Genomic DNA, 57671 nt, shown 5'->3' on the forward strand with positions numbered 1-57671 from the left:
TCACTTACTGTATAATTTCCACTCAAAAATGGTTCCATCGTTTTCCCAACAAATCCTGATGGTCTTCCTACCGCAAGTCCGTCTGCATCTGTTACATTATCAATACCTATATCTTGAACGGCAATTTTATCATGAAGTCCTGTCATTAATCCGAGTAGCATACATGGTGAATGTGTCGGCTCTGCAAAGAAGCAATGTACGTTATCTTTAAACAAGAGCTTTAAGCCAAATGCTACTCCGCCAGGTCCGCCCCCTACTCCGCACGGAAGGTAAACGAATAAAGGATGCTCTTCATCGACTACAATCTTTAACTCTTCTAATTGCTTTTGTAAACGTGATGCTGCGACTGCGTATCCTAAAAATAAATCATGGGAGTTTTCATCATCGACAAAATAACAGCTAGGATCAGCATCCGCTTGCCTTCTTCCTTCCTCTACTGCTTTACTATAATCAGCCTCATATTCAATAACATTTACACCTTTACTTCTTAATAAATCTTTTTTCCATTGTTTCGCGTCTGCTGACATATGAACAGTTACATTAAAACCTAGTTTCGCACTCATAATCCCGATGCTTAGTCCTAAGTTTCCTGTCGAACCTACCGCAATAGAATATGTTGCAAAAAACTCTCTACATGTATCACTATCTAAAATGGAGTAATCATCTTCCTCTGTTAACATTCCATGCTGCAGAGCTAATTGTTCAGCATGTTTCAATACTTCATAAATGCCGCCTCTAGCTTTAATTGATCCTGATATCGGAAGATGACTATCACATTTTAATAATAATTCTCCTAATATTGGCTGTCCGTAGTTTTTCTCTAAAGATTGTTTCATAGAAGGGATGTTCACTAAAGGCGATTCTATAATACCGCTCGTTTCTTTCGTTTCAGGAAAAACCTTCGCGATATATGGTGCAAAACGCTTTAATCTCTCTTCCGCGTCTTTTACATCTTCTTCATTAAGTGGTGAATCTTTTATTGCCGTTTCATACTTTTCTATATTCGGGTTTACCCAAAATACTTCTTCTGTTGCAATCAGGTTATTTACTAATGGAAATCGTTCTTTTAATACCTCTATCTCCTTCATTCCTCTTCCTCCTCATGTCCTTGTAGCTCGCCATACAATAAATTATAATTAAATTAATTTAAATATAGTTTAACATAAAATTCAGTTTCAGTTAATTTCAATTTAATTTATTTAAATATAATTTAATAATCATTAAGGAGAGTACGTTATGGAAAATATAGATATTGGAAAAAAGATTGAAAAACAAAGAAAAGAAAAAGGTTTAACTAGTAAAGAACTAGCAAGAATGGCTGAGATTACACCATCTATGTTAAGCCAAATTGAACGTGGTTCTGCTAACCCTTCCATTCAAACGTTAAAAGTACTCGCAAAAGCACTTGATGTTCCAACGTTTAGTTTTTTACTTGAAGAAACAAATACAGATGATTTAATCGTACGTTCTCATAAACGTAAGAAAATGATTATCGATAATTTATCATATGAAATGCTTTCGCCTGATTTCACAGGAAACTTAGCAACCGCAATTATGACTATTCCACCGAATACTGCATCCTCAGAAAATGTTCTAGAACATAAAGGAGAAGAATTAGCCTTCGTATTGGATGGCACCATTACATTACATTTAAATGAAGAAGAATACATATTAGAAACTGGTGACAGTGTAAAAATACCTGCTTATTTAAAGCATAAATGGGTAAATCAATTTGAGAAAAATGCGATTGTCTTATTTTCTGTTACTCCGCCGATTTTTTAATATAACCAATAAAAAATAGCCATACGCGGACTCTCTCCGTACATGGCTATTTTTTATTTTTTCGGTATCAATACTATCCCTAAACTGATAACAAAAAAACTGAGTATTTGCTGTATTGAAAGACCAAATAGAACTGGATTTTGTTCACTAATAAGTGAAATAATGATATGAGCAAATCCTTCAACAATTAGAAAAACACTTATATTTTTTCCATTTCCTAACTCTTCATTTCTCATCCATAACAAGCCAATTATACAAAAGGCGAGTATAATTTCGTATACGAAGATAGGATGATATAAAAGTTTAGATTCATAAATTTTCATCCCCCAAGGCAACGTCGTTGGTATACCCATGTTTTGATGAAATAGAAAATAAAAAACAATACTTACACATAGTCCAAAAGGCAATGCATCAAGTAAAATACGAAGCGAAAATTGCTCCTTTTTACTTTTCCAAACAATGTATATACTCGCCATTACGCATCCTATTATAATGTGCTGCATACTTCCTACAGCCAATAATGCTTGCAATGGTGCTTCTATAGCCCATACTGGATTTAAAATTGCCGGTGCAAATTTCCATACAAATACGATAATAAGAAAACCATTCGTTACTGCATCCATCATCTTTTCATATGATACATTTTGGCCCTTCATCTTTCGTTTCATCAGCATAAGTCCAAATAGACTTCCAATTATTAGAGATACGGGTTGTAACCTCACGATCCACTCCATTACTATGAAATCCTCTCTTAATTCTCAATTAATTTCTTAAACTTCTCTTCTAATTGATCTGGAGGTAGTGCCCCTCGTACTTGGTCTACTATAATTCCATCTTTGTTAACAAAAAACGTCGTTGGTATCGAGAATACTTTATAATCTATTCCAGCTACTCCGTCCATATCTAATAAAACCGGAAACTTAAATCCATGACGCTCCGCAAATGCACTCGCTTCTTGTACAGGATCCCCGATTGTTGCATTTACTGCAAAAATTTCAACATCCTTTTTATATTTGTCATACAAATGAACTAAGTCAGGTGCCTCCATTTCACATGGGCCACACCACGATGCCCAAAAATTAATAATATACGGTTTTTCCTTCGCATCATTTAATGAATATAACTTCCCGTCTAACCCTTTTAATGTTATTTCAGGTGCTTTAAATCCTACTTGTGGTAATACTTCTTTTTCCTGCAATTCTGCTTGTTTCGCTTTTCTTTCCTTTTCTTCTTTCTTTGAATTATAAAAGTTAACTCCAGCCCAAATAAGTGCACCGGCCAGTATAATAGCAATTAACTTCTTCACTTTTCTTCCCCCTATTTGCACTACAATAAGTAGTGTTAAATCATAAAAAAAGAGGCTATATGCACTCTCCAACAATAAGTACAATCGACATACAAAATAGCCCTAACGTTACATATACTGAATTTGTATGTAGTGGTATATTCAGTTTAACAACTTCCTCATTCAACACTTGCTCAATTCGTAAATTAATTGCGGTTTTCGCAAACGACGCTGTAATACATTGATTTTCCATCGTCTTTATTTTAATTAACTTTAATAGTGCACTACCTAGCTCGAATGAAGATTTCATTTTTTGCATCGCATATTTATCAGCTGATAGCTCTTGATATACTTGATAACGTTGCAGCAGTCCTTTTAATATAGGAATATACATCATTCCTTCAGCTAACAATGTAAAGACAAATAACTTTAATGGATCTCGATTTTTTTGATGATATTCCTCATGTAATACAATCGCATCAATTTCTTCCTCTGAAAATGCCTGAAGCATCCCTTCTGAAATGACAATTTTAGGCCGAAATAATCCAATTGTAAATGCCGTAATCTGTAACGTTGATAACACGTACACTGGCTTTCCTTTTCTAGTAATAAACACGAGATTTCTTTTCAATTTTTTGCTATAAAAAAATTGTTTCCACATTCTTTTACTTATAATGATTACAGTAAATAACAGTAATCCGGCTATCATTATACGAAGTATTGATAGTCCCCTCAGATGCTTTTGTAATTCAAATAAACAAAATTGCGAAAGAAAAAATGCTTTATTTTGAAAAAGAAATGGGTATGTGACGTAGTATACTAACATACTAAAAAAAAGAACACTAATAGTCACTGCTAACAAAACGATTTTACGCATTTGCCACTTCATTTTATCGGTCCTCTTTTTTTAGCTGACTTAATTTCTCTTCTAATTTTTTTATTAAAGATGGATCAGCTTGTTCTAACTCATCTATCATATGGTTCACAACAAGATCTCCAAATTCACCCATTAATTCCTGTGTCATTTTCTTCGTTTGATTAGATAGAAATGCTTCTTTCGTTTGTGCAGCATGATACATACCACTTCTTTTCACGATATGCTTTTCTAAATGTGCTTTCTCTACTAATCTGTTCATAACTGTCATTACAGTATTAAAATTCACTGGGGATTCTTCACTTAATTTCTGTTGCACATCTTTAATGGTAATACCTTGAGTAGCCCAAACAATTTCCATTATTTTCGCTTCCAGAGGTCCAAAAAAGTGATTTAACCCTTGCTCATTTAACTTGTAGTTTTGAGTAAACATCGTATGGCCCCTTTCACACTACAGATTGTAGTATAAAATATATAGAAGGTCAACAACTGATACTTAAATGAATCCTAATCTCCACATCTGTACCGCGTTCGTTTCATCGTAAACCTAACTTCTCTCCAAATGTATCATAAAGATAATATTCTAATATTTGCACACTAAATTTCTCATTACGCCCAAGTGCAAATAATTCTCGATCTTTTGCTACGATAGTATCTAATGGTATAACCACATTATCAACTATTTTTGTAATTTCAATTATATTACTTTCTACATTTACTTCTGTTTTAAATTCAATGTTTTCTAATACTATATGTGAACGTCTTCCTGATGCAAAAAAAGTAAAGTTAGGATTTTTGAAAATGCCAATTTCACTCTCTAACGGATATAAATATCGAAAAATTATATCTCTGTGTCCATCTTTTATTATTTTTTCATCTTTTTCATCATCTAAATATTCTTTCACCTTCGCCGCAAACTCAAATCGAAAATCCACTCTTTCACACTCCCTCTTTTCATCCTACGTCAATAAATATATTGGTATAATTTTACCATATCGTAATGCATTTCCCAAAAAAAAGTAAAAAACTTTTTTGGAAACCCCTATTATTCCCTGCATTTTTTTATATATAAACACTCTTTCAATATTAATTCGTAAGTCGTTATATTCATTTAAACATATTGTTTCCATACTTTAAAACAATATTATCCAGTATTATATATCAATAAACAGCTTATAATTCCTTTCTATCTACAACTATCGATACTTTATATTATTCCGATATATTTTTTATCATATTTCCTCTTATTCATTCCGCATGTTAATTCATTAAATCACAGAAGGAATGTAACTCACCACTATCGAATTTTTACATAACAAATATTATTAGGTGGTGCTTTACTATGAAATTAGCTGTCATTGGTGGCGGTGATTTACAAGATCCACATCACTTGCATATTAATGAACGACTTATAGCATTAACAAATAAACAATACCCAAAAGTATTATTCATTCCAACAGCTAGTCATGATGATGAAGGATATATAAAGTTATTTTTAGAAACATTTGAAAAGCAATTACATTGTGAGGTTCAAATTTTACGTATTATAACCGAAACACCTACTAAATATGAAATAGATGAAATGATTCATTCTGCGGATTTAATTTATCTTGGCGGTGGGAATTATGTCCACATGCTTGAACAATGGAAAGAACATAAATTAGATGAAAAGTTACTATTTGCTTTAAAACGTGGCACACTTATTGCTGGGTATAGTGCCGGTGCTATGTGCTGGTTCACATCTAGCATACGTTCAGACTATGGAGGTTCTGGCTATATAGAAAGTAGTGGATGGAGTATTATTAACAAAAGATTTTGCCCCCATTATAATCAATTAAATAGAATGAATGCCTTCCATACGTTTTTACAAACTCATCAAGGTAATATAGAGGGCATTGCACTAGAAGATAATTGCGCTTTATATATTACAGAAGGTTCATTTGAAATTATCGGTAAGCCAGATACAGCTTGGGAGTTTTATATGAATAATGGAAAACTCCTTAGACAGCACTTTGACATAACTTTAAAAAGTTATTTATAAGTATTCATCAACAAAAAATGTCCCTAAGTCTATATGACTTAGGGACATTTTCATCTTTCAATTCACTAATCGTGTAATTCGTTTCTTCTGCCATGAAAGCTTATAATATGCATACTGTAATATTAAGCTGACGATGAATGCCGCTGGGTACCCAATCCATATCCCTTCTATACCAAGGCTCGTATGGTAAGAAAGATAATACGCCACAGGTACTTCAACAAGCCAAATTGATACAACACTGATTACTGTTGGCCATAGTACTGTACCACTTGCTCGCATTGTCGCACTAATAATTTGTGCATGACCGAAAATTAAGTAACTCCATAATGTAATCATGATTAGGCTATGGGCGATTTCAATTGTATTTTGACTTGTTAAAAATAGTGCTAGAATGTCTCTTGAGAACAAGTAAATAAGAGATATCAATACACCGCCAATGATGTAATTCATAATAATTCCAGCCTTAACAACTTTCTGCAATCGATCAAATTGGTTCGCACCAATTGATTGTGCCGCAAAAATTGATACTGTAATACCAAGACTAACGGCTGGCATTTGTACATAACTTGCAACTTGATTCACGACGCCATATGCTGCTGTTGCATCCGAGCCGTAACGATTTACAAACGCGATTACCGCAATTTCAGATAATGAAACTAATATCATATTAATACTCGCTGGAATACCGAGTCGTAGCAATAGCTTTAATAACTCCAAATCCATTCGAAGATATTTTCTTACCGTTGTATCTAGTTGTAGTGGGTGATTTTTCTTCTTTAAATACACTAACATGACAATAAACGTAATAACTGTAGATATAACAGAAGCATAGGCTGCCCCATACACATCTAATTTCGGAGCTCCTAACCATCCAAAAATAAGAATTGGTAATAAGATCATATTTAGCGCTGTACTTACAATTAAAAAGTAAAATGGCGTTTTAGAATCTCCTGTACCTCTCATAAATGTTGTGTATGCGAAATATAAAAATAATACTGGCATCGATATAAATAATATCCGTGCATAATGTACACTTATTTCAATAATATTTTCTGGCGTTCCCATAAGGCGCATAATATCCATCGCAAAAATACTACCTATTATCGCTAACACAACTCCGATAATAAAAGTAAACGTCAGCGTCGTACCAACGATAGCTTTTAAACGTTCTTCATTTTTAGCACCAAACGCCTGACCAATTAAAATAGAACTACCAGAACCAATTCCAATTACAAATGAAACAAGTAGGAAAAATAATGGGAAGAATGCCGATATAGCCGCTAAATCATTTACACCAAGCCATCTTCCTACTACTACCATACCAAATAATTGTCCAACTGATTGTAGTACATTACTTAATAGTAACGGAACTAAAAACATGGACATCGATTTCCATATCGGTTTATTTTCCTTTTCTGACTGCTGTGATTCTACACCTTCTTCATTGTGATCTGTAGGTGGTTTCAAATTCCATTTCTCCTTTTATAAAAATCCGTTTTGCAACCTCTATCTCTTTGTATGGTTGTTATAATTATATCCTTCTATTCATTTCCTCTCCGCATTATTATAACTTCACCCAATATTGGCTTCCATCGGCTGTTCTATCTAAAAAACCATACTCGATTAAATATCTTCTTAAAGTTACAAAATCTGGATATACATTTTCTAAAACTGCGTTTACTTCTTTTTCAGTATACTTTTCATTACTATCAAACTTCTTCACTAAGTGACGCAATATAATTAACTTACGCTTTTGCTTTTTCGGAAATTTAGAAAGCGGCCCATCCAATCCTTCTGTAAAATGTATTTTTAAGACTTCATCATTTTCTTCCTCCGTAATATTGTATCGATCATCCACCATCGTAGCTGTTCTATGAATTGGTACAAATTTCGTTTGCACTTTCGATTTTTCTTCTGATAATTCCATTAATGCTAAAAATACTTTTGCTTGCTTCATTTTCTCTCGCAATGTAAATCGATGATTGCGAATTGTAGACGTGCTTCCGCCATCCATCTCTTTTACAATTTCCTTATCATTCAGTCCCATATAGAAAAACTGAACCATTTTCTTTTGTAAATCCGTTAAACCTGTAAATTTCTTATCCATATTTAATAAATAATCAAACATAGATGTATGCTCATTGTGAATATGCAATTGCACAAACTTCTCCGCTTCATACAAAACTTGATTATCTTGATAAATAACTCCTTTAATAAACGTTTCTCCACAGGCTAAACAAATATATTCCTCTGCTTCTTCATCAAACACATACCCTTTCTTTAATTCCTCCACTGACGCATCCCAAAACTTCTCTGAAATATCACTCATACTAAACAATCCTCCAAAAGGTTTATTAATTTCACAAACAAATTACAATATCGTTCATTATTACTCCACCATCTTAACATAACGAAATCAAACAATTCAATATTTCGTTTGCCTATTTTACAAACTTTTTATGAAAACATCTATTAGAAAACCTTAAAAAGGACTTAAAACAACAAAAGCGAATGTATTTACTAAACTAATTATGAATTGAAAAAAGTAAAATATGCTATTCAATATTTAAGTGACAAAAACCTATTTCAACATGGAACCGGTATTCACACATTTCAAAACTTCAGTATTCAATTTTAACTATAAAAAGGTGTTTTCTCATATGAGAAAACACCTTTTTACCTTTTATATATTCTATTTACAACCTCTACTAAAACTTTACTCGCTTGTACAAGTACACGGTTTCGATTTCCATCCTCAACGAACCTATTTGAACAACCAGTCATAATGATCATACAACTCATTATGACTAGCACTACACTTCTATTCTTGTAAGTCACTTCATGTCACTCCACTACTAAAAAATTTCATTTACATGTATCCTATCAAAAAATTTTACACGAATAATAAAACGTGAGAATATGNNCATATTCTCACGTTTTATTAGGATGTTGTGATTTAATTCATTTAAAGAACACGTATACCGAGGTGACCGACTTGAAATTTAAAGCGAAAAAATCCATTTCACGTCATTTTCATTACATTATTTATAATCATTTTTTTCATTTCACTATTCTTACAAAATGAGAATTCTATTTTTTTCACTCTCATGATGCTGATAAAAAGGAATTAAAAATGAGCCCGGTACAATACCGGACTCACTTTTATCAAGCTGCCTAATGAAATAACCGTGTCTAACTTTTAGGGGTCACTTCAGAACCTTGGCTTCTTCTATTATTCTTTCGGAGCAATCATTTTTTTCGGGTCTACAATTTCATCAAACTGCTCTTCCGTTAATAATCCAGATTGCAGTGCTGCTTCTTTTAACGTTAACCCATCTTTATGAGCATGCTTCGCAATTTTCGCTGCATTTTCATATCCAATATGCGGGTTTAATGCTGTTACAAGCATTAATGAACGGTTCACATTTTCATTAATTACTTCTTCATCTGCTTCAATACCAACTGCACAATTATCATTAAATGAAACAATTGCATCCGCTAATAAGTGAGCTGATTGTAAGAAGTTATAAGCAATAACTGGTTTAAATACGTTTAGCTCAAAATTACCTTGGCTCGCAGCAAATCCAATTGTCGCGTCATTCCCCATAACTTGTGCTACAACCATTGTTAACGCTTCACTTTGCGTTGGATTTACTTTACCTGGCATAATAGAGCTTCCTGGCTCATTTGCCGGAATAATAATTTCTCCAAGACCACTACGTGGGCCACTTGCAAGCCAGCGCACATCGTTAGCAATCTTCATTAAATCAGCAGCTAATGCCTTTAATGCACCATGAGTATATACAACTTCATCATGGCTCGTTAATGCATGAAACTTATTTGGTGCAGACACAAATTGTTTACCTGTAAATTGACTAATTTCCTTTGCTACCATCTCACCAAATTTAGGATGCGCATTAATACCTGTTCCAACCGCAGTACCACCAATTGCTAACTCTTTCATATATGTATTGCTCTCTGCAATCATACGCTCTGTTTTTTCAAGCATACGGTGCCATCCACTAATTTCTTGCCCTAACGTTAAAGGTGTTGCATCTTGTAAATGTGTACGACCGATTTTTATAATATGTTCAAATGCAGTTACTTTTTCTGCTAATGTTTCTTTTAACTTTGTAATAGCTGGTAATACGTGATTTTCTACAGCAATTACACATGCTACATGAAGCGCTGTTGGAAATGTATCATTTGAACTTTGAGACATGTTCACATCATCATTCGGATGAATATGTACGTCAGATCCCTTCTCTTTCAAAATTTGATTACCACGGTTTGCGATTACTTCATTCACATTCATGTTCGATTGTGTACCACTACCCGTTTGCCATACGACAAGCGGAAAATGCTCATTCCAATTCCCTGCAATCACTTCATCAGCAGCTTCCGCAATTGCTTCTGCTTTTTCTTCTGATAACTTTCCTAATTTTTGATTGCTAAGCGCTGCACTCTTCTTTAAAATCGCAAATGCTTTTACAATTTCAAGCGGCATTTGCTCTGTTCCAATTGGGAAGTTTTCTTTACTACGCTGCGTCTGAGCTGCCCATAATTTATCAGCTGGAACTTTTATTTCTCCTAATGTATCTCTTTCAATTCTGTACTCCATTTTTTCATCCCCTTGAAAATATAATACCTACATTTCTCATTTTAACAGACTTCCATCCAAATGATAAGAATTCTCACTCGTATGTATAAAAAAAAATACCTTCCGCCATCGCAGAAGGTATTTTTTTATGATGCTTGCTTTCCTTTTTCAGCGTCATCTACATACCAAATGAATTTGCCTGTATATCCGTAGATAACTGCCAAAATTAATGAAACGAAGCTTAACCACATAAACGGAACGTATGAGAACGTTGCCACACCTAAAATACCAGCCATAAAAATACCATTATCCGACCACGGAACCATACCAGAAGTTAACGTTCCCCCTACTTCTGAGTTACGCGCTAATACACGGCGGTCTATTTTTAATTTATCATAGCTATCTTCCATAATCTTCGGTGTTAAAATAAGTGATACGTACATCGCACAACCGAATACATTAGCTAAAAATGCCACGATTAATGTAGACAATGTTACATTACCTGCCGAATTTAATTTCTTCTCAAATTTCGATACGATTACTTTTAGAACACCTAGTTTTTCAAGTAGTCCACCGAATCCTAAACCGAAAATAATAACGGCCACTGAACCAAGCATACCGTTAATTCCACCACGGTTTAATAACTTATCGACAAACTCAACGCCAGATTGAATTGAGAATCCGTTATATGCTGTTCCAATTGCCTCTCCAAAGTTCATTCCTTGGAACAGAGTTGCCCAAATTGCACCAATTAAAGCTCCCATAGCAATTGTTGGCATAGATGGTTTCTTCATCGCCAATAGCACAATAACGATTACAGCAGGAACAAGCATCCATATTTTAATATCAAAGTGTTTTAATAAAGATTCTTTTAAAAACTCTACTCTATTTAAATCTACATTATCCCCGCCATACATCCATCCAGCAACAGTAAACATAATGCTGGTAATAATATAAGCCGGAACGTCTAATACGAGCATAGCTCGAACGTGAGCAATAACATCTACTTTCGCCATAGAAGCTGCAAGAACTGTGCTATCAGAAAGTGGTGATAATTTGTCTCCAAAATAAGCTCCTGAAAGAACTGCACCCGCAACAAGCGGCAGTGGTAATCCAAGCCCTTCACCAATCGCCATCATAGCAATACCCGCTGTTCCTACTGTTCCCCAAGATGTTCCTGTCGCGATAGAAGTTATCGAACAAATAATTAACGTTGCCAATAAGAATATGCTAGGGTGAATGAATTCTAATCCGTAATAGATTAATGTTGGTACTACCCCACCAGCAATCCATGTTCCAATTAAAGCACCTACTGCAACTAAAATAAGTATTGCTTCTAATCCGTTAGAAATCCCTTTCGTAATTGCATCTTGCAATTCTTGATAACGAAATCCTAATCTTAATCCAAGCGCAATTACTAAAAACCATGAAATAAATAGCGCCAATTGAATTGGGAGATCAAAAATCGTTTGGAAGGAAAAAACAACAGCAAGAAATAGTAATAAAAGAATTATGATTTCTGGCATCGATGGTAATCTTACACTTTTCATTTCTTTCTCTCCTTACAAGTCGATAACATGACGTATGTCGTCTTACGTGTATGTAGTGTACAATTAGCGAAGACAAAACAAAATTTTCATATTATTTCGATTTATTTTTTCAGTATAATATATTCACAACCCTTTCTATTGTAAAAGTAGATGCTACTTTTCGCAATGGAAAATATAAAAAAATGTTGTATTTTTATTCTTTAAAAAGAACGATCAAATAATAATAACCTTTTTCATATTTGCCATAACAAAACCTTTTAGCATTATTCTCGCCTTATAAGTGACCCCTAATCTTTCCATATAAAAAAGCATACATCATTAAAATGATGCATGCTCCACTTTTATTTATACATATTTTGTATTTCTTCTTTATTTTTAAGTATCTCCGAAAACTTATCACTACAACCTTTTGGAAATAATACTCCGAGTCCATATGAATGCCCAAACTGAAAATGAGGGTGCTTTGCCTTGATCTCATCCCAAAACTTATACACACCGAAATCTCCACTTCTAACTTCAATATCATGAAACAGCACAATACCATCTTTCGCAACTTTTGGCAGCCACGTTTTATAATCATGAGATACCGCTTCATACGTATGATAACCATCGATATGCAAAAGATTTATCGTTTCATCTTGAAACTGATTTACAGCCTCATCAAAAGTTGATCGAATTAAATTACCTATATTAGGATAGTTGCTTTTTACCACTTTTTCTACAACTTGAAAAACACCTTCTCCATATGGACCTGTATGCCCATCTCCTGTCCAAGTATCTACAGCAAAACATTTTGTAGCTAGACCACCATCTTTTACCCCCTGACAAAAGCTAAAAAAGGAAGCACCAAAATGTGTGCCTAACTCGACTAAAGTTTCTGGCTTTTCAAACCGTACTAAATCATATGCGAAATCTAAATGTCCACTCCACGCAGATTGCGTCCGAATAATATGACTATAGTTATCAAATTCAAATGATGGTTTATGAGTAACCCAGTTCATCACATATCTCCTTATACACATATTTTTAACAAACCAAATTACTCTTATCTTTATTTTTTTATCATTGTAATTATGATTCTATTTCATAAAAAGATGAAGGATTAATTCTTTTGAAACTCTATTAAAGACCAACACTATCCCCCCTTATTCATATTAAATCGTATGCTTGTCCAAATATTCCATACAACTACAACACAAATTTTATAGTCTATTCCTATACTTAAATCGGAATCATTATGATTTATTATTGATTTTTTCTTTTCTATCAATTATTATAAAACGTAATCATCACGATTTAAAGGAGAGGAATTATTCTATGAAACAAGTACCTATTACTGTATTAAGTGGATTTTTAGGCGCCGGTAAAACCACTTTACTACATCATATTTTGACAAATAAAAACAACTTAAAAGTAGCTGTTATCGTTAATGATATGAGCGAAGTAAACATCGATGCGTCTCTTATAAAAAAAGGGGGGTTTTCACGTATAGAAGAGAAATTAGTAGAAATTCAAAATGGCTGTATTTGCTGTACACTGCGAGAAGATTTAATAATAGAGGTAAATCGTCTTGTAGAAAATGGTGATATTGACTATATTGTAATTGAGTCTTCAGGTATAAGTGAGCCTATTCCAGTTGCTCAAACGTTTACTTATACAGACGAAGTTCTTAACATTGATTTAACAAAAAATTGTCGCCTCGATACGATGGTTACAGTTGTAGATGCAAATAGATTTTGGGATGATTTTGCAGATGGAGAAAGTTTGCTAGACCGAAAACAGGCAATCGATGAAAATGATACTCGGGAAGTTATCGATTTATTAATTGATCAAATTGAGTTTGCGAATGTCATTATTCTTAATAAAATTGATTTATTAGAAAAAGAAGATAGCATAGAACTTCATCATTTACTAAAAAAATTAAATCCTGGTGCAAAAATTATTGAATCTTCATTTAGCAGAGTACCATTACAAGAAATCTTAAATACTCATTTATTTAATTATGAAGAAGCTAGTCAATCAGCGGGATGGATTCAAGAATTAAACAGCGAACATCATACACCGGAAACAGAAGAATACAATATCAACTCCTTTGTATACCGCCGGAAACAGCCTTTTCACCCTGAACGCCTTATGAATTGGCTAAAAAATTGGCCTTTAGATGTTGTAAGAGCGAAAGGATTTTTCTGGCTCGCTTCTCGTAATAATATGATAGGACTTCTATCTCAAGCAGGCTCTTCTATTACAATTCAAGGTGCTGGTGAGTGGATTGCAGCATTACCTGAAGCTGAAAAGATTCAAATGTTTATTGAAGAACCAGAAGTATTAAAAAACTGGGATGAACGATACGGAGATCGAATAACTGAACTCGTATTTATCGGCATTGACATGAATCGTTCTTTAATTGAACAATCATTAGATAGTTGTCTATTAACAGAAAAAGAAATGCAACAAGATTGGGATATATTTGTTGATCCTATTCCAGCTTTTACTTACACTTCATAATCAACAACAAAAAGGCTTCCGTAAAATGAAAGAAATACATAAAATGATTCCTATGGAATAATAAAGCTGGCTACACAAAAGTGTAACCAGCTCCTTTTTAATAATCTATATGCTATGCCTGAACATCTGCATAATCTTCCATGTCTTCGTACTCTTTTTCCAATTCCTCTAAGGACAGCTCGTATAATTGTCGGTCGCGAATCTTAAACACACCTGCTCCAATTAACTCATCAATTAAATGCCTCTTACGATTTTCAACAGCAAAACGGAGTTGACTACTCATCTTTTAAAAAACTCCTTTCTACGATCATTGAAAATGATAATCTTTATCAATTACCACTTTTGATTATAAAAGATGACTCTTTATAAGTAAAGTAATCTTATGAAATATTTACCTTGCAAAGTATTTGTGGCCACATTATATATATGTATGCTGCGCGAAAAATGTTATGACACTTTTTCATATCCTTTTTCTTTCATACTTTGCAAGTTGTCTCACTATGACTAAATTCACCATCAATTTCTACTTGAATGGTGACATGTTCTACATGAAACTTCTCCTTTAATACATCCGTAGCTTCTTTTAGTACACTTTGTGTTTCATTACCTTTAATAATGAGATGACAAGTTAACACTTGAAAATCCGATGTAACAGACCATATATGCAAATCATGAACTTCTTTTACAATCGTAATATTTAATAATGTATTTTTTACTTCTTCAACATTTATATGCTGCGGTGCACCTTCCATTAATATATGAACCGTATCACGTGTTACACGCCATCCACTTATAATTACTAAAATAGACACAAGAATACTAGCAATCGCATCTGCAACAGTCCATCCGAAAAATTTAATAAGTAACGCAGCAATAATCGCTCCGACTGAACCTAATAAATCGCCTAGTACGTGTAAGAACGCACTTCTTAAATTTAAATTCCCTTTCACATCTCCGCCCCTCATTAATATCCAAGCTGATGTAATATTAATGAGCAAACCAAGTACAGCAATAATGAGCATCCCATTACTAGCAATCTCAACTGGTTCTTTAAAACGACGAATTGCTTCAATAAAGATGTATATAGAAATGACAATAAGAACGACACCGTTACATAATGCCGCTAACATTTCGACTCGTTTATATCCGTATGTTTTTGCAGCTGTTGCTGTTTTCTCTCCAAGCTTGAACGCAAGTAAACTTAAAGCTAAGGATACTGCATCACTTAACATATGCCCCGCGTCAGATAATAGTGCTAGGCTATTTGTTACAAATCCGCCAATAACTTCAGCAATCATAAAGCTTGTCGTTAATAGGAAGGCAATTAGTAACGCCTTTTTATTTTTTGAATGACCGTGATCATGCGAATGTCCCATACGAATGCTCCTTTAAGTACAATATCTATACATTAGTATGAAACAAACTCCCCATCTTTATCCCGAATTGACTGTTCGTAAACACCCACTTCCTTCTGTATACTCACTTCGCTATTTTTCAAATAATCCCTTTTTCTCAAATAAAAACAAGACTACTTCTTTTTTATTTTCATATTGTTTACTAATGAAAGAATTTTTAAGGAGGCTACTAAAATGAAACATTTATTTCTCTGTATGGAGCGTGAACTTGTTGTAGTAAAAGAACAATATGGTAACTATGAAACAGCATATCACTTACAAAATATGCAACCTACCTGTATCGCCGTTGATCCGTTCCACCAAAATCGTGTATATTGCGGAACATTTGGACGAGGTCTCTGGTTAAGTGACGATAGCGGAGATTCATGGAGACCAATTGGAGATTCTTATCGTTACTTTGATTTCCCTAAAGAGGATGGTATTTTACACTCTTCTATCACTTCCATAACGATAAGCTCAAATGAACAAGTTAACGGATATGGCGTCGTTTATGTCGGCACAGAACCGAGCGCTTTATTCCGTTCAGAAAACGGTGGTGAAACGTGGACTGAACTTAAAAATATGAAATCATTATTATCTTCTTATACGTGGGCTTTTCCGCCTAGACCTTTTACCCATCACGTGCGCTGGATTACAGTGGATCCAAACAATCCAAATACAATACACGTTTCAATCGAAGCTGGTGCTGTTATTCAAAGTAACGATAGAGGGCATACATGGATTGATAAAAAATTCGGTGCTCCTATCGACGCTCATCAATTACTTATGCACCCTGAAGCTCCAAATCGCCTTTATGCATCATGTGGTGACGGATTTATGAGTGGCCCTGATCGCGCTTATCTAGAAAGTTACGATAACGGCAGTAGCTGGATATCATGTAGTGAGGGACTTGAACATCATTATTTATACAGTATGGCTATCGATCCAGCTGATTGTAATACAATTCTCGTTTCTGCCGCACCAAGTGCTGATCTTGCTCATCACCGTATTCCTTATGAATCTTATATATATCGAAAAACGAAAGATACTCCTTTCGAGCAAGTACAGCAAGGATTACCTTCTGCAATTGGTACGGTCATTTCGATGTTTGCGACAAATCCACTTGAACCTAATACTTTCTACACTTTAAATAACAATGGTTTGTTTCAATCCAATGATAGCGGCGAATCTTGGGAGCAGCTACATATTCCGTGGAAAGAGGAATATAGAACGCAACATCCACATGCTTTACTTGTTACTAGTTCTTAACGAAAAGAGACTGCCTATTTTTTTCAGGCAGTCTCTCTTTTATTTCTTTAAATCAATGACAATATCATCTAACACAATACCCTTATTGCCTCCCAGTTTTCGAGACACAAAACTCTCCTTTACTTGTCCTCCAGCCATTGTTACCGATCCATAATTTTCAGGAGTGTGAATTCTTAAATTAACGTGAGGCGTTATTATTAGCTTAGTCGCATTCTCATTAAGTTGTTGGAATGTTTTACTCCAATTAAAATTATAAGAATCCTCACCTGAGCCTCCATTTCCTTCCCCAGAATACTGGTTACCTATATCATCTCTCACTTTTAAATCGACATCCACTCCATCCCATACACTCCTTATTTCTTGAGATACTTCTTGGTTGTAGTATAGAATAAACGACATTGGTGTTATTTCCATTCTCTCCATATTTACTTTTACACCATCTTTTTCTGCACTACCTCTAATCCATTTCTCTTTATTTTCTATTCCTTTTAGATTAATGTTAAAATTCCAATCCCCTTTTATCTCTTCTTCTGTTTCTAAAATGTCTATACTTTGTATACTCCACTCAACGTTCACTGCAGTTTCTTTACTACTAACTAAATCGCTACTTGTTCTTATTAAACCTGTATATTTTCTATCAGCGACTTTAGTAATTTTATTGCTTCCTGATTGGGCACCTGCTCCTTTAATAATTAAAAAATCCAACGTACTTGGATTTTTGCCTAAATCTCTATTACTTTCTATAGAATAGTTTATTGATACTGTCTTCCCATCGAAAATCGCATCATTAATCGTTATCTTAATTCCATTGCTTTCTTTTGTCATATTTAGTACTGTAGCGTATTGTTTATAATTATAATGAAGCCCCGTTGTCTTCTCTACGTCAGCTTTAGAATTTTCATATAACCCTGTTCTACCATTATCTAAAAATCGGAATATATCACCTACAATTGGCAATCCCCCAGCATAAGTCGGAAATCCAATGCCAAGCATGGCAACCGATACGCCGACTAAAATAGACGCAGCAGCGACACCTTTTTTCCAAGTTTTCATCTTTTTCTTCGTACGTATCGATTGTTTTAAATTACGTTTCACTTTTTCTTTTTCAATTTCAGAAGCCTCAATTTCCTCAAGTTCTTTTTCATCTATATCAATATCATTTAATAGCTCATAAATGTCTTTCATATTGCACTACCTCCAAAACTAATATTCGTAGCATTTTGTTGTAGTTTCTTTTTTCCACGGTACACTCGATTATCGATTGCTGCCCTGGTTAATCCTAATTTCTCTCCTATTTCCTCTGTCTTCATGCCGAGGAGATATTTCATAATGAATACTTTTTGATCTAACGGTTCTAATTGATTAATAAGTTTCAATAATTCTTCCCTATCTTCCATAACGATTAATTCGTCTTCTGCCGATTTTTCCGTACTTATATGAAACTCATCTGAAATGATTTCTACCTTTTTAGTCGCTTTCCGGTAATAATCAATTGCCTTAAATTTTGCAATCGCTGCAATCCATTTTTTAAAGTCACTCTGCTCTCCATGAAACTTATTTGCGTTATTCCAAATGGAAAGAAAAATATCATTTATGCATTCCTCTATAAGTCCATCATTTTGAACTGGAAGAAGAACTTTATGCGTTATCCCCTTTATAAGCGGTAAGTATGTATCGACAACAAATTCTAGCGCATCTTCTTTTTGCCGCTGTAATCTTTTTATAAAATTTTTCTCATTTGATTTCATGTAGCGATTCCCCTTATTTTTTTGTAAAAGCTTTTACACCCTATATAACGTCCAGAAAAAAGTTTTCTCTCATCTTTTTTATTATTTTTTGTATGTAATGGAATACTTTTCCTCAGCTATTGTCTCATATAACTTTGCATTTGAAGAATATTTTCTCAAGTTTACACTTTAATTCATGTAGTACATTATTTATGCGATCATTCTTTAACTTAGTGTACATTTTATTTCATTACAGGATTAGCTTTTTACCAAAAATTCCAAGTCTATGATCCAGGTGGTGCTATAGCGACATTCGCCGGATTTATGGATACTAAAAATAGGATTAAAAATGGTTAACGACGTATCATATTCATATCGCTTAACAAAAAGGAGTTCAAGGACAAAAATCCTTGAACTCCTTTTTATTTATTCATTCGCGCATTGTTTATTTTCAGTATCGATGGACCATCCAATAATCGTGGCACAATCTCTACCTTTCCACTGCAGTACATTTGTTAATACAGGCTCAATCTGTAAGCTATTTCCGTCGTGTAATATTTCTACTAAAGATTGATCATCATCAAACCTTCGTTTATCACACTCTAAAATACCATCCGTTGCCATTACAATGTGATTTGTTCCTTTTTCTAATCCCCGCACACCTGACGTAAAACAAGGTGTATTTGCTGCAAAAATATTTTTTCTGCCAATATATTCGTAATTCTTCCGCTTATTTAATCGTCCTTTTCCATTTTTCGTTTGCTCTGAATGGAATAAATACGCAAAACAATCACCAACTGATAGCCAATATAAAAATTCACCTTTTCGCAAGCAAATTAAGCAGGCAAGTTCCTCATCATCTTGATCACATTTTTCAATAAATAACTCATCTGTAAATAACGCTAATAAGTACATATGTGTATGATGAAAAGCTAAATGTATCGGGTATGAAAATAACTCTTTTAGTTTCTCTTTTCTTTCCGAAATCGCTTCTATTATATAATGGATATTTTTCGTTTTATGATGTGTATCAAAAATCATAACAAATTCAAATTGTAATTCAGGATCCCACCAAGCAAGCACTGCATCTCCTCTTTCATATGCATCACTCTCTTGATTTCCACCGTATACGCCGACTGAAAGAGGACCACATTTTTCAACATGTATTTCATCTACATACATCTGTTCATGACTCATCCATTTGAATGTATTCACAGCTATCATCCTCTCTCTTGCTAAATGTATACCTTTACACATAGATTACCTTATATTTCAATAAAAATAAACTTTTTCAACATTTTTTATCCAAATAAAAGGATTTTATTTCTTATCTGGCGAATATATCTTAATATACGATATAAAAATAGGAGGATTTATTATTATGAAAGACTTGAATCAACATTGGGAGAGCATTTATTATCACTTACGATATGAATATGAAGACAATCTTTCACACCAAGCAATTCGTATTTTACAAATCGTTTCCCGCGAGAAAGATATAACAATTGGAAAAGTCGCTACTGAGCTTAGTCTTTCTCATAACACAGCTTCTGAACACGTAAAGCGCCTTATTCAAAAGGATTTCATCGTTAAAGAAAGAAATAAACAAGATGAAAGGGTCGTAAATCTTACATTAACAAAAGAAGGAATTGAAGTATTAGAAAAGCATACTTTACTAGATAAAGAAAAGATAGAAATATTAGAATCACAGTTATCAAAAGAAGAACAGCAATTAATCGAAAAAGCCTTTTCGTTATTAGCGAAGGAGGCACAATATGCATTTCCTCGTTAAGGTTATTGTTTCGGCACTTATTATTGGTGTTATTACTGAAGTCGCTAAACATTATAGTACGATAGGAGGCTTTATTGCCGCCCTTCCTCTTGTAAGTTTGCTTAGTCTATTTTGGATTTCTTTCGAAGGTGGCAATAAACAAGAATTGAGTCAATTTGCTTTAGGCGTATTATATGGATTTCCTGCATCAGCACTACTATTATTTATCGTCTATATCGGTTTAAAAAACTCATTTGCACTTAGTACATCTGTCCTGTTCGGTATAGGTGTTTGGTGCATCGCTTTCGCTTGTCAAAAATTATTTCAAGCTTAGGAGGAATTATTATTTATAAATTTGTAGAGATATTGGGCCAAAATATAGAAGTATATATAAAAGGAAATCATAAACAAACTGTAGTCATTCAGACCGGAATGACTTGCTCATTTTATGATTGGCTTCCGATTATTGAAAAACTTTCAAAACACTTTACAGTCGTTTCATACCATCGCCCCGGTTATGGAAAAAGTGAACTAGGGAATCATTCACGTACTACATTACAAGCAGCAAAAGAATTACATATGTTACTACAAAAACTAGCTATTCATGAGCCCATCATTCTAATCGGTCATTCCTATGGAGGGTTATGTGCACAACATTTTGCGATGTTACATGAAGATAGACTGCAAGCACTTATTTTAGTTGATTCTACTTCCATGAACTTACACCGATTAGATGAGCTTCATTTACCGATTTCTGATCAAACTGATTCTGATGATCTGTGGCTTCAAAAATATACTACGTACTCCAAAATGGATGTCGCCACACTTTATAATGAACTAAAGCCTATGCTCGTCGATCAATCGAGCACGCTAATTGAATTTTCTACCTCTCCTTCATTATATAAAGCGACAGCTTCTGAACTATCGGAGTGGAAAAATTGCGCTCGCTCAATAAAAGAGTTATATAAAACATTAGAAATACCATTAATCATTATCGGTAGAGACCCTCATTATTCTATTACTCAAATGATTGAAAGTGGTATGCCAAAAGAGGAGGCAACTCTACTTGAAGCAATGTGGCAAGAACTTATTCATGAACAATTACATCTCTCAATAAATAGCCAATATATACTTGCCGAACATGCTTGTCACGGAATAGAAAATGATCGACCCGATATTATCATTGAAGCTATTCAATCCTTACAAATAAAAAAAGGAAGCAACTAAAGCTGCTTCCTTACTTATCTATTCATAATCTTCTTCATCATCAATTTCTTCGTAATACGCATTCTCATTGCTTACATATATAGGACCATTCGCGACATCAACACGTAGTACCCATGCCCATGGCACAGCTAAACGTTTATGTATTGCTCGCCAAAATTTCATTGATTTTCTTTCGTACTCCTCGAACTCGTGAAGTAACTCTTTATAGGAGGAACCGTCTAACTGAACATTTGCTTCTAATAAACGAGAATGGGCATAGTACTGTAACTCAAGTTCAGCAGCAATTTCCATTTCTTCTTCCGTTGCCATACCAATAATTGTTCCATCTGCTGGTACAATTTCATATACGTTGTGAACCTCAATAAGCCCTTCTTTCTCTTTCTCAAACATGTAAACAGCCTCCTTTAACAAATATTTTTTGTTACAAAGTCATATTTCTACAATAACTTCTCTCTTTCCTTCTTTTTTGATAAACTTTTACAAAATATTTATCTGATGACCTGTATGTTCTATTCTTTCAGCAGAAATTAAACTTTCATTATGAAAAGTCAACTTAAATACATCGGGCATATGAAGTGTTTTCCAAAACTGAAAATCATATTTCGAATCAAAATAATTCATAAGTAATACCATAATATTCCCATGAGTTCCTATTACAATATTCTTACCTTCATATTTTTTTAATATATTTTGCATACATATTACAGCACGCCTTTGTGCTACATCATTCGATTCTCCGCCTTCGTGTGCAAAACTCCAATCTTCCCACACCTTCTGAATCGCATCGTTAAAATTATGTACTGGTTCTGCGCTTAATAACCTTTCCCGTAAATCTTCTTCTACTTGTATTGATAAATTATATGTATCCGCAATTCCTTGCACAGTTTGAATCGCCCTTTTATATGGAATAGAAATAATAATATCAATATGCTTACCTTCCAATAAGCGCGCTACATCCTCTGCATCCAAGTGCCCTTTTTCAGATAAAGGCCGTTCCCGTTCTTCTTTTGTATATGTAGAGTGTGCATGACGAACGAAATATATTGTAGTCATAACTATTACCCCCTTTCCTATGAAAATAACAATCTCTTTTATCTAAAGAGCCTTCTTACACATTATCACTCATTACTACAGTGACTGGTGCTCCTACCATTAACGCATCTATTCAATTAATTCGATTAGATATCGGTTAATTCCTTTGAGTACTTTTCTCATAGCACAAAAAGGTTATTTCATTATTATTTATTTCTAAATTCCTCATTTGCTAACATATCAAGAATAAAATAATCTACATTATTTCTAAGTTTTTGATATGCAACTTGATCATCTATATCGTTAAACATAATTACAACTTCTACTTTATTCCCTTTCTTATCTGTAGTATACAAGCTCTTTGTCAATACGAATGCGGTAGAACCACCTTTTTGACCAGCATATTCAAACTTACTATTTTTAACTGTTCCATTAAAAACATTCTCAATTTCATCTTGCATTGATTTTGGAAAATAATTTCTACTATTTATCTTCTCCATTATACTCATATAATCTTTAGCATTTGCACCTACTAATCGATCTGACCAAATGCGTTGGAATTCCATATCTACTTTTAATGGAATATCCCGCTTTTTCCATTCTTCTTCATCTTTCATCCATTCATGTATTTGTAACACGTGTTTATTATATTCATCTTTTGACATGTTACGTAGCGTTTTTAATGATTGATTTTCTGGCACATGAAGTTCTTTTTCTACGTATCCTCTCATATATAGTGAAGCAGTATATGAAGTAAACTTATCATGACTAGTAAGCTCTAACTCTTTTATACTTTCATTTACTCTCTCTATTCCAAGCTTCTCTAACAAATATGTTGTATTTGCATTAGAACTATAGTGAATCATCCCTTTGGTAACTTCTTCTAAAGCTATTTGTTCATTTTTCACTAACTCTCTAGCATGGATATCTTCTAACCACGCAGGATGCGCTCCACCATCAGTGTTTTTAACGTAGTATTTTTCTAACTCATGTAATGAAATCCGTTCATCTCGGCTTATCTTTCCTTCTGAAACTTGTTTAGCAAACTCCACTGCTATTACAATTTTAGCCATACTTGCTAATGGCAGTTTTTTATTTCCATTTATCGATGTTAATACTTCACCATTCCGTCTAATAAGTAATGAACATGTTTCATCATCTTTCTGTTCTTTTATATAATTTAAGACATAATTTGGATCTTTTTTTGACAAATAATATTTCATAATTGCAAAGAAAGCTACAATGACAACTACAATTACTCCCACAATAATCCCTATAATCTTTAATATATTCACAATATGCCCCCCTCTAACAAATTCCCTTCTATATAATCATTATACCGAAATAAATTACAAAATTATACAAAATAGAATAACTCTCCCTACTAATAGGAAGAGTTATTCTATTTCACATGCAGTTATTTGGGGTTCCCGAGCTTTTCTTTAAATTTTTATTATCTGAAACATAACCTGATGTACTCATTTCATCCCTCTTTTCCGCTCCTACCATTATGCACTTAACGATGTATCGTATGGAAAAAATAGATGATATGTGCCTATTCAGTACATAATAAAAAACATGCTTTCATTATGAGAGCATGTTTTGTGATATTCTTCACATTGTTTAGTTAAAAAATAAACGTTTACTTACCATGATGTAACATTAAATCACTTAGTTCTTCTTCAATGTGATTTAATTTCGCAACGCCTTCTTTCCATTTATGAATATAACGTGAAACCCCGACGAAAAATAAAACAAAAATTGTAGAAAGAATAATACCATACACGATTGCTACAGTACTCATAGTTACACTTCCTTGTAATTAGTAATGTTGTTATTAGTTATATTTTTATTATAAACCTTTTTCTTTTAAAATACTTCGATTTCAATTTTTTGTAACAAAATTGATTTTTCTAATATTTCACCCGTAAAAATGGAATATTTTTCACAAAATATACAAAACTTCACCATATGTACTATTACCATATGAGTTATATTATTAAATAGAATAAAGGGGATGATTATACTATGACGACTTGGTTTATTGTAATGTTAGTTGTATTTGGGGCATTTAAAATTATCGTTTCTAGCCTTCCGAATTCTGTTATTGAATCCATTATTAGCAAGTACGAAACACACCCACAACTTGAGGAAGAGAATGTGACTGTTACAATCAATGGCAATAACTTAGAAGGCGAAAAGAAATCTAAAATTATTCATGATTTTAACGAAGGTTTATTTTTAGATCGTTATTATGCACCACCGCTAAATGAAGGTACTCCGTTAATTATCAATGCAAAACGTGGCAAAAAAGATTTTACATTTTATATTTATAGTCATGAAGAACATGTTGATGTTGTAAAGCAACATAAAAAGAAGGTAGTTGCTTATAGTTTACGCTCTAAAAACTTACAAAATAGTGATATGTTCGTATCTGCTGATATAGTTTAAAAAGCTGTCGTTATACACGACAGCCTTTTAAATTATAACTCTATTTATTTTTCTTTTCCTCAATTTTTGCTTGCGCCTCTTCCGCCTTATCTAATGCTTCTGAAACTTTTTTCTCTTTCTCTTTCACTTCATCTATACTATCGACGGCTTTAATGAGTTTATCAATTCCTTCTTCATCCACTTTTTTTTGCTTTGCCACTCTTTCATTTACTCTCTTTTCAACATCTTTTGCTTTTTGAAGCATATTTTCTGCATTTGATGTCACAGCTTTTTCAAGTGCATCGTCTTTTTTCTTTTGCAACACTTCATTTGCAATATCTTTTGCTTCTAAATACTTGCCGTCTTTTAATGCCGTAGCTCCGTGATCCATTATCTGAGCGATTTCTTTATATGACTTCGCTTTATTTCCTGATTTTTCTTTTTCTGCTTTTTCAAACCACATCTGTGCATCACTATATTTTTCAGTTGTCAATGATTGCATACCTGTTTCAATATACGTGTCATAATTACTACATCCAGTCATTACGACTAACAGAAAAAGCATAACAAAACTTAATTTTTTCATGATGTTTTCTCCTTTTCTTTGTCTGCTCACTTTACTGTAACATACATGAAAAAGAGTTTCAAAAACTATAATACTATTTCAGTCATTTTTATATTGTTAAGTCAAATTTTCTTTTAGGCAGACACATCCACTTGCTTTTTCGCCACATGCTGCTTTACTCCAACTAATACAACTAACAATAATCCTCCGCCTAATGTCATCATAACAATGCTAGTTGGCAACATATCTAATAATAATCCATATACAATCATACCAAGCGGCGCGATTGCAGTAGCAATTGTTTCAAGTAGGCCGAATACACGCCCTAAATAGTTTGGATCTGTCGTCTTTTGCATATGTACTTGCATCGGGATATTTACAACCATCATTGATATACCAGTTAAAATCATAAAAGCGATATAGTAAATAAAACTTGCCACTTTCGGAATGGTAACTAACAATGGAAAGACTGTACATAAACTCAAGCCCGCAAATAAAAACAGCCCAATATAAACAGAGCGAAACGGATTATTCACTTCTTTACGTACTGATAAAACAATTGCACCAATTAGCATCCCAACTGCTAACATTCCCTCTACAACACCGAGTTGCTTCGAGGATAGATGCAAATTTTGAATAATAATATATGGAAGCGAAACGAAAAGTGCACTCGCAAAAAAGTTTACCCATAATGCAATTTTCATTAAACCATATATTTCATGCTGTCGTTTTATATATGAAAAACCTTCTTTTATGCTCGTCAAAAAATGCTCTTTACTTTCAGCCATTTCTTTTTTATATAAATCAAATACGATAAATAATTGCACAATAACCGCTAAAAAGAATGTAATGCTATTTAACAGGAAGAAAGATTTAATTGAAAAGAAACCAAATACAACTCCACCAATAATCGGTGCTAAAATATTCGATAAAGATGCTGCCGTCTGGTTCAAAGCACTCGCCTTTTGAATACGCTCCTCATCTACTAAATTAGGAATAGACGAAGTTAATGCTACAGAATAAAAACTTGCACAAATTGATAATAATGCTGCTGAAACATAAATAAACAGAAGTGACGGCCCAAAAGTAGTCGCAAGAATAAACATAATAAGCATCGTTAAACTACTTAATAAATCTGTGCCAATGACAAGCCATTTTCGATTGACGCGGTCAGCTACAGCACCTGCAATCGGTCCACAAATCATTCTTGGTATTGATCCGCAAATAAGTGTAGTTGCAAATCCCATCCCTGAACCAGTTGTCTTTAATACGTATAACCCCATTGCAAACGTATAAATACCCGCCCCTAACAAAGACGTCATTTTTCCAATCATCATTAAAATAATATTTCTCGTTGCAACCCTCATTTTCGAATCATTTTGACCTATACTTATATCCCCCATTGTGACACTCTCCCCTTAAAAGTTAAATTGTGTTAAACTTATTATATAATCAACTTTCCAATTTTTACAACAAAAAGTTTAATTGTATTTAACTTTTTGATTATAAAGGAGCAATAATATGGCAACTCTCGGCGAAAAAATTAAAGTGTTACGAAAAGAAAAAAGGCTTACGCAAACTGAGCTAGCAGGTTCAGAACTAACAAAAAGTATGCTAAGTCAAATTGAAAATGGAAAAGCTACACCTTCTATGAAAACATTGCAATATATCGCTGACAAACTTGGATGCGAAACGAGTTTTTTACTAGAAGATGATGATGTAGAAATTGTAGAACTCATTCAACAAACGGAGAAACTAATTAAGGCAAATAAGTGTGATGAAGTATACGAGATTTTACTACCTATCGTTCAAAAAGAGCTACCTCCTACTTTAAATACTGCTCGTTTGTATAAACAATTTGTAACTGCTGCGGCTATAATGAAAGATTACAACATTGAATATTACGTTGAAAAAGCCACTTCTATTTTTGAAAAATATACTTTATACCGTGACAGTACGGAAACAAAGTTAAAATTATCTTATACGATATTCACACGTAAAAAGTATGCTGAATGTTTACAACTTATAGCTAGTATCCGAAATGACTATGAAGAGAAACATTTAGAAATGGATCTTATCATACATATCGAGTTATGTTTATATGAAGCAATTATTTTACTTGCATGTGGTAATTATGAAAATTGTGAAAGAGTCATTTTAGATGCACTTGCCTTTTCAAAAACACATCAAGTGTATTATAAAACAGATGAATTTTACCGCATATTATCTTATCAAAAAGTCATCACGGCTGATAAAGAACAATATTTACACTACATAAAAAAATCTGAGCAATTTGCCATTTTCACAGAAGATACTTTATCTGCTGCGATTGTTGATATTTTAAAAGCGTACTACTACAATACAATTACTAATGAATATACAATCGCATTAGAGCATCTAGAACAATTTCGAGAAAAACTAAAAGATGAACCGCTTTTTCAAGATGACGGATTATATTATCTTGAAAAAGGAAAAGCTTTGTACGGTTTAAAACGTTACGAGGAAGCTTTGAAAACATTACAACGTGCTATCATACCAGATTATATGAATCATCCACTTGATCAAGCGTGGCTTACAACAGCAGGGGCATATCGCGCTCTTTGTTACGTAAAACTTAATGATAAAAAAAGCGCTCTTGAAGAAGTAACAGAAGCAAACCAATTCATACAATCTTATCCCGATTCCATATTCTCTTTATTCATTAAAGAAACATTAAAAATAATACAAAAACTTTAAGAATGTCTCGAAATGGTATATTATCCCTCCTTTTTAGCAAAGATAATAATGATGGGAGGAATATAAATGAATATAGAACGTGCAAAAGAGCTTTCTGTATCAGCGGAACATGCCAATGTCAGTTTTCAAGGTATGCCTGTTATGATTCAACACGTCGACGAAAGCAGCGAAACCGCCCGCATATATGAAGTTAAAAACCCAGGACGCGAATTAACGGTTCCAGTTAATAGCTTAGAGGAAATATAAGAAATGCCACTTCAAATTTTTTGAAGTGGCATTTTTCTTTTTTCTATAAAGAAGCCTCGTGCTTCTTTTCTTTTTATTTCGTGCTAAAATTCAAACTATAAAATGATTTTAAAGGGGACATTTGAATGGAGAATACTTCACAAAAAAAGAAGCCTTATTATGCAGTTATATTCACTTCTAATTTATCGACTGATACAACAGATTATAGTACCATTGCCGAAAAAATGGAGGAACTCGCAAAGCAGCAGCCTGGATTTTTAGGTGTAGACAGTGCACGAGATCACTCGGGTCTCGGAATCACAATTTCTTATTGGGAATCACTTGAAGCAATTGACAATTGGAAACAGAATGCCTTACATAAAGAAGCGAAAAAAAGAGGCCGTGAGCAATGGTATGAAAACTTCCACCTGCGCATCTGCCTTGTTGAGAAAGAATTTAAGTTTCATAGAGGTACATTGTAACTATGAAGAAAAAATTAGCTCTCGTTGTTGTACATGAAATATACGGTGTGAACGATCATATGCATCAAGTTATTGACCACTTCACTTCATCTCATATCGATGTATTCTGTCCTAATCTTTTACAATCACAGCATGCATTTCATTATAATGATGAAGAAAAAGCATATCAGTTTTTTATGAATCATATTGGATTTGATGATGGAAAAAAGCAAATTGAAGAATTCATTACTCGTCTTTCTAGTAGTTACACACACATTGGACTTATTGGCTTTAGCGCTGGAGCTACCATCTCATGGCTATGTAGTAACAATCCGAAAATAGATTTTATTATCGGATGTTACGGTTCCCGTATACGTGACTATGTTCATGTTAAGCCTACATGCGCTACATTACTTCTTTTCCCTGAAAAAGAAGCTAGCTTTTCAGTATCCTCTTTAATGAAAACATTACAGAAACAAAATAACCCTTTAATAGAAATACAGCAACTACATGGTGAGCATGGATTTCTAAATCCGTACTCGGAAAAGTATAACGAGCACTCTACAAACAAAGCATACAATTTAATAGATTCGTTTCTTACGCAAACAATACGATAAAGGAGTTTTTTATGTCACTTACATTACTTTTTCTCATATTCATTATCATTCCTTTTATTGCAGCACTATCTCTTATCTTTATAGCAGTTAAAAAAGGGACATTTTTAAAACGTCCCTACTTACAATCTATTATCGTTTGCATTTTATTTTTTACAAATTGGATGTTATATTTAACAGCTTTTTATTCGTTACTCCCCGAGAAAGTTAGTGAGTTCATATTCTTACCTATTTGGTTTTTCCTTTGCATTTTAGGCTTTATCGTTTTCTGGCGCGAATGGAGAAATAATCGGGTGTTCTCGATATGTATCGGTTTTCTTTCTTTTATTAGTTTTCTATTTGGGTTATTGTTGTTAGTTCTTTCGGGGATGTAAAAGAAAAAGGAAGAAAAGCCCGCTATCAACTTTTCTTCCTTCTATGTTTATCCTTAGATTTCACTGTCACTGATTCACAAGGTGTGTAATAAATTTGAGGTGTCGCCTTATCAACAAACATCATAAACGTAATAAAGCCGAGAATAAAGAAAATCAACAACGTTAACAATATTGCTCCTATCGTTAAAAGTATCATAACACCACCCCTATATATTTCATGCTATTACACCTTTCGCTACTATATAAGCGTAATCCTGTTTAGAAAAAGAAACGTAACAAAATAATCACAATCACTCCGGTTAATACTGTCCCTAATAAACTACGAGTATATATTGCGACAAGAAATGTGGGGATTGCTGCGATAAGATAATCCCACTGCACTGTCTCATGCATAAATAGTACTTGCGCTAAAAGCGCTGCTAATATCGCAATCGGTATGTAATTTAACCACTTTAAGCCCCAGTCTGGAATTTGTAGTTTACTAAATACGAGAAGAGGTAATATACGTGGTACGAGTGTGACAGCTCCTGCCGCTAGTAAAAGTAATAATACGTCTAATCTCATTTCCATTTTTCAATCATCACTCCAATCGTCGCAGCTAAAAGGGTTGCGATAATAACCGCTATACTATCTGGCATAAATAAGTGCGAAACATATGCGATAATAATCGCTACAATTGCAACAGTAAGATGAATTGCTAGTTTTGGTTTACTACTTATTAATTGAAGAACGAATAAGCCGATAAACATCGCTGGTAATGCATAATCCATCCCGTATGTATGCGGATCTGGTATCCATTCTCCAAATAGTCCGCCGATAATTGTAGCAATAATCCAATTTAAATACGCTGTTACATTTAGCCCGATCATCCATCTTTCGCCTAAATACCCTTTTTGCGCTGCGTGCTGTACTGCAACCCCAAATGTTTCATCAGTAATTTGCGAACCAATTATTAAGTTTTTAAATAGAGGAATTTTCGTGAAGTAAGGTGCAAGTGCCGCACTCATTAAAAGATGGCGTAAATTAACAAAAAACACGGTAAAAATAATTGCCGAGGCAGGGGCACCAGCTGCATACATACCCGCTAATATAAACTGGGCAGAACCTGCATAAATTAACGTGGACATAAAAGCAATTTCTATAATCGAGAAACCAGCTGTTTTTGCAATCACACCAGCTGCTATACCGATGCTCAAATAACCAAATACAGTTGGTAAACAATCTTTTACACCTTGTTGAAATGTATCATCGCTCTGCAGCGTCATATGTGCTTGAGCTTTATTCACCATTTTCTCCCCCATTTCTTCCATACTACGTTTTCCTGTTACGACATGAACTAAATCATGTCAAAACGTATCTAATTTATCAGCCCCAAACACTTTCGTGATTTCTTCCCCCATCATATCGTGCCGAACATAATCTGTGGTAACGATCGAACTCCCCGTTAGTAGTTATAATTATACCTACTAATATAAATAAGAAAGAAACAGCGGTCAACTGATAATTCGGAATTTTAAAACTAATAAAGGAGACTCCCACAAACGGGAGTCTCCTTTATCTCAATATTTCATTCGCTTCTTTTTCATAAATTTTATCAAATGAAGTCATAACGCGCTGTGATGCTTGAATCATTTTTTGATCCGTCATTAAATCTGCCATCTCTTTCGTCATATCTACATTTGAATTTTCTAGCATATGGTTTTTTACTGCGCCTGTACCGTTCGGTAAATCAGCAATGTTTCCTTCTGCTAGTGTAAAACTTTTGTTCTCTATTTGTACGAGACGATTATTCGCTTCTGCGCCTACTGTTTTTGTTTGCAAGCGAGCAATATTATTTTGTGTTCCCTCATCATATAATGTACCATCTGCTTGTACAGCGATCTTCGCTCCTTCTGGAATACGAATACGTTCATTATTTACATCCATAACATAGGCACCAGATGATGTTTGCAGGTAACGATCACTATTTAATGTAAAACTACCATCTCTCGTTAAAAACGTTTCATCATTTTTAGATGTAACGAAAAATGATGATGTTCCGGCCGTACCGTCATCTAAAAAGAAATCTGTAGCACTATTTGTCATTTGTATATTTCCTTGTACTAAGTTCACATGCGTTGCGGCTGGTACTACAGCGTAATCGACCGAGCCGATATTTGTCACAGTCCCATCTCCGCGGCGATATGTGTCTTGTACATCAAATACTTTAGAAGTCATATTTTCTGCTTTAAACCCTGGTGTTTGAGCATTTGCAATGTTATTCGAATGAACATTAATACGCTGCATGTAATTCATCATACCCATAGAACCTATATAAAGACCGTTCATACTCGTTTGAATAAGGCAGACGCCTTATTCTTCACCTCTTTTCTACGATGTTTGTAACATTTGTTTTGCTAAATGTTCAGCTGTAGCGATATGAATATGTTGCTTCACATCTTGGCCGTCTGTCATTAATACAATGGGAGCCGATGATACTGCTGGAATTTTTAACAATTCACCGCTACTTGCTGTTTCATCAAATTTCGTAAACACGATACCATCTATATGAATATCTTTAAAGTTCGTAATGATTTCAATCATATCTTTACTCTTCATAGAAGCTGATAACGTTAAACAAATATAATCTGGTTCTACTTGTCCCATCGTTTCAATCATTTCTTCCACTGTATCTGACGTACGATAATTTTTCCCGGCTGTATCTATTAAAATATAATCGACGCGTGCTTCTTCTTTAAAATACGTAAGTGCTCTTGTCATTGCAGCTTCATCACGCACAGCGATTACTTCTGATCCAATTGTCTTTACGTAATCTTGCAGTTGCTGTACTGTCCCAATGCGCGAATGGTCTGTCGTAATAAAACCAACCGTTTTTTTCTTACCGTGAAACTGCCACGCCATTTTCGCAAGTGTCGTCGTTTTCCCAACACCAGTTGGGCCGATTAATGCAATTGTTTGTACTTCTTTTTCAAACACGTTTTCAGTATTGAAATGCGATCTCATATCTTCTAATATGTACCCGATAACCTCTTCTTCAGTAATCATCGTTGCTTTTTCAAACTTCACTTTTAATTTTTCAGCATATGCATGAATGAAATATTGTTCTACATCGTTTCGTTCTAGCATCCGAATTACTTTTTGAATAATAAACGGTACAGATTCTTGATTTTCTTTCTTTGCAACTACTTCTTCTTTCTTTACCGGAACGACTTGTTTCACAACTTTTTTCTTTTTCGTTACTTTCGTTTCTTCCGTCGGTTTCACAACGACGATTCCTTTTTCAAACAACTTTAATAGTTTCTCTTTTTTCCTTGCCCATTCTTCACTATTTCCTGTTTGCATCGCCGCGTATGACATAGAAGTCGTTACGTTTTCTAAATTGTGCAAGACTGACTGAATTCCATTCGCTTTCACAATTTGTTCTGAAGGATCATTAACAACATCCATTAATTGTTCATGAAATTGAGCTGTTCCCTCATTCACTTCTTCCTGTTTATCCTCAGGAAAAGCAACTAACATTTCATAATCCTTTTTCCAAAAAAACGGGATATTTCTTTTTACACTTTCATCAACAACGTAATAATAATCTGTACCATATTGGTCAAATAACTTTCGATACAATTCATTTTTCGAAGCTGCTTTTATTCGCATTAACGCTTCTTTTTTTTCTGTACTTTCCATTACTTCACCCCCTACTATTCAATATAGGCAATTTGATCTACAACAATTTCTGGTGCTAATTCGCTAATACAAAGCACTTGTGCTTCTATTTGATAACGCTCAAGAAGTCTTACAATCGCAAATCTGAAGTCTTTTCTACGCGTTAATAATACTGGCTCTCTTCCCATTAAACGGGCTTGTTTAAATACGCGCTGCACTTGCTCTACTACTCGCGTTTCTAAATCTAAATCCCAGTTTAATAAATAACCTTGGTATGAATTATTAACAACATCCGCATCTAACTCTATTGAATCAGCGAAGAGCGCCGCATATATTTTCCCGTCAGGGTTTTTCGCATGTTCACAAATAACTTTTGAAATACATTCACGAACGAATGACGTTACACCATCCACATGGTTTTGATAAATTTCTTTTCCGTCAATGATACCTTCAATAATTGTTGGTAAGTCACGGATGGAAATTCCTTCTTTTAGAAGTTGCTTAATAACATTTTGAACGAGTGATAAATCGATTTCTTTCTTCTTAATCTCTTCTAATAAAACGCCATTATCAGTTTCAAGTGAGTTAATTAAGTCTTTCACGTGCTGACGCTGAATTAACTCATGAAGATTACGTCTAACAATAACATCTAAATGCGTAATTAATATGCTAAGTGGCTCTAGCACTTGATAGCCCTTCATTTGTGCATCTTGTACCATATGCTCTAAAATCCAATATCCGTCTTCACCGAAAATTGGATCTTTCGCTGGCTCTGCATCTAAATCAGCCATTACGTTCGGGGTTTTTAATGCTAATAAATAACCTGATTTTAAAACACCTTCAGCCGCCTTCGCACCTTTAATACGAATAATGTAACGTCCGCGTGGTCTAAAACTCGTATTATCTTTAAAGTTAATTCCAGGAACGTTAATACCTAGGTCGGTAATAATCGATTTCCTCATTAGAACAACTTTATCACGAGCTGTTTCCCCGTTAATTTTTTGTTTTACAAGAGCCGCTAGATCTAATCCAAGCTCTACAATAATTGGATATTTATCTGTAAAGACTCCAAATGAGTCTTCTACTTGCTGCAGTTGCTCATCTTCGCCTTGAATCATTTCTATTTCTTTTTGAAGCTCGTCTTCTTTTTCTTTCTTTATTCGGTTTTTATTACGAATTCCTAAGAAGATAATTGTTCCACCAACGAGTGCGAATGGTAGAAATGGTAGCGGAGTAAAAATACCCATTGCTATAAATAAACCACCAAGCGCATATACAACAACTTCATGTGCTAATAACTCTTTAAAGATACCTTCTGTTACTGTATCCTGTGATCCGTCAAATACACGTGTTACGATAATACCTGTTGAAATCGCAAGCATTAACGAACCGATTTGGTTTACAATTCCGTCACCGACAGTTAACTGTGTATAATGAAGAGCTGCTTCACCAAAGCTCATTCCTTGCTGCATCATTCCGACAATTAAACCGAAAATAATGTTTACGAATAAAATGACAATCCCGAAAATAACGTCCCCTTTAATGAACTTCCCGGCACCATCCATCGCCCCGTAGAACTCTGTTTCCATATTTAATTTTTTACGTTTTTCCTGTGCATCTTTTTCTGTAATAATACGCTGGTTTAAATCCGCATCGATAGACATTTGTTTCCCTGGTAAGGAGTCAAGTGTAAAACGAGCTGCAACTTCAGCTGTACGAGATGCACCGTTTGCAACGATAAACTGGAAAATGATTAATACTATAAAAATAACGATACCAATTAATAAGTTCCCGCCAATTACGAACTGGCCGAACTCTTCAATAACATGACCCGCATTTCCATCTGTCAAAATCGCTCGCGTCGTCGAAACGTTAATCGATACACGGAAAATCCCGATTAATAACAACATCGTCGGAAATGACTTTAATTCATCCCACTCGTTAATACTTGTCGCTCGCATATAAATAAGTACTGACATACTTAGTAGAAAAACGATAATGATATCAAGTATAAATGGTGGAAGTGGAATTAAGAGCGCCACAACGAATGACGCTGCTAAAAAGATAGAAAAATAGGTTCTTGCAGAATCCATCTTAAACAAAGAGATCCCCTCCAAACGCGCTATTATACTTCAAGTTCGTTCGTTTGAATTAAATAGCGCATAACTTCAATTACAGCTACGTATAAATCTTCTGGAATCGTCTCATCTTCCTCGACTTGATAATATAAAGAACGAGCGAGCGGACGGTTTTCCACCATTGGTATTTCTTGTTCACGGGCAAGCGTTCGTATATATAATGCGAGCTCATCTTCCCCTTTTGCAACGACAATTGGCGCCGCATCAACTTGTTTATTGTAGCGAAGTACGACCGAAATATGAGTCGGATTGTTTACAATAAACGTTGCACCATCCATCTTCTTCGCAATTGTCCCTTGCAAAATGGCATGCATAAAGTTTTTTCGTTTCCCTTTTACTTGCGGGTCCCCTTCATTATCTTTATGCTCCCTTTTTACTTCTTCTTTTTTCATCTTAATATCTTGCTCGTACTCCCATTTTTGATAAATGAAATCAATAATAGAAAGAACGATTAAAATAATTAAAATAGCCAAAAAGATAAATTTAATTTGCCTAATAATTTCAGTAAGTGACGCAGTCCAATTAAATCCAATCATACTCACGATTTTCTCTAAATTCTTTTTAAAGAGAACGTATGAAACGTAACCGATTAATCCCATATAAAACAGTGATTTCAAAATATCTACTAAACTTTTACGACTAAACAGTCTCGTAAAATAGTTTTTCGGATTAATACGTGACGCTTTCGGCTTAATGACTTTAGAAGAAAATAAGAAGCCGACTTGAATCATATAATTGAATAAATGAAAAGCGTATACGAGTATTAATATAGGAGCAGATACTTTTAGTAGTAAAATCCCCATTAAATACAAATACTCCGTCACATCTGTATTTTTTCCAATTTGATCAAACAGCACCGCTACGGAATTCGCAATCTCAAACCCTAGCCAATCTCCGAAAAAGTAAACGACAACTGCTAATACGAGAATGGAAAATAAATTATTTAAATCTTTACTCCGGGCAATATTCCCTTCTTCACGCGATTTCTTACGCTTCTGCGGGGTGGCCTTTTCTGTTTTATTATCCTTTGCCATGCGCGTCCCCCTACTTCGTTAAGAAAAAGTTAAATAGTTTCGTATATTCCTCAAGCAATACATCTGTCATATTTTTAAACACATAACCGAGCATCGGTACACTCATCGCAATAAACAAAAGACCACATGTAATTTTAATTACGTACGCATTCATAAAAACGTTTAATTGCGGAGCATTTTTTGCGATTAAAATAAGGACGAAGTTAATGATGAATAAACTTCCCATAAGCGGAAGAGCAATTTCAACCGCTGATGTAATCGCAAATAATAACGTTGCGAGTAGACTATCTAAAAAACTAGTCGTCAGCAATTTTGAAATCGCCTCTGTATATTGAAACGACTTTAAAATCGTGGCAACGAAATAATTAATGCCGCCCAGTGAAATAAAAATAACGAGAAAAAATATATCAAAAATTGTTGATAGTAAAGTAGACTGCGATCCTGCATTCACATCAAACAAACTTGCTTGTGATAAACCGATATCAAAGTCTAAAATATGCCCGGCCATTTTCGGAATGTTCCACAGCATTTCTATAATTTTTGAAAGTGATAATCCAATTACAATTTGCGTTCCTGCATAAGCAGCTACGTCCCAAACTGTCTTTATGTGAGAGACATCCACTTGATCTGCCACTGTAATGGAAAGACCAAGTCCAAATGTAACCTTTGCCATCGCTGGAATCGATCGCCCTGAGAAAAACGGTAAAAAATATAAAAATGAAGTAATGCGGCAAAACGCAAAAAACGTCGCCGCCCATAATTCCATATTCATTTCAGTTCACCTATCTTAGTACGAACGCAATAGCGATGGAATTTTATCAAATAAATCTAAAATAAGCGTTGTTAACTCTTGAAACATCCACGGACCTAAAATGATAATAACGAGCACAATGCTCGCCATTTTCGGTAAAAACGTCAGCGTTTGCTCTTGAATTTGCATCATCGCCATAATGACAGCGATAATAATAACGACTATCATACTAACGCCGGCAACCGGCATTAAAATCATAACCCCTTTATAAAAAAAGGTTTGAAAAATATCTATAATTGGTGACGTATTCATTTATATGACTCCTATCACATAGCATCAAACGCTTCAGGCGACCGTTTTAAACATAATGTCGACGATTTTTGTATATCCACCTAAATATACGAAAACGAGTATTTTAAACGGTAAACTTAAAATCATCGGCGGTACCATCATCATCCCGAGGTACATTAAAAGTGTACTAATAATTAAATCTATAAATACGAACGCTAAATAAATGAACATCCCTGTTAATAACCCTTTTTGAATTTGCGTTAACGTAAAGGATGGTACGAGCGTAAATAGTGAAAGATCTTTCAAATCTTTCGGCAACTCTTCTCCGCGTACTTTCAGCATCATTTTTAAATCATGCTTATACGTATGCTTCGACATATAATCTTTCATAATAGGCGCTGTCGTTTCCGCAGCTTGACTTACTGTTATTTTTTCTTTCGTCATCGGGTCCCACACATCACTCTTTAACTGTCCAAGCACTGGTTGCATCGTAAAGAGTGATAAAAATAAAGCAAGTCCGACAAGCACTTGGTTGGGTGGTAAATTCATAACCCCAAGCCCTTGACGAGTAATCCCAAGAACGATCATAAAATAAGTAAAATGCGTAAATAAAAGAACGATAGAAGAAGATAATGATAGAAGGGTAACGAGCGCAAATAATTGTACACTTGAATTACTCGTAAACTCTTTTCCATTTTCGAAATTAATAAAACCGTTCGGGGCTGCATACGCTGGATTTACAAAAATAATTGAAAAAACGATAGAAAATACGAAAATAACGGCTAATAATGATAACTGTTTCTTTATTCTCATGATGGATCCTCTACTTTTTTCGTTTCACTCTTCACCGCGTCTTCTAGCGCTTGTTGAAACTGATTTCCTGTTCCTGTTAACTGCACAGACTGCACACCGTTATTACTAATAACAGTAAACACTTGCTTCCCGTCCACTTCAAACAAAAAGGCACTCGTTTGGTGGTTTAAAAAAACGCCGTCTTTCACTTGAATATGGCCATTTTCACCTTGTTTAAAAAATTGCTGTTTGCGCGTCTTTTTCGTCATATAATATGCACCGTAGCCGAGCGCACCAAACAGTAAAACGACTTGAAATAAAGTCGTCATATACGACATATGACTCCTCCTCTACTCTTTATCTTGCATTTGACTTTGCGCCTTCATAAGCGCAGCGTGCTTCTTGTCAGCTTCAATTTCAGAAATGATAATACCGAACTTTTCGTCCATTACGATTGCTTCACCAATGCCGACTTTCATATTACTTAAATACACATCTACTTTATGCCCTAAGTTTTTCTCTACTTCAAGAACATCGCCAACTTTTAATTGCTTCACATCACCAAGCGTAATTGATGACTTCCCAAGCTTCACACCAAGTTCAATCGAAATATCTGAAACGGTATCAATATGTGCTTTACCTGCTTCATTTCGTTTCCCTGTAAATTCTTCTAATCCCATTAATGACACAGGAGATACTTCATGCTTCATATGGATCCTCCTACTCTACAAAACTTTTAAATAAGAGCGCCTTACGCGTTCCATCTTTCCCGATAAAACAATTAAATTTATGTTTTCCATCTACATAACCAAGTAATTGATCCGAAACTTTCGTATGAAGCGGAATAATATCGCCTTCTTCAATTTGCTCAATCTCACCCATTGTCATCTTCTGCTCACCAATCGCAACGTGGACAGGTTTATACACTTGATTTACTTTCACTTCCACTTCAGACGTATATTTCTTACGTTTATCCGAAGAATGTTCGACAATATTTTCAGACGTTAACTTGTCCATAATTTCTTCAACAGATAAGAACGGAATACCGATACGAACTGTCGTATTCCAAAAATCTGTTTTCATATTTACGTTCAGTAATGAAATAATATCGCTCGCTGTCGTAATCTTTAATGCATTTGGATCTGTCTCTGTTGTTACAAATTTCGGTTTAATTGCCGCAACGCTTTCGAATGATTGCTCTAAATTTTTGCATAGAAGCGTAAAAATATTATCAAGCGTTAAAAATTCAAACGCCGTTAGTGGTCTACGCATCGTAAAGTTGCGCTTACTATCTCCACCAAGCCAACACTCATGAATATAAATAACGAATGCTAAATCAATCTCAATAACAATTTCTCCAAGCTCTGGCAAGCCGAGATCAATAACACAATATAAATAATAATCTTTTGGCATTTTCTCCACATACTCACTCGTAAATGGAACTTGCTCCACAGTAGAAGGCTCTAGCTCAATTGGAATACGCATACGCGCTGACAACGTCTGTGACGTCTGTTTACCAAAAGTAGAAGCAATCGCTTGCAAACTACGTAAATGCTCAACACCGAACTTCTCCGGTCTATTAAAATCATACTCTTGAAATTTATCTTGCTTCCCTGCTTCTTGTGCGAAAGCTGGCATTTCCTCGCCTTCATTTACCGCCTTCAGCAGGGCATCAATTTGCTCTTGGCTTAATTTATCGCCACTCATGAAAATCCCCTTCCCTACCTTTTCAATTCAACAATTTCAACGTACATTTTTCCATTCTTCGTCAAAATCTTTCCGGTTCCAATCTCTTCATTCTCAAGCATAAGACGCACCGTATTTTTCGTTGAATTTTCAAGACGATACAATGTACCTTTCGTAATATGAAGCAGATCTTCAATTTTCTTTTTCGTATTTCCGATTTCAAAATAAATTGTTAACGGAATATCATCTTGTAATTTCAAATCCAGCCAACTCCCATATCATGTTCACAAAAATTTCATGTTCTCTCTATATATGAAATTTCTTATTTTGAAACGTCGATATTTAATATTTTTTTAATATATCCTTGCGTTTCTTTAAATGGAGGCACGCCTCCGTACTTTCTCACATTACCAGGACCAGCATTATAAGATGCAAGCGCAAGTACAAGATCGCCGTTATTTTTCTTTAAATAACCACTTAACTCTTTCACGCCGCCTTCAATACTTTCAGCTGGTGAAAATGGATTTTTTATACCCATCTCTTTCACATTCGCTGGCATAAGCTGCATAAGCCCCATCGCTCCTGCATGTGACACCGTATTCGGATTAAAATTAGACTCTACTTCAATCATTTTTTGAATTAACGTTTTCGGAATTCCGTATGTACGACTTACACGATCAATAATATCCTCATACTTCCCTTCATTTGAAGAACGTATTTTCTGAATATTATATTTATTAGTTAATCCCCACGTATCAGTAGACTCATTTTTCGTTTCTGGGAAACGTCGTTCGAACTCTTTTTGTGCAACTTGTACTTCATCTACTTGCTTCGTTTCAGGCTTACTTACTTCCTCTACATTATTAATAGGTTCTTCCGGTTTATTCACAACCGTTTCTATTTTCGTAGATTGTACCGGCTGACTCATATCCTCTACTTTTGCCGGCTGCGTAGTAGCCTTCGTCTCCTTCGCAGGTTCACTCTGCAATTGATTTTGAAAACGACTACTAACAAATGCCTGTGGACTACTTAACTTTTGCTGAATTTGTCCTTTTTTATATGCAAGCACTTCTTTTACTATATTTCCAACTACCATAATATCACCTTTTCGGTAAACAAAGATAATCTAATATTAGAGTTTTTTTTTAAAGTTTGCAATAATCCTTTGCAATTATATTGTAATAAAAAAATGACTAAATTGTTAAACTGCTATTTTTCCATATTCATTAATTACAATTATTCGTTGACACGATATATACCAAGGATTACAATTAATTCGAAATTGATTTTTTTGCATATTTACGTTTATTAATTAACAGAAAAATCAATATAAAAAAATGGGGGTTCTTATCATGAGAATTAATACAAACATTAATAGCATGCGTACACAAGAATACATGCGACAAAACCAAGACAAAATGAACACTGCAATGAACCGTTTATCTAGCGGTAAATCTATTAACAGTGCGGCTGACGATGCGGCTGGTTTAGCTATCGCTACTCGTATGCGTGCAAAAGAAGGCGGATTAAACGTTGGGGCGCGTAACACGCAAGACGCTATGTCTGCTTTACGTACTGGCGACGCTGCATTAGGTTCAGTTTCAAACATCTTACTTCGTATGCGTGACCTTGCAACACAAGCTGCTAATGGTACTAACAACGATAACGATATCAAATCTATGGACAAAGAGTATCAAGCATTAGCAGACGAAATTGATCATATTGCTGATCAAACAAATTTCAACGGTAACAAATTTTTAGGTGGTGCTGCTGGTAAGGATATCACGATTCAACTTTCTGATGCTTCAAGTGATACAATGAAAATCGCAGCTATCGATACAAAGGCTATCACAACTGGTACTTTAAAAGTGGGAGGAACTGATGCTTTAGATAAAGCAACTGCATCAGGTGAAATCACAGCTCTTGACACTGCTATCCAAAAAATTGCTGACGAAAGAGCAACTTTTGGTTCTCAATTAAACCGTTTAGATCATAACTTAAACAACGTAACAAGCCAAGCTACTAACATGGCGGCGGCCGCTTCTCAAATCGAAGACGCTGATATGGCAAAAGAAATGTCTGAAATGACGAAGTTCAAAATCTTGAACGAAGCTGGTATTAGCATGCTTTCTCAAGCGAACCAAACTCCTCAAATGGTTTCTAAGTTATTACAATAATCCATTTGAACATACCAAGTGAAAATCTATTCTCTGTAATATATATTTCTTATAAATAATTTAAAACTAATGGGGGTTCTTAACATGAGAATTAATACAAACATTAACAGCATGCGTACGCAAGAATACATGCGACAAAACCAAGACAAAATGAACACTGCAATGAACCGTTTATCTAGCGGTAAATCTATTAACAGTGCGGCTGACGATGCTGCTGGTTTAGCTATCGCTACTCGTATGCGTGCAAAAGAAGGCGGATTAAACGTTGGAGCTCGTAACACGCAAGACGCTATGTCTGCTTTACGTACTGGTGATGCGGCTTTAGGCTCTGTTTCTAATATCTTACTTCGTATGCGTGACCTTGCAACACAAGCTGCTAGCGGTACTAACAACGATAAAGATATCAAATCTATGGACAAAGAGTATCAAGCATTAGCAGCAGAAATTGATCATATTGCTGATCAAACAAATTTCAACGGTAACACATTTTTAAATAAAGGTGCTAAAGGTACGGATATCACGATTCAACTTTCTGATGCTTCAAGTGATACAATGACAATCGCTGCTATCGAAACAAAGAAATTAACAACTGGTACTTTAGCAGTAGGAACAGGTAAGGCTTTAGATGCTTCAACTGCAGCAAGTGAAATCACAAAACTTGACACTGCTATTCAAGAAATTGCTGATGCAAGAGCAACTTTCGGGTCTCAATTAAACCGTTTAGACCATAACTTAAACAACGTAACGAGCCAAGCTACTAATATGGCAGCGGCCGCTTCTCAAATCGAAGACGCTGATATGGCAAAAGAAATGTCTGAAATGACGAAGTTCAAAATCTTGAACGAAGCTGGCATTAGCATGCTTTCTCAAGCGAACCAAACTCCTCAAATGGTTTCTAAATTATTACAATAATTCATTTGATGGTTTTATTACTCTCTGTAATACAGAGAGTAATTATATATATAACTAAAAACTATTGGGGGTTCTTAACATGAGAATTAATACAAACATTAATAGCATGCGTACACAAGAATACATGCGACAAAACCAAGACAAAATGAATACAGCTATGAACCGTTTATCTAGCGGTAAATCTATTAACAGTGCGGCTGACGATGCAGCTGGTTTAGCTATCGCTACTCGTATGCGTGCGAAAGAAGGCGGATTAAACGTTGGGGCACGTAACACACAAGACGCTATGTCTGCTTTACGTACTGGTGACGCTGCATTAGGTTCAGTTTCAAACATCTTACTTCGTATGCGTGATCTTGCAACACAAGCATCAAGCGGTACTAACAACGATAAAGATATCAAATCTATGAACAAAGAGTATCAAGCATTAGCAGCAGAAATTGATCATATTGCTAATAAAACAAATTTCAATGGTAACGCATTTTTAAATAAAGGTACTAATCCTGGTGAGGGTACAGATATCACGATTCAACTTTCTGATGCTTCAAGTGATACAATGACAATCTCTGCTATCGAAACAAAGAAACTAACAACTGCTACTTTAGCAGTAGGAACTGATCCAGATGATGCAGCTAAGAATTTAAATGCTACAACTGCACCAACTGAAATCACAGCTCTTGACACTGCTATTCAAAATATTGCTGACGCAAGAGCAACTTTCGGTTCTCAATTAAACCGTTTAGACCATAACTTAAACAACGTAACAAGCCAAGCTACTAACATGGCAGCGGCCGCTTCTCAAATCGAAGACGCTGACATGGCGAAAGAAATGTCTGAAATGACTAAGTTCAAAATCTTGAACGAAGCTGGTATCAGCATGCTTTCTCAAGCTAACCAAACTCCACAAATGGTTTCTAAATTATTACAATAATCCATTTGAGTTAGCTTTATGAACAAACCTCTCTGCTTGCGGAGAGGTTTGTTTTTTCTATATAAATGAATTATTTGTAAAACCTTTCTTTTTTTAGGTAGAAGAGAGCATCCGCGATGTGTAGAAGCGGTCAGTGCCTGTTTCAATCTCCTCCTATGTTAAAACACAAACAGGAAATGAGCATAAGCCCTTTTTTCTTTTCATAGCCGTTTATTAGTTTTAGAACACCTACTCTATATCAATCTATAAGGAGTATCTATTATGCGTATTGGTACAAATGTTTTAAGTATGAATGCTAGGCAGTCGTTGTATGAGAATGAGAAGCGTATGAATGTTGCGATGGAGCACTTGGCGACTGGTAAGAGGTTAAATGATGCTTCTGATAATCCGGCAAATGTGGCCATTGTGACTCTTTTGTATGTAAGAGCGATTCGGATGCGTGTTGTGTCTTAAGTTAATCAAATTCCACAAATGTTTTCTAAGCTATTGCAATCCTACTTACCATTGTGTTCTTCAAAAGATTTCCACACAAAACAAAAGGGAAATACATATAAACTATGTATCTCCCTTTTATTTTGTACCCAATACTTTATGGCGTTACCGTCATAACTTGTCCTCTGCGGTCAACCATTATTTTCATTTTTCCGTCTTGTGCGTTAAATAGTCCTAGTTTATATAATTCTATTTTACAGTCTTGTACGAAGGTTGGTAATTTACGAATTTGATCGATATCAGAACTTATAATAAAATGATTTAAATGCTGTGTCATATCTTTAATATCTCGCACAAGTTCTTCTTTTTCTCGTTTTAACCTTTCATTTTCTAATTGTAGCGCCTGCAGCTCACTTTCTAGGCTACGTGTATTCTTTGCTTCTCTAGAACGCCCTGCAGCCATGCTAGAAAGCTTATATATACCTTCCATAAACTGATGTAGTTCATCTTCTTTTCTTTCACTACATTGACTAATCGTTTCAAAGTTATCAACGATACCCGATATAACTGTTACGAGGCTTTTTTCAGTCTCTTTATACCCGACTTCTTCTTTTACTTCCTGCTTGTTTTCTTTTTTCGTTTCAACAATTGTTTCTTTTACTGGTGTATATTTGCGCTTTCGACCTGGTTTTTGTTTTTCAATATTTTCAAAAGGAATCTCGCATTTTTTTAATTTATAATATGTGTTTTGTAATTGACTTTCCGTTTTTCGGAAAAGATTTAGTTCATTTTTACTAACGTATTTTGAAATATTGATAATGTTTAAACCGTAGCGTTGACAAAATTGATATACTTCATACAATAACTCTAATTCCGACTTCAGCCATGTAATCGCTGATTTTTCGTACGCTCGCATCCCGCCATTTTTTTCTACATCTATTTGAAATAATACCATTCTATTATATAAATCAACTAATTCTTCATACTTTACTCGGAATTGTTTTTCTATTTTTTTCAATTCCGCTTCTAGTTGTATATCGTTCATTTTATTATTTGACATGTTTTGTAAAAGACTTAATACATTGATTGCTGTGTGGTGATACATAATCTGTGTCACTCCCCCTCATCCTTTCACAATTCTCATCTGACTCCCATGTCTTTTCAGAAAATAGCAATTTTTACATATCCATATTATAACATTTCCAAATTGTCTGTCAAATAATAAACATACAAAAATGTATAGAAAGTATAGAAATAGAAAAAAGTATTTTTAAATTAATATGTATAATTGCATATTAATTACTTTTAATTATATTATACGGTATCCCGAATGTACTTTCACCGAAAAAATTTGCGTTATCACGAAATATGACTAACACAATCCACAGATACATTCTCTTATATTTTCAAATAAAAAGCCTACTACTTATTAATTAAACCTACCGAAAATCCCCAAATAGAGAATATTCATACATACCGTCACACTCACTCCAGAAACGTTTATTCTGCCTGTACAGAGTATAGAGTAGAGAATACTAAAAAGGGAACTAACCAGTACTACACATGGCTAGTTCCCTTCTCTCCACTAAAAGACTAGAGTTGTAAACCGGGTCTTCAAACCCTCAATCGAAGACTCTCTTCTCCTACTTACCTAAAACTACTCCATATCTCTGGTCTTACATCGCATGGGGCTCTATTAAGCACTGACCGCTACCACACATGGCTAGAGCCTCTATTCCTGATAAATAGAAAAGAATTTTTCACCGGCGCTTCTAAAACTCTCTCAATGACTCACTTCTTCTACTCACCTAAAACTACTCCATATCTCTGGTCTTACATCGCATGGGGCTCTATTAAGCACTGACCGCTACCACACATGGCTAGCTCCTCTTTTCCACCTAAAAAAAGCGCTTTTCAAAACGATTTTTTTTACAACACTAACTTATCAACTAAACCAATTAACTCTTGAATATCAGGCTTACTTACTTGAGCATTTGCTCCTACAGCTTCACCTTTATGGAATAATTCATTTGTAATTAATGAAGAGAAAATAATAACCGGTAAACGATTCATTATTTCACCCTCCTTAATCACTTTCGTTAAATGGTGTCCATCCATTTTTGGCATTTCAATATCCGTAATAAGCAAGTGAATATGCTCAAACATTTTTTCCCCTTGCTCTTTCGCTAATTTTTCAATTTGCGCTAACGCTTCTGCACCGTTGCTGAAGAAGTTCATTTTCGTATATCCAGCTGATGACAATGTTTCTTCTAATATTTGACGAAGCATCGCTGAATCTTCTGCAATATAAATAACTTTTTCAGCTCGATCTGTTTTTTGTTCTAATCCTGCAAGTGATTTATTGTCATAACCAGTACCGCTAATTTCACATACGATTTTTTCATAATCTAATAGTAAAATGATTTTCCCATCTAGTTTTACAATACCAGATGTCGTTTCTTCTAGTCCCATAGATAATGAAGCTGGTTCATCAATTTGTTCCCACGAGATACGCTGAATACGATGTACTTCATCAACACGGAAAATAACTTTCATTTGGTTTAATTCTGAGATAATAAATTTCGTTTGATCAAGTGGTTTTATCGATTTTAAATTAAGAGCTGTCGCTAAGTTAATAACTGGCAAAATTTCACCACGTACTTGAACAACACCTTCAACTGCATGATGTGATTCTGGTACAGTTGTAACAGGGAATGGGTTAATGATTTCACGTACTTTCATTACATTGATACTAAATAGGTTTTCACCAACAGTATATGTAACAATCTCTAATTCATTTGTTCCGCTTTCTAATAAAATACTTTGTGCTTGTGACATAAAGGTGTCGCTCCCCTTCCAATAATTCCGTATATTTAATTATTAAGCTTTATCAAAACGAAAAAGTCAACTATCTATATAAAAAATATAGATAGTCGAACGATTCATTTATTTATTTAAAAAGACGCTTAATCTTGTATAAACGAAGCAAGTGCCTCTAATAACACTTCTTGCGCTCCTACAATTTCTGTCGGCATAGCTTCCCATTTTTTCGAAAGCTCCGTTTCTACTCTCATTCTTAACTCTTGGTTCATTTCTTCTAGCACATATTCTTTCGTTGCTATATCAACATCCAGTAGAGCAAGTGCATATAGTTCCGGATCGTTTATTTTTTCAAATAATCGTTTTAATACTACCGGTGCCATATGTTTTAATTTTTCAATATGAATTTCCTTATCTGAAAATAGCAACTCATATTGAATAAACGTAACATTTTCTTTAATCACTTTAAAATAGCAATTGTTTTTTTTATCATTCACAAAATATCCATTCGGATCTGCAATAATACTCTCTACTTTACGAATTAAATTTGGCAAACTACTCGCCGTCATTACAGTCCGCTGCTCTACCTCACTCGGCGAAATGAATGTAACGCGATACTTATTCTGCGCCACCCTCCTCACCTCTCCTTTTATAGAAATTCATTCTAATTGTATACTACAACTATTTTAAATTAACTTAAACCTATTTCATATCACTGCTTCTAGACTTGGATAAATCCTATCGTCAAAGAGCGAAGAAGCACCAACCAACAATTAGCTTTCAACCTCTTCAACTACCGATATCTCTGGTCTTACAACATGCAAGCCACTTATAGACACTAACCGCTACCACACTTCGCTTAAATCTTCTTAAACTCCCCTAGTAACTCTCCATACCTCTGTCCTTACACAACAGTCGAGCACCCACATAGGCGCTAACCACTACCACACTTCGCCAGGTCCTTTCTCTAAAACTTAATTCAATAGAACCACAGACATTACTCATACTACACTTACAACTTCTTAAACTCCCCTAGTAACTCTCCATATCTCTGTCCCTACACAACAGTCGAGCACCCACATAGGCACCCAACCGCTCCAAAACATCGCTAGACCCTCTCTCAAAACCTAAAAAAGGGCTTTTAAGGGCTTTTAAGATCTTTTAAGTAACTCGATGTTATTGAACCAAAACGCAATCTGCTGATCCGTTATTCCTGATAACGTAATAAAAAACTCACGGCACTTCATCTCATCCTTAAACAGTTGATACTTCCAAACACCATCACTACCGCTACTTATGAAATAAAACTCATGAATACGGCCGATGATTGCTTGTTTTTCACCAAATGAATACGGAGGCACTTGCTTAATTTCAAATTGATCTGGTAAATATACATGCTCTTCTCGTTCCATTTTTAATACTTGCTCGGCAAGTTCACGTTTGTTTTCGAAAAAAGGCAATTGTAAAATTCGCTCTTGTCTTGTCATACGAATAAAAAACCCTTTCTACTACATTACAATTTTTCTTTATTATATATTATCGAATTAAGTTTACAACTTCATTTAATACGTCGTCTGAAACTTTAATTACTTTCGCATTTCCTTGGAATCCGCGTTGGTATAGCATTAAGTCAACGAATTCTACAGATAAATCTACGTTTGAACTTTCTCTCGCTCCACCACGTACGTTACCCGCACCATTCTCACCTGCAACCCCCACTCCTGGGATACCTGCTGATGGTGTTGCGATATAATTACCGTTTCCTGATTTCATTAATCCGCCTGAGTTTGGGAATGTAGATACTGCTAATTGTCCTACAACTTTCATACTACCGTCTGAATATCTCATCATAATGAAACCACCGTCAGAAATAGAATAATCATTTGCGATAGCTGCTGGACGTCCATTTACTTCTGTCGCTGCAATTGTTTTTCCAGTTGGGTAGTTCGTTAAACCGCTTAAATTTAAGTCCAACTCACCAGCTCCAAAAGGAACTTTCACAGTTCCACCATTTATAATTTCGTCTGTTTTAGGATCTCTTTGTACATCCTCATCCAGTTTTTCTAACTTACCTACTTTATCGAATTTAAGCTCTTTTGTTAATGGTTTCCCATCGTCCCCATTAATAGGCGAAAACTCTTTTTCATTTTCAGAATTATTTCTTAAAGATAAAGTATATGTATATTCCCCATCAATCGGTGTTTCTACCGTTTTATCTCCTACAGTCTCTGTTTTTGTTTTTTGTTTAATATCCATACGTAATGTTAATGAATTTCCTTCATCGTCATATACTGTAAAATCTTTTGATGCTGTTAATTGGTTACGAGATAAGTTCCCACTAATTGACGCTTTGTCAGTTTGAATTCCGCCAACAGCTGTTCCAACTGGAACTCTAATTGGATTTGGTTGTGATGAAAAATCTATATCTTGTGTTCCAGGTTTTACACCATATCCCAATACATATTGACCACCAGTAGTCGTTACAAAGTTGTCCATTGACACTCCGAATGTACCTTTTCTTGTATATTCTACATTTCCACCATTTCTATCACCGACCATAAAGAACCCGGTTCCTTCAATTGCTGTTTCCATTTTCTCGCCTGTTAATGAAATTGAACCGTCACTATAATCTGTAGCTGTCCCACTAAATTTCACACCATTACCAATACTTTTCGGGTTTGTTCCTGCATAAGAACCGTCACCACGAGAACCCACAGTATTATTGTATAGCAAATCATCAAAAATAGCCTTTTGCTTCTTATACCCTGTTGTTTGTGCATTGGCAATATTATTTGAAGTAACGCTTAATGCATTTTGCGTCGCATTCATTCCTGTAATACTTGTATATAACGCTTTAATCATAACTTATGTACACTCCTTATTTATTTTCTGAAATTTCTTCAGTTTCTCCAGTCGTCTCTGTATCTTCCTTTTTCTCATCTTCTGGATTTGTTTCTGTTATCGGTTTATCTGAAACTCTTTCTACAAAACGAAGTGAGACAACTTGATTATCAACAATAAGCTGCACATCGTTATTTTCAGCAAGGCGAACTGTTTCCACCTGACCAGTCACTTGCTCTCCCTTATCATTTACACCTCTAACGTACTTCCCTAAAAACTTCATTCCGCCATCTAGCGCTGTCGAATACATCGTCGTTCTTAAAGAGTCAACTGCTTTTGTCATATTTTGCACTTGTTCCATAAGAGATAACTGTGCTGTCTGATTCATCATTTGATTCATATCCATTGCATTGAATGGATCTTGATGTTGGAAACTCGCTAAAAAGAGTTTTAGAAAATCATCTTTCCCCATTACACCAGGAGTTTTTTGCTCTCCTGTTGAAATTCCATTCGTTTGTTGCACTGGTGATTGTACACCATTAATAGACGCGTTATTGTTCTGTGCTCCTGCTTGCAATGGAATATGATTTGTACTCGTTGTATTTAATCCAACTGTTGGCACGCTTTATTCCTCCAATAATCCCGCAAATTCTTTTGATTGTTTTTTCTCATGTTTCGTACTTGCTAATTTCTGTTTTTGCCTTTGCTCTTGTTCTCGCTGTTCTTTACGATTTTCATCTTTATCTGAATAGCTAATTTGAATATTGATTTCTTTTTCTTTTAGCTTTAGTCTCAATTCATCGAAAATGATTTCAACACGCTTTTTCGCATCGTGTTTTTCCATTTCTACATGAACATCAATTTGATCTCCATGTTTTTTCATAAACACAGTTACTGTACCAAGTTTTTCTGGATTGAGCTGGAATAAAACACGTTCTTGTTTCACTACAAATTTTTGCAGCGCTTCTACTTGCGCTTCCATTTTCTTTCCTAAGTCAGGTAATGAAACCTTATCAGCGCCACTATTTGATTTTCCTATTTGATCCGTACTCGTCGCTTTATTTAATAACTCCGCGCCCGCTGAACTCGAATCGTTTAATACATCAACTTCTGGCAACTCTACCTTCACATCATCGCTCTCTAATTCCGGAAAATCTATGTCTTTCGACTCTTCTTGTTTCTTTGCGATATTACAAGTTTCTGTTTCTACAACTTTCAATACTTGCATCGTTTGCTCCGGCATCGTCACTTTGTCTAACACCATTTGCATTGTATCTTCTAAACATATTGCATTTTTAATATTCATGTTTGAAAGAAGCTCTTGCAATTGTTGTAATTCAGCTGCGGGCAATTCGTTAAGTTTTATATTTCCATATTCTTTATATAACTCTTGTATTTTTTGTATGTATTGATATAACAATTCTGGTTGCACACGTAATTGCTCAATTGCAACCATTTGCTCAGATACAGCTAATACTAACTGTTCCGTCTCTTTTTTTTCTTCTTTCTTTACAATAGGCTCTTCTTTCGTTACCGATTTTTTAGAAAGAATATAATCTTTTCGCTCTTCTTCTGGTGCTTCTTCTTGTTTTAGTTTCTCCGTGTTCGGCTGCTTTTTATTTTCCATTCTCATCACACGATCGAATGAAGAATTTTCATTTTTCGATTGTATTTCTAGCCCTGTTTCTTTTTGCGGAGGTAAACTTTGTTGCACCGGTAATACAGGCTGTATCACTACATTCACCTCATCCATTCATACACATTTTCAAATCAAGAAGCATTTTTTCTTCTAGCTTTTCTTGTACTTTTACAAGCTTCTTACAATCTTCTTGATATATTTCATCAATAACACGTTCTTTTTCTTTTACTTGCTCTAAAAGGCTTTCATTTTTTTGAATAAAACCTTCTGTTTTTTTAATTTTACGATTCCATTCTTCTATTCTTTCAGGTGAAAACGTATGTGAAGAAAGCATACCAGCCCTAATACGTTGCCCAGTTTGTACGACTTTACTACGTGATTTCACAACATATAAATCATATTCTTTTTTTCGTTCTATTTTTCTTTTTTCAGCTGTTAGTTCGTACACTTCTTTTAAAATATGTTCTTTTTCTTGATTTATTTGCAATTTTATCGTGTCGTACTGCTGCTTATCCACCTGTTTTCATAGCCCCTTCCTATTATAACGCTCTCTTTTTCTATTATATAGTTTTTTTCCAAAAAAATCTGTGAAATATTAAAAAACAAAAAAATAAGACCTCCGAGTATGAGGCCTTATACTATATGGTGTATCGCTTGAACAATATCATCAAATTGGAAGCGATCCGATCGACCTTGTTTTAAAAACGTATTTATACCTTCTACTTTATTTTTACATTCAAAAACATAAGCATTTTCTTCATTTTCTTGAATTGTTCCTAATTTAAAATACAATTCATTTTCTTTATAAATAGATAAGATTTTTCTCATTTCATTTGCAAGTTGCCAATGGTTAGGCGACACGATTTCTTCCATAATCCTACTTACTGAATCTAACACTGAAATCGCAGGATAATGACTAAGCGTTGCAAGTTCACGTTTTAATACAATATGTCCATCTAAAATACCACGTGCTAAATCTGGTACTGGCCCATTTAAATCATCCCCATCAACGAGTACTGTATAAATGCCCGTTATAGATCCCTTTTGCGTTTTCCCAGATCGCTCTAACAGTTTCTTCATATAACTTTCCATTAAGAGTGTTTTACCACCAATCGGTAACTCTTTAACGGCAATATCAACGCTTCTGCGCGCATCAGCAAAACGGGTAACTGAATCCATCATAAGTAGTACATTATTGCCTTGATCACGGAAGTATTCGGCGATAGATGTTGCAAGCTTAGCTGCACGAAGTTGCATAAGGTGACTTTCATCTGACGTCGCTACAACAACGACGCTCTTCCTCATACCTTCCTCACCTAATTCTTTTCGAATAAAATCTTTTACTTCTCGGCCACGTTCTCCTACTAAACTAATAACGTTAATATCAGCTTTTGCGTTTTTCGCGATCATTCCAAGTAAAGTAGATTTACCAACACCTGATCCAGCGAAAATACCAATCTTTTGACCGATTCCAATTGTTAACATAGAATCAATTGATTTTATTCCTGTTTCAAATACATCAGTAATCTCTTCACGTTCAAATGCATGAATAGGCGGAGCATCTAATTTCATTTTCTGTAATGGCATGTTTTCAGCGTCCTCATTTAACACTTCACCATTTGCACTTAACACTTTTCCGAGTAAATGATTACCGCGAGGTACAACAACATCTTCTGCAATTAATGTAACTGAATCTCCGTAACATACTTTTTCTGTCTGTTCAAATGGGAGTAACATATTGTTTTCTTTTTCAATCGCAATTACTTCACATAAAACGCTATGTTCTCCAACAAGACAAACATCTCCAATTTTCGCCTTTGGTCCTTTCGCTACGAAAAACTGTTCTTGCACACTATGAACTTTTCCGACTTTCGTATAAAACGGTGTTTCAATAAACGTATTCCATTTACTATGTTCATTTATGAGCTTGTTGTTCATACGTTTTGCTCCTCAAACAACTTCTCTTCTTCCCATTTCTGACGAAGTTTCGCAAATATAGGTGCAAATTTAAATTCGAAAAACTCTTTCTCTTCTTCCAGAACAAATTCACCAAACTGTAGGGAGAAATCATATTTCCATTCTACTAATTGTAGTAACCAATATTCTTTCGTATTTTCTTTCTCTTCTTGAATACGTTCAAATGTTTCTGGATGTACTGTAATGACTAATTTCTCAAAAGAAGTAGGCAATGTTTGAACGATGCCAGTTAAAATAGGTAACACATCCAGTAATCGTGAATCTACTGCTTGATTCACGATTTTTTCTGCTAGTTGAAAAGATTGATCCCATAATAACTCTGTCCATTCGTATGTTGTTTCTTGTTGCTCTTTTTGAAACTGTATACGCGCTAATTCCATCTGTTCCATTTGTTCATGAATATGCATTTGAAACTCTTCTTTATCTTGCAATAACTGCTGACGCTCTCGTTCTAGCATTTGCTGCTCTTGCCTTAGCTGATTCATTTCAATATGTAACGATTCTTGCTGCGCGCGAAGTTCTTCATGATCTACTTGTATTTCTTCTTGGGCGTGAACTGATACTGGTTTCGGGAATTGCAATTCATACGTTTCTTCAGAAAAAGAAACAGAATTCTTCGGAATTCTGTTTTTAAATAAGGACATCATCTTCACCTCTTTGAACGATAATTCTTCCTTCTTTTTCTAGCTTTTTAACTGTACCTGTAATCGTTTGCTGTGCTTTTTCAGCATCCGTCATCTTAAGCGGTCCTAAGCCATCTAATTCTTCTAGAATCATCTCTTTACGGTTTGAAGACATACATGTAAATAATTTCTCTTTAATTTCTTCTTTTGCAATCTTAAGTGCTTTCGCAAGAACACCGTTATCTGTAATTTCTTCTAATACACGGCGAAGCGCAAGGTCTTCAAGGCCGAGTAAGTCTTCAAAGACAAACATATTTTCTTTAATTTTCTCAGATAACTCATAATCGACTTCATCCAGCTTTTGAAAGACTGTTTTTTCAACACCTCGTGAAACATTATTTAAAATGTTCACTATCGTTTTCAAGCCATCTGTTTTATTAATCGCACTAAATGCCATATTATTTAATTTTGCTTTTAATAACTCACCAATTTGATTAATTAATTCACCATCTACTTGTTCCAGTTTCGCAATACCCATTACTGTTTCTACTCGTTTATGATCTGGCAATCTCTCAATTAATTGAGAAGCAAGCTGCGGCTTAATATAAGAAGCGATAATCGCAATCGTTTGTGGCGATTCCTCATTAAGCACTGTAAGAAGTGGTTCTAAATCAGTTAGTGAATTTAAGAATTCAAATGGATTATCTTTGTTATACCAAAGGTCTTCCAATAATTTTTCTAGCTCGTCTTCTGGCATATTTTTAAATATGCGACGAATATATTCTTTATCTGGAGTGACTAAGTTCAATTCTTTTACATTTAGCTCATATAAGAACTCCCCTAGTACATTTTCTAACGTTTCTGGTTTATATACACGAAACTTCGCGATTTCACGAAGTAACACTTCTTTTTCCTCAGCCGTCATATATTCAATGACTTTTGCCGCCACCTCTTCATTTAATGTACGAATGAGGATGGCAGCTTTTTCTTTGGAGGAGATTTCATCTAACATCGTTGTTCCTCCCTTACTGTCCGTTTAACCATTTTTTAATTACTTTTGCAGTACCTTCTACATGTTCTTTCGTAGCATCCTGCACTTGTTCATCTAACGTTGGTTCTTTCGGTTCTTCTGGTTCAAGTTTTACTTTTGGCTCTGGTACTATTTTTTCTTCAGGAATTTCCATAATACTTTCACTACTTGCAGCAACTTCCTCTTCTGCTAAGTATTCTTCATATTCCTCTTCTTCTTTCTTTTTCTTACGTCTCGCTAAGAAGAACCATAATAAGCCACCAAGAGCTAATAAGCCACCTGTAATTCCACCGAATAACCACCAGTTCATACCACTTTTTTCTGGTTCTTTCGGCTTCTCTTCTTTCGGTTGATCAAACTGAACAGTTACAACGTTAACTTGACCATTTGTAAAGTTACCATTCGGATCCGCTTGAAGCCCGGCTGCTGTGCCGATCGCTTCTTTGAAAGTTGTCATATCAATTCTTCGTTTTGCTAACGTATCATTATCTACCCATACAACAACATTTGTTTTCGTTAATTCTGGGTGTTTTTTAATCGTTTCAACTGTTTTATCTATTTCATAGTTTTCAGTTTTGTTACCACTTTTATTATCGTAGACGATTTTACCATTTTGATTATTGTTCGTACCGTAATTTGGTACTTCACCGTTCGCTGTAATACCAGCGCTCTGCTTCGGATCTGCTCCTTCTTGCGCAGTAGAGCTTTCCTCTTGCTCTTGTTTACTACGAAGCACACCTTTATCGCCGTATTTTTCTGACTGACGTGTAACTTCATCGTAGTTTACAGACACTTTTGTATTCACTTTATATTCATTTGGTTTAAACATCGTCAGTAACGTTGCATCAATATCTTGCTTTAATTTACCTTCAATTTGATGCTGCATCTCTACTTCTTTTTCATAAGAAGAGGAACTATTAGCATTTGCTTCATCTGCTCCTTTTGAGATAATACCTTTTTTGCTATCAATAACACTTACTTCTTCTGCTTTTACGCCAGGAACTGCCGCACTAATCATTTGCTGTATACCCGCAACTTGATCTGCCGTTAATAGTTGACCACGTTTCACACCAACCGTAATCGCCGCTGTTCCTTTTGCTTTCTCTTCATCAAAAATTGTTTCTTTTTCAGGTAATGTAATTTGAACTGTTGCCGTTTCAACTGTTGCAAAATTCCTTACAATATCTTGCTCCAATTGCTTTTTTGTACCGACAATTTGCTTCATTTTTTTATCTTGCTCACTTGAACCGAGCGAGCTTTCTAATAAAATTTCCTCACCGCTTTTCGAATTAAACGGTAAGCCCATTCCATTCATTTCTTTTCGAACCCATGGAGCATCATTCTTTTGCACACGAATCGAACCATCGGCTGCCAATTGGTAATCGACACCTAGCTTCGATAATTCTGCTGTAATCTCTTGCTTATCTGCATCATTTAAATTTTGATATACAACAACATATTTATCTGGCAAGGTG

Annotated in this window: 66 protein-coding genes and 5 pseudogenes (2 of these 71 only partly in view); 19 read left to right on the forward strand and 52 right to left on the reverse strand. The window is 34.8% G+C overall.

The window, feature by feature from the left end:
• Positions 1-1088, reverse strand: partial view of a D-serine ammonia-lyase gene (locus COC96_RS04020; protein WP_098768357.1) — the 5' portion only. Its footprint begins 244 nt before the window's first position; the window shows 1088 of its 1332 coding nt (coding positions 1-1088); its start codon is at positions 1086-1088; the stop codon falls past the left edge of the window.
• Positions 1089-1236: 148 nt separating this feature from the next.
• Here COC96_RS04020 and COC96_RS04025 point away from each other — a divergent pair, with 148 nt between their 5' ends.
• On the forward strand, positions 1237-1782 hold the full coding sequence (locus COC96_RS04025) for a helix-turn-helix domain-containing protein (RefSeq protein ID WP_098267386.1): 546 nt from the start codon (positions 1237-1239) through the stop codon (positions 1780-1782).
• A gap of 53 nt (positions 1783-1835) precedes the next feature.
• Here the strand turns inward: COC96_RS04025 and COC96_RS04030 are convergent, their stop codons facing one another.
• From COC96_RS04030 to COC96_RS04050, 5 genes are all read right to left on the reverse strand, one after another.
• A complete protein-coding gene (locus tag COC96_RS04030) occupies positions 1836-2516 on the reverse strand; it encodes a prolipoprotein diacylglyceryl transferase family protein (protein WP_142339950.1) in 681 nt (226 codons plus the stop codon).
• 17 nt (positions 2517-2533) lie between these two features.
• Positions 2534-3088, reverse strand: coding sequence for a TlpA family protein disulfide reductase (locus tag COC96_RS04035; protein WP_098267384.1), 555 nt, complete (start codon positions 3086-3088; stop codon positions 2534-2536).
• Positions 3089-3143: 55 nt separating this feature from the next.
• Complete coding sequence (locus COC96_RS04040) at positions 3144-3956, reverse strand: M56 family metallopeptidase (RefSeq protein ID WP_098267383.1); 813 nt, start codon at positions 3954-3956, stop codon at positions 3144-3146.
• A 1-nt stretch (position 3957) separates the two neighbouring features.
• Positions 3958-4374, reverse strand: coding sequence for a BlaI/MecI/CopY family transcriptional regulator (locus COC96_RS04045; protein WP_098768359.1), 417 nt, complete (start codon positions 4372-4374; stop codon positions 3958-3960).
• Positions 4375-4477: 103 nt separating this feature from the next.
• Positions 4478-4876: a DUF3942 family protein gene (locus COC96_RS04050; protein WP_097902194.1), complete on the reverse strand. Its 399-nt coding sequence runs from the start codon at positions 4874-4876 to the stop codon at positions 4478-4480.
• A 407-nt stretch (positions 4877-5283) separates the two neighbouring features.
• Here COC96_RS04050 and COC96_RS04055 point away from each other — a divergent pair, with 407 nt between their 5' ends.
• Positions 5284-5982: a peptidase E gene (locus COC96_RS04055; RefSeq protein WP_098768360.1), complete on the forward strand. Its 699-nt coding sequence runs from the start codon at positions 5284-5286 to the stop codon at positions 5980-5982.
• Positions 5983-6039: 57 nt separating this feature from the next.
• Here the strand turns inward: COC96_RS04055 and COC96_RS04060 are convergent, their stop codons facing one another.
• Together COC96_RS04060 and COC96_RS04065 are read right to left on the reverse strand one after the other, a co-directional pair.
• On the reverse strand, positions 6040-7449 hold the full coding sequence (locus COC96_RS04060) for an MATE family efflux transporter (RefSeq protein WP_098267380.1): 1410 nt from the start codon (positions 7447-7449) through the stop codon (positions 6040-6042).
• 97 nt (positions 7450-7546) lie between these two features.
• Entirely contained in the window at positions 7547-8311 is a 765-nt protein-coding gene (locus COC96_RS04065) for a DUF2087 domain-containing protein (protein WP_097902197.1), read from the reverse strand.
• A gap of 207 nt (positions 8312-8518) precedes the next feature.
• On the opposite strand from COC96_RS04065, the pseudogene COC96_RS27895 reads away from it, so the two are divergent.
• Positions 8519-8620 (forward strand): annotated as a pseudogene (locus COC96_RS27895) (MBL fold metallo-hydrolase); the annotation flags it as partial.
• A 357-nt stretch (positions 8621-8977) separates the two neighbouring features.
• Positions 8978-9101: pseudogene (locus COC96_RS28665) on the forward strand (PH domain-containing protein); the annotation flags it as partial.
• A gap of 113 nt (positions 9102-9214) precedes the next feature.
• On the opposite strand, the gene fumC reads toward COC96_RS28665, so the two are convergent.
• The 3 genes from fumC to COC96_RS04090 form a co-directional block, all read right to left on the reverse strand.
• The gene (fumC, locus tag COC96_RS04080; RefSeq protein ID WP_098768361.1) at positions 9215-10603 is read right to left on the reverse strand and encodes a class II fumarate hydratase; all 1389 of its coding nucleotides are present in this window, start codon (positions 10601-10603) and stop codon (positions 9215-9217) included.
• A gap of 125 nt (positions 10604-10728) precedes the next feature.
• Positions 10729-12132, reverse strand: a complete 1404-nt coding sequence (gene nhaC / locus COC96_RS04085) for a Na+/H+ antiporter NhaC (RefSeq protein WP_098267376.1) — start codon at positions 12130-12132, stop codon at positions 10729-10731.
• Between the two features lie 341 nt (positions 12133-12473).
• Complete coding sequence (locus COC96_RS04090) at positions 12474-13133, reverse strand: class I SAM-dependent methyltransferase (protein ID WP_098267375.1); 660 nt, start codon at positions 13131-13133, stop codon at positions 12474-12476.
• Positions 13134-13449: 316 nt separating this feature from the next.
• On the opposite strand from COC96_RS04090, the gene COC96_RS04100 reads away from it, so the two are divergent.
• Complete coding sequence (locus COC96_RS04100; RefSeq protein ID WP_098267374.1) at positions 13450-14637, forward strand: GTP-binding protein; 1188 nt, start codon at positions 13450-13452, stop codon at positions 14635-14637.
• Positions 14638-14749: 112 nt separating this feature from the next.
• Here COC96_RS04100 and fbpA read toward each other — a convergent pair whose 3' ends face one another.
• Positions 14750-14920: a Fur-regulated basic protein FbpA gene (gene fbpA, locus COC96_RS04105; protein ID WP_098267373.1), complete on the reverse strand. Its 171-nt coding sequence runs from the start codon at positions 14918-14920 to the stop codon at positions 14750-14752.
• Positions 14921-15113: 193 nt separating this feature from the next.
• The gene (locus COC96_RS04110; RefSeq protein WP_098768362.1) at positions 15114-16013 is read right to left on the reverse strand and encodes a cation diffusion facilitator family transporter; all 900 of its coding nucleotides are present in this window, start codon (positions 16011-16013) and stop codon (positions 15114-15116) included.
• Between the two features lie 213 nt (positions 16014-16226).
• Here COC96_RS04110 and COC96_RS04115 point away from each other — a divergent pair, with 213 nt between their 5' ends.
• The gene (locus COC96_RS04115) at positions 16227-17300 is read left to right on the forward strand and encodes a WD40/YVTN/BNR-like repeat-containing protein (RefSeq protein WP_098768363.1); all 1074 of its coding nucleotides are present in this window, start codon (positions 16227-16229) and stop codon (positions 17298-17300) included.
• Positions 17301-17339: 39 nt separating this feature from the next.
• Here the strand turns inward: COC96_RS04115 and COC96_RS04120 are convergent, their stop codons facing one another.
• From COC96_RS04120 to COC96_RS04130, 3 genes are all read right to left on the reverse strand, one after another.
• Positions 17340-18485 (reverse strand): DUF4179 domain-containing protein, encoded by a 1146-nt coding sequence (locus tag COC96_RS04120; RefSeq protein ID WP_098768364.1) that lies wholly within the window; start codon positions 18483-18485, stop codon positions 17340-17342.
• Positions 18482-19048 carry a sigma-70 family RNA polymerase sigma factor gene (locus COC96_RS04125; RefSeq protein ID WP_098768365.1) on the reverse strand — a complete coding sequence of 189 codons (567 nt, stop codon included), beginning with the start codon at positions 19046-19048 and terminating at the stop codon, positions 18482-18484. Before COC96_RS04125 ends, COC96_RS04120 begins: the two co-directional genes overlap by 4 nt.
• A gap of 405 nt (positions 19049-19453) precedes the next feature.
• On the reverse strand, positions 19454-20284 hold the full coding sequence (locus COC96_RS04130) for a protein phosphatase 2C domain-containing protein (RefSeq protein ID WP_098267368.1): 831 nt from the start codon (positions 20282-20284) through the stop codon (positions 19454-19456).
• Positions 20285-20408: 124 nt separating this feature from the next.
• Between COC96_RS04130 and COC96_RS04135 the strand changes: the two genes are divergently transcribed.
• The 3 genes from COC96_RS04135 to COC96_RS04145 are packed head-to-tail and all read left to right on the forward strand — an operon-like array spanning position 20409 to position 22025.
• Positions 20409-20819, forward strand: coding sequence for a MarR family winged helix-turn-helix transcriptional regulator (locus COC96_RS04135; protein ID WP_088231158.1), 411 nt, complete (start codon positions 20409-20411; stop codon positions 20817-20819).
• Entirely contained in the window at positions 20803-21132 is a 330-nt protein-coding gene (locus COC96_RS04140) for a DUF3147 family protein (protein WP_088231157.1), read from the forward strand. Before COC96_RS04135 ends, COC96_RS04140 begins: the two co-directional genes overlap by 17 nt.
• Entirely contained in the window at positions 21093-22025 is a 933-nt protein-coding gene (locus tag COC96_RS04145; RefSeq protein ID WP_142339954.1) for an alpha/beta fold hydrolase, read from the forward strand. Before COC96_RS04140 ends, COC96_RS04145 begins: the two co-directional genes overlap by 40 nt.
• An 18-nt stretch (positions 22026-22043) precedes the next feature.
• On the opposite strand, the gene COC96_RS04150 is transcribed toward COC96_RS04145, so the two are convergent.
• The 6 genes and pseudogenes from COC96_RS04150 to COC96_RS04175 all read right to left on the reverse strand — a co-directional run bounded on the left by COC96_RS04150 (position 22044) and on the right by COC96_RS04175 (position 25043).
• A complete protein-coding gene (locus tag COC96_RS04150) occupies positions 22044-22415 on the reverse strand; it encodes a hypothetical protein (protein ID WP_098267366.1) in 372 nt (123 codons plus the stop codon).
• Between the two features lie 87 nt (positions 22416-22502).
• Positions 22503-23078, reverse strand: coding sequence for a histidine phosphatase family protein (locus tag COC96_RS04155; protein ID WP_098768367.1), 576 nt, complete (start codon positions 23076-23078; stop codon positions 22503-22505).
• 185 nt (positions 23079-23263) lie between these two features.
• Positions 23264-24352: a serine hydrolase gene (locus tag COC96_RS04160; RefSeq protein ID WP_098267364.1), complete on the reverse strand. Its 1089-nt coding sequence runs from the start codon at positions 24350-24352 to the stop codon at positions 23264-23266.
• Positions 24353-24476: 124 nt separating this feature from the next.
• Positions 24477-24581: pseudogene (locus COC96_RS27900) on the reverse strand (cupin domain-containing protein); the annotation flags it as partial.
• A gap of 118 nt (positions 24582-24699) precedes the next feature.
• Complete coding sequence (locus tag COC96_RS04170; RefSeq protein ID WP_002171285.1) at positions 24700-24861, reverse strand: hypothetical protein; 162 nt, start codon at positions 24859-24861, stop codon at positions 24700-24702.
• 65 nt (positions 24862-24926) lie between these two features.
• Complete coding sequence (locus COC96_RS04175) at positions 24927-25043, reverse strand: multidrug transporter MatE (RefSeq protein WP_088231154.1); 117 nt, start codon at positions 25041-25043, stop codon at positions 24927-24929.
• A gap of 42 nt (positions 25044-25085) precedes the next feature.
• Between COC96_RS04175 and COC96_RS04180 the strand changes: the two genes are divergently transcribed.
• Positions 25086-25508, forward strand: coding sequence for a YfmQ family protein (locus tag COC96_RS04180; RefSeq protein WP_098267363.1), 423 nt, complete (start codon positions 25086-25088; stop codon positions 25506-25508).
• 40 nt (positions 25509-25548) lie between these two features.
• Here the strand turns inward: COC96_RS04180 and COC96_RS04185 are convergent, their stop codons facing one another.
• A complete protein-coding gene (locus COC96_RS04185; RefSeq protein ID WP_141536053.1) occupies positions 25549-26073 on the reverse strand; it encodes a DUF4398 domain-containing protein in 525 nt (174 codons plus the stop codon).
• Positions 26074-26186: 113 nt separating this feature from the next.
• Complete coding sequence (locus tag COC96_RS04190) at positions 26187-27455, reverse strand: MFS transporter (protein WP_098267361.1); 1269 nt, start codon at positions 27453-27455, stop codon at positions 26187-26189.
• 118 nt (positions 27456-27573) lie between these two features.
• On the opposite strand from COC96_RS04190, the gene COC96_RS04195 reads away from it, so the two are divergent.
• The 5 genes from COC96_RS04195 (at position 27574) to COC96_RS04215 (ending at position 30462) form a co-directional block, all read left to right on the forward strand.
• A complete protein-coding gene (locus tag COC96_RS04195; RefSeq protein WP_098768368.1) occupies positions 27574-28788 on the forward strand; it encodes a helix-turn-helix domain-containing protein in 1215 nt (404 codons plus the stop codon).
• Positions 28789-28854: 66 nt separating this feature from the next.
• Entirely contained in the window at positions 28855-29034 is a 180-nt protein-coding gene (locus COC96_RS04200) for an H-type small acid-soluble spore protein (RefSeq protein WP_001019753.1), read from the forward strand.
• A gap of 125 nt (positions 29035-29159) precedes the next feature.
• Positions 29160-29495: an antibiotic biosynthesis monooxygenase family protein gene (locus COC96_RS04205; protein ID WP_088231149.1), complete on the forward strand. Its 336-nt coding sequence runs from the start codon at positions 29160-29162 to the stop codon at positions 29493-29495.
• Between the two features lie 2 nt (positions 29496-29497).
• Positions 29498-30091 (forward strand): dienelactone hydrolase family protein, encoded by a 594-nt coding sequence (locus COC96_RS04210; RefSeq protein ID WP_098768369.1) that lies wholly within the window; start codon positions 29498-29500, stop codon positions 30089-30091.
• Between the two features lie 11 nt (positions 30092-30102).
• The gene (locus COC96_RS04215) at positions 30103-30462 is read left to right on the forward strand and encodes a hypothetical protein (RefSeq protein ID WP_098768370.1); all 360 of its coding nucleotides are present in this window, start codon (positions 30103-30105) and stop codon (positions 30460-30462) included.
• Between the two features lie 25 nt (positions 30463-30487).
• Here COC96_RS04215 and COC96_RS04220 read toward each other — a convergent pair whose 3' ends face one another.
• The 16 genes and pseudogenes from COC96_RS04220 to COC96_RS04295 all read right to left on the reverse strand — a co-directional run bounded on the left by COC96_RS04220 (position 30488) and on the right by COC96_RS04295 (position 41910).
• A complete protein-coding gene (locus COC96_RS04220) occupies positions 30488-30658 on the reverse strand; it encodes a DUF3951 domain-containing protein (RefSeq protein ID WP_098768371.1) in 171 nt (56 codons plus the stop codon).
• Positions 30659-30720: 62 nt separating this feature from the next.
• Entirely contained in the window at positions 30721-31032 is a 312-nt protein-coding gene (locus COC96_RS04225; protein ID WP_000425945.1) for an AzlD domain-containing protein, read from the reverse strand.
• Complete coding sequence (locus COC96_RS04230) at positions 31023-31751, reverse strand: AzlC family ABC transporter permease (protein ID WP_141436209.1); 729 nt, start codon at positions 31749-31751, stop codon at positions 31023-31025. The genes COC96_RS04225 and COC96_RS04230 overlap by 10 nt, the downstream gene beginning before the upstream one ends.
• Before the next feature lie 60 nt (positions 31752-31811).
• A pseudogene (locus COC96_RS04235) lies at positions 31812-31895 on the reverse strand (TrmB family transcriptional regulator); the annotation flags it as partial.
• 121 nt (positions 31896-32016) lie between these two features.
• The gene (locus COC96_RS04240; RefSeq protein WP_098768372.1) at positions 32017-32790 is read right to left on the reverse strand and encodes a flagellar basal-body rod protein FlgG; all 774 of its coding nucleotides are present in this window, start codon (positions 32788-32790) and stop codon (positions 32017-32019) included.
• 42 nt (positions 32791-32832) lie between these two features.
• The gene (gene flhF / locus COC96_RS04245) at positions 32833-34143 is read right to left on the reverse strand and encodes a flagellar biosynthesis protein FlhF (protein WP_098267354.1); all 1311 of its coding nucleotides are present in this window, start codon (positions 34141-34143) and stop codon (positions 32833-32835) included.
• Between the two features lie 14 nt (positions 34144-34157).
• On the reverse strand, positions 34158-36224 hold the full coding sequence (flhA, locus tag COC96_RS04250) for a flagellar biosynthesis protein FlhA (protein ID WP_098267353.1): 2067 nt from the start codon (positions 36222-36224) through the stop codon (positions 34158-34160).
• Positions 36225-36247: 23 nt separating this feature from the next.
• Positions 36248-37294, reverse strand: a complete 1047-nt coding sequence (gene flhB / locus COC96_RS04255) for a flagellar type III secretion system protein FlhB (protein ID WP_098267352.1) — start codon at positions 37292-37294, stop codon at positions 36248-36250.
• 10 nt (positions 37295-37304) lie between these two features.
• The gene (locus COC96_RS04260) at positions 37305-38066 is read right to left on the reverse strand and encodes a flagellar biosynthetic protein FliR (RefSeq protein WP_098267351.1); all 762 of its coding nucleotides are present in this window, start codon (positions 38064-38066) and stop codon (positions 37305-37307) included.
• Between the two features lie 15 nt (positions 38067-38081).
• Positions 38082-38357: a flagellar biosynthetic protein FliQ gene (locus COC96_RS04265; protein ID WP_001098085.1), complete on the reverse strand. Its 276-nt coding sequence runs from the start codon at positions 38355-38357 to the stop codon at positions 38082-38084.
• Positions 38358-38390: 33 nt separating this feature from the next.
• The gene (locus tag COC96_RS04270) at positions 38391-39149 is read right to left on the reverse strand and encodes a flagellar type III secretion system pore protein FliP (protein ID WP_098267350.1); all 759 of its coding nucleotides are present in this window, start codon (positions 39147-39149) and stop codon (positions 38391-38393) included.
• Positions 39146-39466 (reverse strand): hypothetical protein, encoded by a 321-nt coding sequence (locus tag COC96_RS04275; RefSeq protein WP_000121171.1) that lies wholly within the window; start codon positions 39464-39466, stop codon positions 39146-39148. The genes COC96_RS04270 and COC96_RS04275 overlap by 4 nt, the downstream gene beginning before the upstream one ends.
• A 12-nt stretch (positions 39467-39478) precedes the next feature.
• Complete coding sequence (gene fliN, locus COC96_RS04280) at positions 39479-39838, reverse strand: flagellar motor switch protein FliN (RefSeq protein WP_098267349.1); 360 nt, start codon at positions 39836-39838, stop codon at positions 39479-39481.
• Between the two features lie 10 nt (positions 39839-39848).
• Positions 39849-40835 (reverse strand): flagellar motor switch protein FliM, encoded by a 987-nt coding sequence (fliM, locus tag COC96_RS04285; RefSeq protein WP_098267348.1) that lies wholly within the window; start codon positions 40833-40835, stop codon positions 39849-39851.
• A 14-nt stretch (positions 40836-40849) separates the two neighbouring features.
• The gene (locus COC96_RS04290) at positions 40850-41074 is read right to left on the reverse strand and encodes a flagellar motor switch protein FliN (RefSeq protein WP_000775712.1); all 225 of its coding nucleotides are present in this window, start codon (positions 41072-41074) and stop codon (positions 40850-40852) included.
• Positions 41075-41136: 62 nt separating this feature from the next.
• Entirely contained in the window at positions 41137-41910 is a 774-nt protein-coding gene (locus tag COC96_RS04295) for a lytic transglycosylase domain-containing protein (RefSeq protein ID WP_098768373.1), read from the reverse strand.
• A gap of 256 nt (positions 41911-42166) precedes the next feature.
• Here COC96_RS04295 and COC96_RS04300 point away from each other — a divergent pair, with 256 nt between their 5' ends.
• The 4 genes and pseudogenes from COC96_RS04300 to COC96_RS04315 all read left to right on the forward strand — a co-directional run.
• A complete protein-coding gene (locus COC96_RS04300) occupies positions 42167-42991 on the forward strand; it encodes a flagellin N-terminal helical domain-containing protein (RefSeq protein ID WP_098267346.1) in 825 nt (274 codons plus the stop codon).
• A gap of 84 nt (positions 42992-43075) precedes the next feature.
• A complete protein-coding gene (locus tag COC96_RS04305) occupies positions 43076-43903 on the forward strand; it encodes a flagellin N-terminal helical domain-containing protein (protein ID WP_098267345.1) in 828 nt (275 codons plus the stop codon).
• 79 nt (positions 43904-43982) lie between these two features.
• Complete coding sequence (locus COC96_RS04310; RefSeq protein ID WP_098267344.1) at positions 43983-44834, forward strand: flagellin N-terminal helical domain-containing protein; 852 nt, start codon at positions 43983-43985, stop codon at positions 44832-44834.
• Positions 44835-45095: 261 nt separating this feature from the next.
• Positions 45096-45278, forward strand: a pseudogene (locus COC96_RS04315) (flagellin); the annotation flags it as partial.
• Positions 45279-45423: 145 nt separating this feature from the next.
• Here COC96_RS04315 and COC96_RS04320 read toward each other — a convergent pair.
• The 12 genes from COC96_RS04320 to fliF form a co-directional block, all read right to left on the reverse strand.
• The gene (locus COC96_RS04320) at positions 45424-46371 is read right to left on the reverse strand and encodes a DNA-binding domain-containing protein (RefSeq protein ID WP_141536056.1); all 948 of its coding nucleotides are present in this window, start codon (positions 46369-46371) and stop codon (positions 45424-45426) included.
• Between the two features lie 824 nt (positions 46372-47195).
• The gene (locus tag COC96_RS04330) at positions 47196-48104 is read right to left on the reverse strand and encodes a chemotaxis protein (RefSeq protein WP_098267341.1); all 909 of its coding nucleotides are present in this window, start codon (positions 48102-48104) and stop codon (positions 47196-47198) included.
• A gap of 128 nt (positions 48105-48232) precedes the next feature.
• A complete protein-coding gene (locus COC96_RS04335) occupies positions 48233-48718 on the reverse strand; it encodes a LysR family transcriptional regulator (RefSeq protein ID WP_098267340.1) in 486 nt (161 codons plus the stop codon).
• A 519-nt stretch (positions 48719-49237) separates the two neighbouring features.
• Complete coding sequence (locus tag COC96_RS04340) at positions 49238-49573, reverse strand: DUF3964 family protein (protein ID WP_098267339.1); 336 nt, start codon at positions 49571-49573, stop codon at positions 49238-49240.
• A gap of 49 nt (positions 49574-49622) precedes the next feature.
• A complete protein-coding gene (flgE, locus tag COC96_RS04345) occupies positions 49623-50948 on the reverse strand; it encodes a flagellar hook protein FlgE (protein ID WP_098267338.1) in 1326 nt (441 codons plus the stop codon).
• 16 nt (positions 50949-50964) lie between these two features.
• Entirely contained in the window at positions 50965-51549 is a 585-nt protein-coding gene (locus COC96_RS04350; RefSeq protein ID WP_098267337.1) for a flagellar hook assembly protein FlgD, read from the reverse strand.
• 3 nt (positions 51550-51552) lie between these two features.
• Positions 51553-52662, reverse strand: a complete 1110-nt coding sequence (locus COC96_RS04355; RefSeq protein ID WP_141536051.1) for a flagellar hook-length control protein FliK — start codon at positions 52660-52662, stop codon at positions 51553-51555.
• Positions 52663-52672: 10 nt separating this feature from the next.
• Entirely contained in the window at positions 52673-53083 is a 411-nt protein-coding gene (locus COC96_RS04360) for a cytoplasmic protein (RefSeq protein WP_098267335.1), read from the reverse strand.
• A 116-nt stretch (positions 53084-53199) separates the two neighbouring features.
• Positions 53200-54504 carry a flagellar protein export ATPase FliI gene (fliI, locus tag COC96_RS04365; protein WP_098267334.1) on the reverse strand — a complete coding sequence of 435 codons (1305 nt, stop codon included), beginning with the start codon at positions 54502-54504 and terminating at the stop codon, positions 53200-53202.
• Positions 54501-55187: a FliH/SctL family protein gene (locus tag COC96_RS04370; protein WP_098267333.1), complete on the reverse strand. Its 687-nt coding sequence runs from the start codon at positions 55185-55187 to the stop codon at positions 54501-54503. Before COC96_RS04370 ends, fliI begins: the two co-directional genes overlap by 4 nt.
• Positions 55174-56178, reverse strand: a complete 1005-nt coding sequence (fliG, locus tag COC96_RS04375) for a flagellar motor switch protein FliG (RefSeq protein ID WP_098267332.1) — start codon at positions 56176-56178, stop codon at positions 55174-55176. The genes COC96_RS04370 and fliG overlap by 14 nt, the downstream gene beginning before the upstream one ends.
• 13 nt (positions 56179-56191) lie before the next feature.
• Positions 56192-57671, reverse strand: partial view of a flagellar basal-body MS-ring/collar protein FliF gene (gene fliF, locus COC96_RS04380; protein ID WP_098267331.1) — the 3' portion only. 101 nt of this gene lie beyond the right edge of the window; only the last 1480 of its 1581 coding nucleotides appear in the window; its start codon lies beyond the right edge, outside the window; it ends in the stop codon at positions 56192-56194.

It is taken from the genome of Bacillus cereus (genome assembly GCF_002577405.1).
Classification (GTDB): Bacteria; Bacillota; Bacilli; order Bacillales; family Bacillaceae_G; genus Bacillus_A; species Bacillus_A cereus_AU.

Excerpts from the sequence above, each read along its gene's own strand:
- COC96_RS04030 (WP_142339950.1), bottom strand. The coding sequence starts at position 2,516 with ATGGAGTGGATCGTGAGGTTACAACCCGTATCTCTAATAATTGGAAGT.
- COC96_RS04320 (WP_141536056.1), bottom strand. The coding sequence starts at position 46,371 with ATGTATCACCACACAGCAATCAATGTATTAAGTCTTTTACAAAACATG.
- COC96_RS04150 (WP_098267366.1), bottom strand. The coding sequence starts at position 22,415 with ATGTTTGAGAAAGAGAAAGAAGGGCTTATTGAGGTTCACAACGTATAT.
- COC96_RS04135 (WP_088231158.1), top strand. The coding sequence starts at position 20,409 with ATGAAAGACTTGAATCAACATTGGGAGAGCATTTATTATCACTTACGA.
- COC96_RS04045 (WP_098768359.1), bottom strand. The coding sequence starts at position 4,374 with ATGTTTACTCAAAACTACAAGTTAAATGAGCAAGGGTTAAATCACTTT.
- COC96_RS04100 (WP_098267374.1), top strand. The coding sequence starts at position 13,450 with ATGAAACAAGTACCTATTACTGTATTAAGTGGATTTTTAGGCGCCGGT.
- COC96_RS04260 (WP_098267351.1), bottom strand. The coding sequence starts at position 38,066 with ATGAATATGGAATTATGGGCGGCGACGTTTTTTGCGTTTTGCCGCATT.
- COC96_RS04110 (WP_098768362.1), bottom strand. The coding sequence starts at position 16,013 with ATGGGACATTCGCATGATCACGGTCATTCAAAAAATAAAAAGGCGTTA.
- COC96_RS04205 (WP_088231149.1), top strand. The coding sequence starts at position 29,160 with ATGGAGAATACTTCACAAAAAAAGAAGCCTTATTATGCAGTTATATTC.
- COC96_RS04240 (WP_098768372.1), bottom strand. The coding sequence starts at position 32,790 with ATGAACGGTCTTTATATAGGTTCTATGGGTATGATGAATTACATGCAG.
- COC96_RS04185 (WP_141536053.1), bottom strand. The coding sequence starts at position 26,073 with ATGAAAAAATTAAGTTTTGTTATGCTTTTTCTGTTAGTCGTAATGACT.
- COC96_RS04065 (WP_097902197.1), bottom strand. The coding sequence starts at position 8,311 with ATGAGTGATATTTCAGAGAAGTTTTGGGATGCGTCAGTGGAGGAATTA.
- COC96_RS04055 (WP_098768360.1), top strand. The coding sequence starts at position 5,284 with ATGAAATTAGCTGTCATTGGTGGCGGTGATTTACAAGATCCACATCAC.
- COC96_RS04200 (WP_001019753.1), top strand. The coding sequence starts at position 28,855 with ATGAATATAGAACGTGCAAAAGAGCTTTCTGTATCAGCGGAACATGCC.
- fliG (WP_098267332.1), bottom strand. The coding sequence starts at position 56,178 with ATGTTAGATGAAATCTCCTCCAAAGAAAAAGCTGCCATCCTCATTCGT.
- COC96_RS04270 (WP_098267350.1), bottom strand. The coding sequence starts at position 39,149 with ATGAGAATAAAGAAACAGTTATCATTATTAGCCGTTATTTTCGTATTT.
- COC96_RS04115 (WP_098768363.1), top strand. The coding sequence starts at position 16,227 with ATGAAACATTTATTTCTCTGTATGGAGCGTGAACTTGTTGTAGTAAAA.
- COC96_RS04170 (WP_002171285.1), bottom strand. The coding sequence starts at position 24,861 with ATGAGTACTGTAGCAATCGTGTATGGTATTATTCTTTCTACAATTTTT.
- fumC (WP_098768361.1), bottom strand. The coding sequence starts at position 10,603 with ATGGAGTACAGAATTGAAAGAGATACATTAGGAGAAATAAAAGTTCCA.
- nhaC (WP_098267376.1), bottom strand. The coding sequence starts at position 12,132 with ATGAAAAGTGTAAGATTACCATCGATGCCAGAAATCATAATTCTTTTA.
- COC96_RS04305 (WP_098267345.1), top strand. The coding sequence starts at position 43,076 with ATGAGAATTAATACAAACATTAACAGCATGCGTACGCAAGAATACATG.
- COC96_RS04195 (WP_098768368.1), top strand. The coding sequence starts at position 27,574 with ATGGCAACTCTCGGCGAAAAAATTAAAGTGTTACGAAAAGAAAAAAGG.
- COC96_RS04215 (WP_098768370.1), top strand. The coding sequence starts at position 30,103 with ATGTCACTTACATTACTTTTTCTCATATTCATTATCATTCCTTTTATT.
- COC96_RS04340 (WP_098267339.1), bottom strand. The coding sequence starts at position 49,573 with ATGACAAGACAAGAGCGAATTTTACAATTGCCTTTTTTCGAAAACAAA.
- COC96_RS04220 (WP_098768371.1), bottom strand. The coding sequence starts at position 30,658 with ATGATACTTTTAACGATAGGAGCAATATTGTTAACGTTGTTGATTTTC.
- COC96_RS04180 (WP_098267363.1), top strand. The coding sequence starts at position 25,086 with ATGACGACTTGGTTTATTGTAATGTTAGTTGTATTTGGGGCATTTAAA.
- COC96_RS04090 (WP_098267375.1), bottom strand. The coding sequence starts at position 13,133 with ATGAACTGGGTTACTCATAAACCATCATTTGAATTTGATAACTATAGT.
- COC96_RS04175 (WP_088231154.1), bottom strand. The coding sequence starts at position 25,043 with ATGGTAATAGTACATATGGTGAAGTTTTGTATATTTTGTGAAAAATAT.
- COC96_RS04230 (WP_141436209.1), bottom strand. The coding sequence starts at position 31,751 with ATGGTGAATAAAGCTCAAGCACATATGACGCTGCAGAGCGATGATACA.
- COC96_RS04310 (WP_098267344.1), top strand. The coding sequence starts at position 43,983 with ATGAGAATTAATACAAACATTAATAGCATGCGTACACAAGAATACATG.
- fbpA (WP_098267373.1), bottom strand. The coding sequence starts at position 14,920 with ATGAGTAGTCAACTCCGTTTTGCTGTTGAAAATCGTAAGAGGCATTTA.
- flgE (WP_098267338.1), bottom strand. The coding sequence starts at position 50,948 with ATGATTAAAGCGTTATATACAAGTATTACAGGAATGAATGCGACGCAA.
- COC96_RS04225 (WP_000425945.1), bottom strand. The coding sequence starts at position 31,032 with ATGGAAATGAGATTAGACGTATTATTACTTTTACTAGCGGCAGGAGCT.
- COC96_RS04040 (WP_098267383.1), bottom strand. The coding sequence starts at position 3,956 with ATGAAGTGGCAAATGCGTAAAATCGTTTTGTTAGCAGTGACTATTAGT.
- fliM (WP_098267348.1), bottom strand. The coding sequence starts at position 40,835 with ATGAGTGGCGATAAATTAAGCCAAGAGCAAATTGATGCCCTGCTGAAG.
- COC96_RS04370 (WP_098267333.1), bottom strand. The coding sequence starts at position 55,187 with ATGTCCTTATTTAAAAACAGAATTCCGAAGAATTCTGTTTCTTTTTCT.
- COC96_RS04275 (WP_000121171.1), bottom strand. The coding sequence starts at position 39,466 with ATGTCGTATATGACGACTTTATTTCAAGTCGTTTTACTGTTTGGTGCG.
- fliN (WP_098267349.1), bottom strand. The coding sequence starts at position 39,838 with ATGAAGCATGAAGTATCTCCTGTGTCATTAATGGGATTAGAAGAATTT.
- COC96_RS04190 (WP_098267361.1), bottom strand. The coding sequence starts at position 27,455 with ATGGGGGATATAAGTATAGGTCAAAATGATTCGAAAATGAGGGTTGCA.
- flhB (WP_098267352.1), bottom strand. The coding sequence starts at position 37,294 with ATGGCAAAGGATAATAAAACAGAAAAGGCCACCCCGCAGAAGCGTAAG.
- COC96_RS04120 (WP_098768364.1), bottom strand. The coding sequence starts at position 18,485 with ATGAAAGACATTTATGAGCTATTAAATGATATTGATATAGATGAAAAA.
- fliI (WP_098267334.1), bottom strand. The coding sequence starts at position 54,504 with ATGAACAACAAGCTCATAAATGAACATAGTAAATGGAATACGTTTATT.
- COC96_RS04125 (WP_098768365.1), bottom strand. The coding sequence starts at position 19,048 with ATGAAATCAAATGAGAAAAATTTTATAAAAAGATTACAGCGGCAAAAA.
- COC96_RS04330 (WP_098267341.1), bottom strand. The coding sequence starts at position 48,104 with ATGTCACAAGCACAAAGTATTTTATTAGAAAGCGGAACAAATGAATTA.
- COC96_RS04130 (WP_098267368.1), bottom strand. The coding sequence starts at position 20,284 with ATGTGTAAAGGTATACATTTAGCAAGAGAGAGGATGATAGCTGTGAAT.
- COC96_RS04210 (WP_098768369.1), top strand. The coding sequence starts at position 29,498 with ATGAAGAAAAAATTAGCTCTCGTTGTTGTACATGAAATATACGGTGTG.
- COC96_RS04265 (WP_001098085.1), bottom strand. The coding sequence starts at position 38,357 with ATGAATACGTCACCAATTATAGATATTTTTCAAACCTTTTTTTATAAA.
- COC96_RS04300 (WP_098267346.1), top strand. The coding sequence starts at position 42,167 with ATGAGAATTAATACAAACATTAATAGCATGCGTACACAAGAATACATG.
- COC96_RS04025 (WP_098267386.1), top strand. The coding sequence starts at position 1,237 with ATGGAAAATATAGATATTGGAAAAAAGATTGAAAAACAAAGAAAAGAA.
- COC96_RS04295 (WP_098768373.1), bottom strand. The coding sequence starts at position 41,910 with ATGGTAGTTGGAAATATAGTAAAAGAAGTGCTTGCATATAAAAAAGGA.
- COC96_RS04155 (WP_098768367.1), bottom strand. The coding sequence starts at position 23,078 with ATGACTACAATATATTTCGTTCGTCATGCACACTCTACATATACAAAA.
- COC96_RS04140 (WP_088231157.1), top strand. The coding sequence starts at position 20,803 with ATGCATTTCCTCGTTAAGGTTATTGTTTCGGCACTTATTATTGGTGTT.
- flhF (WP_098267354.1), bottom strand. The coding sequence starts at position 34,143 with ATGGAAAGTACAGAAAAAAAAGAAGCGTTAATGCGAATAAAAGCAGCT.